Below are 54,395 nucleotides of genomic sequence, written 5' to 3' on the forward strand. Positions count from 1 at the left end.
CCCCCCCCCCCTCCCCCCCCCCCCCCCCCCCCCCCCCCCCCCCCCCCCCCCCCCCCCCCCCCCCCCCCCCCCCCCCCCCCCCCCCCCCCCCCCCCTCCCGCGTACCCAGGGGTTTCTCGGTGGCAACGTCAACGAGCAGCTCGTCAGGCTGCGCCGAATCGACCGATACGCCGTACAGGTCAGGGATGCGCATACGCGGCGCGCGCCCGCCAATCGACGAGACCCGGGGGACCCCACGCGCTCGGCTACGGCTCCCGAAGCCCCTGACCTGCTGCGCAGACCGCTCTGCGCGTCCGGGCTGACCGCGAAGGTCTAGCTCTCCTCGGCGTGCACGAAAATCTATGACGGCTGAAGTAGACATTGGGTGGTGGCGTGGCTATGGTTTCTCTCGTAGCCCAGAGAGTCAGCAGGGCCTGGCAGAGACGAACTGCCGGGCAGCAGTACCCGCAGTTGCAGTTCGCATGACGGTTCGGTGGTGGAGTTCCGAAGCCAGGGTTGTTGCAGGACGGCGACGGGACTGACGACCGGACCGGGTGGCCCGCAGTGATCAGGGGCTGCCGCGAGCAGTACCGCAGTTAACGCAGTGGCAGTTCAGTAAGTGCAGTTCGCAGTACCAGCAGTGCAGCCAGTGAGCGGTACCTCGGTAAAGGCGTCGGCTGCGGGCGCGCGTACCGGGAAGTTCGGCAGTGGGGTTCCAAGCCAGAGCAGATGCAGGATGGGCGACGGGGCTGGCTGCCGGAGAGTGGCGCTAGGTCAGGCCACCAGCAGTAAGAAATTGATCACCGAGGGAAGAACGGAGGGGCCGAGCACCATCAGGATCGCCCGGGCCGAAAGGCTGAGCCCGGGTACCGCAGGACATCGATAGTGAGGTGGTCTCCGGTCAAGCAACCGCGATCCCCGCACTCCCGGCAGCATCTCGGCCGGGTCGGCGGAAACACAGGGTCGGCGCAGTATCAGGGCCGACAGATGGTGTAGTAGTTCCTTCGGGGCCCTGGTGCCGTACGGCACCAGGGCCCCTCCACGCGTTCCATGAGAGAGGTTCAATGACAGCAGACGACTCGTTCGGCCGTCTCGACGACGACGACTACCCCGCCTACACCATGGGCCGGGCGGCAGACATGCTCGGCACCACCCAGGGCTTCCTCCGCGCCATCGGAGAGGCCCGCCTGATCACCCCGCTCCGCTCCGAGGGCGGCCACCGCCGCTACTCCCGCTACCAGCTGCGCATCGCCGCCCGCGCGCGGGAACTCGTCGACCAGGGCACCCCCATCGAGGCCGCCTGCCGCATCATCATCCTCGAGGACCAGCTCGAAGAAGCCCAGCGCATCAACGCCGAGTACCGCCGCGCCGCCGGATCAGCCGCGCCGCCGACCTCGGCCTGACCCGAGCGTGCCCGTCGGGATCGGCGGGCCTCGGTCATCGGAAGAGTGCCATTCGGGCGCGGACGCCTCCGCCAGGTCCGCCCCGGCGTCAGTGCTGCGTGTGACGTGGTGGGTACCGTGCCAGTCCCGGCACACGACCGTCGCGTCGTCCTGGAGACGGCCGCCGTGGGCGTGAAGAATTTCCGCGACCAGAGCGCGGGAGGCCCCGGGGGGTGGAGATCGCCCGTGCGCACGATCAGGGAGGGCAGGTCGACCTCTACTGCACGGCGTTCAAGCATGCCGTCGGTGAGCATCGCGAGGCGGTCACCCACTTGCAAGTCCAGCCGCTGCACCCGGTAGGGGCTACGGACGGCCCCAAGCCCCTGCACATCCGCGTCTGGGAGTGCGGGGCATGCGGAGCCGTCCTTGACCGGGACATCAACGCGGCGGTCAACGTCGCCAAGGCCGCCGGACTGGCGGTGTCAGCCTGTGGAGCGCAGGTAAGACCGGTACTCGTACCGGCGCAGCGCGTTGAAGCAGGAACCCACCGAGACGGTCAGCCGACCGTGGTAGGAATCCCCGCCCTTTAGGGCGGGGAGCGGAAGTCAAGAAGGTGGATACCGAAGGGGAGATCCACCTCGGGAACCACCTCCTCAACCCTCTCCTGTCTCAGGAGCAGCGGCCAAGGATGCCCCGCGTTGACGAACTGAGTGTCCCGTCGAGCAGGCTGAAGCGCAGCAGCTGCCCAGCGACGAAGCCCCGCCTGCCGTGGTCGATGACGGCCCGGTTGGCCTCCAAGGCTTGTACTTCCCAGCTCGGCGCCGGCACGCCTGGCCCTGCGAAGGGCGCCCACTGCGAGGGTGGCGAGTAGCTCGGCTTCCGCGTCGTGGCCCATGGCATCGGTGACGGAGAGCTGCATGGTGTCGCGGTCTACGACGTAGTCGAAGGTGTCACCGCCGACGTGCGTCGCCGGTTCAAGCGCTCCGGCGACCGTGAACCGGGCCGCCTCACCGGCGAGTAGTTGAGAGATTCGACATCCCTTGATCAGCCGGAAGGTGGACGTGCCAGCGCGCCCGGGCCTGGGGGGTCGGGGTCGGCCTCGAGGGCTCCGCCGTTGACCCATACGGTGGTGTCGCTGCCGTGGCGGAGCACGACATCTCGTAGGCGACGTCGCAGCAACCGGGTCGTTCACAGGCCCAGTCGAGAACTTCAGCGTCGGCCGTCGATACGCCGAGTCCACCTCCCCTCCACTGCGCGAACCCCCGCCCGCTCGCGGATCGACCGCGGACGCGACGATCAGCAGCGGCACCAGCGCCGGAGAGAGGGGCCGTACGGGCGCGACGAGCAGGTCGCGCCCGCCGCAGAGACGCCGCCCCCTGAGGACGTCCCCCGCCCCCCGGACAGAAGTACCGCAACACCCTCCGGACCACACCTCACGGCAGTCCGCCCACCCGGCAGGTACGGCATTTGCGCCACACCTCCCACGGGCCGCGCCGCCGTCATGGAGTGCAGCCCACCAGCGCTTACCCTCCGTGCCGGACTCCGGACTCCGGATCCGTTCGGCGGACCGCGGTCACCCACGTGATGTCCGCCGGTTCAGCGATGCGGCGGCGGGGGACGCCGATGCTCTCCACTTTGACGACACAACAGATTCGCATGTACGTGCAAGACACACGGGTTCCTGACGTTGCGTCACTCATGTAGACCCTTTTTTCCGATTTGTGGTCTATTGCTATGAAATATGCGTGAATACTCCCGCGTGATGGCGCATCACATCTCTGGAAGGGAGTCGTTCTGCGGCCCCGCTCAGGGTGAGCCTTCGCCCCGGCGCTGTAGCGGGCCTGCGGCCCTGAGCAGCCATCGTCGTGGGCGCTCTGGATCCTCCTTCGGGAGGTCTCAGACCCGAAGCAACAAGAAAGGTCCTGCTATGACATTGGATGTCATCCGGTCGGCTCCACCCGACACGAGCCCTCAACGCAATCTGCTCAAACGGGGAGCCTTTGCCCTGCTCCCCGCGGCGCTCCTGGCGGCCGCCCTGGTCCCGACCCGCGCCCACGCCGCAGAAGCCCCCGTGTTGCTAGGAACCACCGCCAGCTACGGGGTCCTGGCCGGTTCGACGGTCACCAACACGAACGACACCGTCATCAACGGCGACCTGGGGCTCTACCCGGGCACATCGGTGACCGGATTCCCGCCCGGCATCGTCAACGGGGTGACGCGCATTGCCCCCAACGCCGCCGCCGCTCAGGCTAAGTCCGACCTCGTCGTCGCCTACGACGACGCGGCAGGCCGGGGACCCGGGACGGTGCTCGCTTCGTCCGAGATCGGCGGGCTGACGCTCGCGCCCGGCGTCTACACGGCCCCGTCGTTCATCCAACTCACCGGGACGGTCACTCTCGACGGCCAGAACGACCCCAACTCCGTCTTCATCTTCCGGATCCCGTCGACCCTGACCACGGCTACGTCGAGTTCTGTGGCCTTCATCAACGGAGCAAGTGCCTGCAACGTGTTCTGGCAGGTGGGCAGCTCCGCCACGCTCGGCACGACCACCCAGTTCAAGGGAACCATCCTGGCCCTGCAGTCCATCACGCTGAACAACAGCGCCGTGATCGAAGGCCGCGCCCTGGCGCGTGAGGCCGCGGTCACGATGGACAACAACACCATTACGAGGCCGGTCTGCGCCGCCGGCCCGCCCGGACCTCCCGGACCTCCCGGGCCGACCGGGTCTCCCGGCCCGACGGGATCCCCGGGCCCGACGGGATCCCCGGGCCCGACGGGATCCCCCGGCCCGACGGGATCCCCCGGCCCGACGGGCGAACCCGGCCCCCCCGGCTCGCCTGGCCCGACCGGTAGCCCTGGCGCCCCCGGACCGACCGGTGCACCCGGACCGACCGGTGCACCCGGACCGACCGGTTCTGCCGGACCCGCCGGCCCCGCCGGACCCGCCGGACCCACCGGTTCTGCCGGCCCCGCCGGACCTGCCGGACCCACCGGTTCTGCCGGACCTGCCGGCCCCGCCGGACCCGCCGGACCCACCGGTTCTGCCGGACCTGCCGGACCCGCCGGACCCGCCGGACCTGCCGGACCTGCCGGACCCACTGGTTCTGCCGGACCTGCCGGACCTGCCGGACCCGCCGGCCCCGCTGGACCCGCCGGACCCGCCGGACCCGCCGGACCCGCCGGACCCGCCGGACCCAAGGGACCGCGCGGCGACAAGGGACCGCGCGGCGACAAGGGCGACAAGGGCGACTCGGGCGAACACGACCACGGCCACCACGGCCACCACGAGGGCGACGAGGGCGAACACGGTCGCGACGACCACGACCACGGCCACGACCACGGCCACGGCCAGCCCGGCCACGGTCAAGACGACCACGACCAGGGCAAGCCGCCGTGGGCCGACTACCTGCCGGACGGCCTCGACGATGCTCTGGGCCACGCGCTTCCCGGCCGCACGGCCAAGAGCGTCAACTTCGCCCACGTGAGCGCCGCCACCGGCCAGCAGCCGAAGGCGGCTTCGCCCGACCTCGCCGCTACCGGCACGAGCAGCGTGACCGGCATCATGGCCGCGTCCGCGGTCGTGCTGGCATTCGTCGGAGGCTCGGCCCTCTTCGCGATGAAGAGGACCCGCCGACGTACAGCGACTCGGCAGGACTAGTCGGGACATGGCAGGCGTGAGGGCATCACGCCTCTGACCGATCGGTCTCGACAGGACCCGAAGCCGAGCCCCTGGACACGTCGTCCAGGGGCTCGGTCCTCGATGTCAGGATGCCTACCGCACGGCGCTCACGGGTTCGGCGGGGCCGGCGGGGACGGCGTGCGGGCGTCTCGCCAGAATTCCATGGCGACGTACGCCTTGATGGATTCGTTGATGAAATGATGGGCACTGTCCGGGCTCAGCGCCTGGGCCTGCAGGTGGGCATACATATCGCTGTAGATCCTGACGTCGGATCGTTTCTCCAGATAAAGATCGCTGGTGAACCTTTCCAAATACACCACGCTCACGTCGGCGGCGTCGGCGAACTCGAGCAGCGCGAACTGTCCCGAGACACCGGGGTGCGCCCCCACGTCGTGGGGCAGGACCTGCACGGTGATGTGCGGCTGGGCTCCGAGGTGGGTCAGATGCTCCAGCTGCTCGCGCATGACCTCGCGGCTGCCTACGACGCGCCGCAGTGCCGATTCGTCGAGTACGGCCCATAAGCGCAGCGGGTTGACCGGGGCGCCCAGCCGGCGCTGGCGCCGCAGCCGCACCTGGAGGTGTGTGGCGGCCTGCTCGGCGGTGGCCTGAGGGATCGTTCCTGCAATGATCGCCCGGGCGTAGGCGGGGGTCTGCAGCAGGCCGGGAATCACCAGGGGTTCGTAGCATCGGATCGCCACGGCCTCGGCCTCCAGGCCGATGTAGGCGCCGTACGGGATGTCACCGTAGGCGTTCCACCAGCCCTGCTGCCCCGATTCCCTGGCCAGCTCCATCAGCTGGTCGACGAGGTGCCGGTCCCGGACTCCGTACAGCCCGCAGAGATCGCGCACGTCGCGCGGCTTGATGCGGCGGCGGCCGTTCTCCATGAGACTGATCTTGGGCTGGGAGATCAACAGGCTCTCCGCCACCTGCGGTGTCGTCATGCCGCTGATCTCCCGGAGCCGACGGAGCTCCGATCCCAGCCGGCGCCTGCTGACGGTGGGATTGGCATTGACACCCACGGGCCGTGTACCTCCGCTTAAAGAACTTTGCACTGGCAAGCAGATTGCCACGGCCAGGGCACGTGGATCCGCCTTGACCCCGTGTCGTGCACAGTGATTCGCGCCGGGCGCAGAGCGGCCTGAATTTCGTATTACACCTCACCGGGTTGACCATATTTTCCGGTTACAACAGACAGGAATCAGAAAATCATCCCAGGGTGGCCTGAGGAATCGAATTGAACGCATTCCGATGAAGATTTCTGTGCAATATGCCATCGCCAGGGGACTGCCCTACGTGATGGCGGCCGTCACCACCGGGGTGCATCACGAACACACCCGACACGCCCCGCGGGGTCATCGCGCGCCGGGCGATCTGGCGGAGTCCGTTCGAGGCGCGCTGGACCACGTCGGCTGCCTAGCCCGCATCGCCGCGAAAAGTCCCTCACGGCACGTCAGATTGGGCGCCGACCCGTCACCCGCGACCGGCAACGCGTCCTGGGGCGCCTCGTCCGCCAGCCGGGTCGCCTCTCTCACCGCGAGGGTGGAGTCCGGCTGGCCGGACCGTTTCCCCTGCCGGGAACTACGCGACAGCCGCTGCGAGCGGGGAGCTGGGTTCCCGGCCCAGGAGCTGACGCAGGTCGCCACCGGTACGCGCCATGAAGCCGGCAGCGATGGCGGAGTAGGTGCCGATCAGCATCGGCACCTGGAACGGCTCGGCACCGGAGGCGGCGATATGCGCGCGAGCCTGGGCGAGCGTCTCCGGTTCGTAGGTGGCATGCGCTTCGTGCGCCTGTGCCAGGTCGGCGCCGCCGATGGTCTGCTCGCCGACGAGTTCGTAGACGCGCCCCGCATGGGCGGGGGCCGCCACTGCCACGCGTGCGGCGGCTTCGGCCAGATCCGCGCGCGCGACGGCGGCCAGCCGGCCGTCACCGAGCGGGGCGGTGATCCGCCCGTCCGCCGACGGCGCCGCGAGCCCGGCCAGCAACTCCGCGTAGAGGCCATTGCGCAGGATCGTCCAGTCCATGCCGCTCCCCCGGAGCCGGCGCTCGGTCCAGCGGTGCGGCAGGGCGTACGTCAGGTGATCGCCGGCGGCGGTCAGGCTCGTATAGACGACATGGCCCACACCCGCCTTCTCGGCGGCGTCGATGGCGGCGCCGTGCCGGGCCATGACGCTGTCGTCCTCGCCATAGCCCGCGGAGATCATCAGCAGGACGTCCACACCCGCGAAACCTTGGGAGAGACCGGCGGGATCGTCGAAGTCGATGCGGCGGACGGGCAACGAAGCCTGGATCTGCCGGGGATCGCGAGTTCCGAGGACCGTGTCGCCGCGGTCCGCCAGCCGCTCGGCGACAAGCGTGCCCAGAGCGCCGGCGGCGCCCGTGACCAGGATCATCAGGTTCTCCCTGTCCAGATAGGTTCTCTTCGGTAACCGGGATCATCCTGCGATGTGGCGCCGGGCGGCGTAAGGAGGCACTTCGATGTCGGTGAGGCACACGGAAGTAACCACGGACGGAGCCGTCGAACCCGCAGCTCGGCACCTGCGACGACTGCGGCTTCGCCCCCCTCCTCGCACGACTCCGGCAAGTCCGGGGTCCGGTACCTGGAAGGCATCGATGCGATCCGCGACCAGATCGAGCTGCTGTCGGCCGGGACCCGCTCCGAGGTGCTGTCCTTCGCGCCCGACTCATCGATGTCGCAGGCGAGCATCGAGGCGGCCCGCCCGCTGAACCTGCGGAACGTCGAGCAGGGCATCGTCATGCGGACCATCTACCTGGACAGCATCCGTCACGACAACCGGGCCTGGGAGTACGCCAATTGGCTGGACGGCGCGGGGGCGCACGTCCGGACCAGACCCGTACTGCCCAACCGCCTCACGATCGTGGACCGGCACAGCGCCCTGGTGGCCGTGGACGCCATGAACACGGCGGCCGCGGCGGCCCTCGTCACCAGTCCGGGGCTGATCTCCCTGCTGGTGACGCTCTTCGAGCACATGTGGGAGACGGCGACACCGCTCGGCCCGACCGCGCCCCCGGCCTGCGAACCCGGCACCCTCACCCGGCAACAGCTCGCCGTACTGCGGCTGATGGCCGAAGGACGCACGGACGAGTCCATCGCCAACAGCCTGGGGGTCTCGACCCGGACGGTGGGGCGCGTGATCACCGGACTCCTGAACCACCTGGGGGCCAAGAGCCGCTTCCAGGCGGGAATGCGGGCCGTCCAGAGCGGCTACCTCTCGCAGTCGCCGCACTGACGCGCCATCGGATCTGCCGCGCACGGTCCTCATCTCCCCTCCCCCATCTGCAGTCGACGATAGGGCGGTGCCTTCCCCCCGGGTCAAGGAACTGTCTCGGGTGGCCGGGCCCGGGGTACTCATCGGCGGTCCGGAGACCGGATTGAGTACGCGTACTCACGTGCGGGACAGCGGTCCACCGGCAAGCTGCGGTCATGCGAACGATCTCCCTCCCGAAGCCCCTGGTGGCGGCCGTGCTCGGCGCCCTGGTTCTTACCGCCTGCGGCGTCCCGAACGCCGACGCCGAGCGGTCCCCCGCCGCCAAGGCGCTCCCGGCCGCCGCGCCGCACGCCTCGGACGCCTCGGATGCCTCGGATTCCGAGGAGGCCGACGCGGCGGAGATCCGCTTCATGGAGCTGACGGCCCACCTCCTGACGGAGTGCCCCCCCGCGATCTCCGCCGACAAGGGCGCGGCCGATGCGCCCCGCCCCGAGGACGAGCTGGGCGGGGCGCCCCGCCCCGAGGACCTGCCGGGCGGCTCCGGGCCGGTCACGCCCCGCTACGGCCCGGGGCAGACGCCGCCCGGCGTTCCGAACGCCGACGGGTCGATCCCGGTCCCGCTCGACGACCCGGCGCCGCCCGTTCCCGCCGCGGAGCCGAACCACCCGGGCACGGTGGCGGAGGTGCCGCTGACCGAGGCGGAGCGCTGCGCCGGAGACCTGCACGCCCGCCGGATCACCGAGGCCCTGCGGAAGGCCGCCCCCGCCGACCACGCGGCGCTGCGGACCGCCCTCGTCGGACTGGACTACCCGGCGGCCCGGATCCACCGGCTGCCCGACGGCGACGGCACCCGGGTCGACCTGCGCTTCATGGGCGGCCACGCGGTCCTGAACATCGCCGGCACCGGTCCCGCCCCGACGGTCACCCTGGAATCGGAAGCCCCCGCCGTCACCACGGCCGCCCACAAGCCCTGAGACGTCAACTGCCACCAGGGGGCAGGCACGTTGCCCTCGGACGAGCGCGGCTAGGTGGCCTCGCGGATCGGGCGGGAGAGGACGAGGGCTGCGGGGAGGAGCATCAGTGTGCCGACCGCGAAGAGCGTGTTCACCGGGCTGAGGAAGAGGCCCGCCACGCCGCCGAGGGCGAAGCCGACGGGGACGGCGGTCAGGTTGGCCGCACGGTAGGCGGCGGTCGCGATCGCCCGGTCCTCCTGGGCGATGGCCCGGGCCCGGAAGGTCTGGACGCGGACGAGCACCACCCCGGAGCAGAACTCGTCGATGACGAACCCGGCCAGGACGAGCACCAGCCCGGGGACTCCCCCGAGCCACACGCCGAGGCCCAGCAGCGCGTACGAGGCCACCGCGCCGCAGCCGAAGACTGCCGTGCCGAGGCCGGTGCGGAGCGGGGCCGGGAGCCGTTCGGCGAGGGAGGCGCCCAGTACGGCGAAGAGCACCACGCAGGTCCTGAGGACGCCGTAGCCGGCCGCGGTGACCGGGGTCTGGTCCAGGAGCGCGATGAGCAGCAGGGCCTCGATGATGCACTGGCCGAGGTTGTACGCCACCGCCCAGACGGTGAGGATCCGCAGCGGGGGCGTGGCCAGGTTGAGCCGCAGCCCCCGCCGGAGGGTGGTGCGGCCCGGCGGCCCGGGACGCTCCTCCGCCGCGTGCTCCTCCGCGTCCTCCCGGTCGGCGGCCGGGACGCGGATGCGGGGCATCCGTACCAGCAGGGCGCAGGCGCACAGGGCCAGTACGGCCGCCACGCCGAAGGTCGACGAGACACCGAGCAGGCCGAGCCCCACGCCGGTCAGGAAGGGCGCGAGCCCGTCGGCGGCGGACTCCGCGATGCTCAGCCGGGCGTAGATCCCGGGCAGGGCCTTGTCCGGGAAGACGGCCGGCACCAGCACCTGGGTCGCCACCGACGTCAGGACGGATCCGCAGGCCAGGGCGATGTTCGCCAGGCCGAAGACGGCCAGCCCCCACCCGGGACCGACCGCGAGGGCGAGCGCCGACAGCATGAAGGCGAGGACGCGCAGCAGTTCCGAGCCGAGCATGACCGCCCGCTGGTCGTACCGCTCGACGACGAGCGCGGCGGTCCTGGCCAGCAGCACCTGCGGGGCGAAGCGGCAGATGCCCAGGGCGGCGATGACGAGCGAGGTCGCGCCGAGCGAGGACACGGCCACGAACGGCACGGCGAACTCCACCGCGGCGATCGCGAAGAAGGAGAGGAAGTTCGCGACCGGCAGCGCGTTCCGCAGTGCCGTGTCGGGCCGCGGTGCGGTGTCGGGCCGCTCCGGCGCCTCCTCGAGGACCGCGGTCACCGGTCGGCCTCGACGAGCAGGCCGGCGCTCAGGCAGTCCAGGACCAGCCGGGAGCCGCCGTCGGCGAGGACCTGGTCCTTCTCGAACAGGTCCAGGAACAGCTGCCGGTCGACCGGGCTGGACGCGGTCTGGCTGCTCAGTACGTACCGGGCCGTCGGACCGGATCCGAACGTCGCCATGACGACCGACTCCGCGCGCTGCACGCGCAGCGGTCCGGACTCGGGGGTGGCGATCAGGTAGTCGTCGCCGAGCAGGTAGTCCACCACCGGGTGCCGGACGAACTCCAGCACGTCGACGGCCGAGTCGATGATCGGCTGCCCGGGCCCGTTGAGGGAGGTGTTGATCAGGATCGGCGGCAGGCCCAGTTCGGCGATCGCGGTGAGGAGTTCGTGGATGGCCGGGTTGCAGTCCGGGGTGACCGTCTGCACGCGGGCGGTGCCGTCCGCGTGAAGCGCCTCCGCCAGCAGTTCGCGGTACTCGTCGCGCACGCCGAAGTTGAAGTTCATGAACGGCGATTCGGCCGGGCCGTGGAAGTACGTGTCCAGGTCCTCGGCGCGCACGATCGGCGCGACCGGCCGCCAGCCCTGCCTCTTCTTCAGCCGGTTCAGCTTCGCCCGGGCGCCGGTGCAGGCGACCGGATGGCAGATCAGCGACCGGTTGCCCAGCGCCCGCGGGCCGAATTCGGCGCGACCGGCGAAGCGGGCCACGACGGCGCCGCGGGCGATGATCCCGGCGGCGGCGCGGGCGAGGTGCGACACCGTCCCCGGCACCGTCCCGGCCGTGTCCTCGTCGCCCGCCGTGACCGGTACGGGTACGTAGCCGTACTCCGCCGCCAGTGCGGGGGTGACCGGCTCCGCCGGGCGCCCCAGGAAGTCGTTGCGGACCCGCCGGGTCACGGCCGGTCCCGGCTGCCGGCGCGCCCAGCCGAGGAAGGCGGCCCCGACGGAGATCCCGGCGTCGTGCGGGCAGGATGGCACGTACATGTCACGCACACCGGGCAGTGCGGCGATGGCGCTGTTCGCCGTCAGGTTGAGGAACACCCCGCCCGCGCAGCACAGGTCCGGGATCCCCGCGAGGTCCACGGCGCGCTGCGCGTGATGGGTGAGCAGGCGGGTGAACGCGTCCTGCACGGCCGCGGCGATGTCCGCCGAGTCCACCGGATCGACGCCGGCACCGCTCCCGCCCCCGAACAGCTGCCAGCCGTTCTTCAGCCGCGGCGGCGCCTCCTCGGTGACGATGTCCGCACCCGTCAGCCGGACCGGCCCCGTCGGAGGCAGACCGGCGAGGGCCATCAGCTGGCCGTGGGCGTGCTCCGCACGGAAGACGTAGCGGGACACGTTGTCGTAGAGGCTCGCCTCGCTCTGCACGAAGACGTCGGGCTGGTTGTGCGGCTGGCTGTACGCCCGGTCCAGCAGTGTGAACTCGCCGTCCGCGAAGGCGTAGACGGACCGCATCTCGGTGAACACCGCCCGGCCGGCCGTGTCCACGTCGGCGTAGTAGCGGGCGTGGAAGTCCGCGAACGGCTCGTAGAAGTCCTTGCCGTCCCAGGACGTCGTGCCGGCACTGTCCGACACCAGCACGGCGGCCGCCGAGAGCCCCGAGGGGTACACGGACGAGGCGGCGTGCGCGAGGTGGTGGGAGACGACGTGGTGCCGCGGGTCGAAGGGGTCGAAGGCCGAGAAGGCGGACGAGAACAGCGGCCGCTGCAGGCCCACCCCGGACGGACCGGCCGCCTGGAAGGAGCTGACGATGACGTCGACTTCGTCGATCGTCGTCCCCGCCAGGCGCAGGGCCTCCAGGATCGGCAGCCGGTCGGAGAGGAACTCCTGGCCGTCGTACTTGCGGCCGGTCACGCGTTCCTGCTGGACGGCGGAGAGGAGCCGGCCGTCCCGGACGACCGAGCACGAGGACTCGTGCCCGCAGTGGATTCCCAGGACGGTAGTCACCTTCGGTAATTCTCCAGAGGCGCGCCCTCGGGCATGAACCCGAAGGTCAGGATGGTGACGCGCTCGCCCTCGGCGATCGGCGTCCGGCTGTGGGCCTGCGTGCCCGCGAGGAAGATGACGACCTCGCCGGGCGACAGCTGCAGCCGCTCCTCGGTGCCGTCCGGGTAGTGCATGTAGAGGGCCGAGGGCTCCTCCACCCCCTCGGGGATCTCGTGCTCCAGCATCATCAGCACGTTCAGCGAGAAGATGTCCGTGTCGATGTGCGGGATGATGCCCTGCCCGGCGTCGCGGTAGAACAGGTAGCTCGCGATGCCGGTGGCCTCGGCCTTCGGGACCACGGAAGCCACGAGCGCGGCCAGTTCCGGGCTGGTGGCGATGCGGTCCGCGACCGTGCCGCCGCACCCGAGGTAGTGCTCGTCGAAGGGCACGGCCGTCTTGCCGACCTCGTCCTTCTCCGCGGTGAACGCGGCGAGCAGCTCGTCCGTCAGGAAGTCGGGCCGGCCGCGGTACTGCAGACCGCGCGGGTCCGCGACGTCGTACGGGCAGAGGATCTCCAGCGCCTCGGAGACCGCGCGCCGGCTCGTCTCGGATCCGGGAGCCTTGTCGGGGACCAGCTGTCCGGCCGAGAGGCCGAGGATCAGCTTCAGGTTGGCCTGCTCCGCCGGGGTCAGCGTTCCGTGCAGGTCGGCCAGCCGCTGTCCCATGGTGAGGGTCGCAGTCATCACAGACTCCCGATCGTGCGGTAGCCGAACGACACCAGGCGGATCGCCTCGCCCGCGACGGTGCGGGTGCGCTGGTGGGTGACGCTGTCGGCGAAGAAGACGAGGGACTCGCCCGGTGCGAGGTGGACGCGGACGGCGTCCTGCTCCGGCGGGTAGAGGATCAGTTCGGAATGACGGGTGTCCGGGCTGTGCTCCAGCATGGTCAGGACGTTCAGCGAGAACTCGTCCTTGTCCACGTGGGGGTCGATGCCGAGCCCCGGCTCGTCGTAGTACAGGTAGTTCGCCTTGTACGTGGGGAGCACGGGGCCCACCTGGGACACCAGGAAGTCGTTGACCTGCGTCGACAGCGCGAGCTCGCGGGCGAGCGGGGCGCCGGAGGCGACGTAGTGGTCGTGGAAGCGCTCGGCGCGCTCGCGGTAGTGCCGGGACTCGTCGTCGAGTGCGGCGATGTCCTCCGGGGAGAAGAACGGCCCGGGGCCGCAGAACACCACTCCCGTTTCGAACTGGGGCCGTGCGTTGCCGTGCAGTCGGGGCAGCGAGCGCTGGGCGGTGGCCAGTGCCACGTCCCGGAGCTGCTCCGGCACGGCCTGAGCATGGCCGCTGAGGAGTCCCCCCGCAGCCATGCTCAGGAGGAACTTGAGGTTCTCCCGCTCTGCTGCGGTGAGCTCCGTTGACAGGTGCGACAGCCGGTCCACCAGCGTCAGCTGTTCCATTGCGGGATCCTCTCGTTCCGTGGTTCAGGCCGTCGTCACTCGTTGAAGCCGAGGGTGTTCGGCAGGTCCAGCAGCTCCATGCGGATCGCCGGGGTGGCGGCGGCGGAGATCGGCTTCGAGAAGATGTAGTCCGCCTCGGCGTTGATGTCCTGAAGCTCCTTCAGGTGCAGGCTCGACGAGGTCACGATGCTGCTGAGGACCGCCTGCTCGTCCTGGTTGAGCGTCGCCTTGAGGGCGGCCAGCTTCTCGGTGAGCGTCGGCAGCGCCGCCTCGAGCGCCGCCGCATCGAGCTCGGCGTCGAGCTGCGGGTCGGCGAGGAACAGGTCTGCGGTGTTGACGGACATTGGAGCCTCCTCATGCGGTCGGTGGTCCGACCGGATCAATGTGGTGGTGGTGCGTCCCGCTAACGTTCTCGGATGACTCCATCAACTCACTGGCCGGTCGCGGACCGCTTGATGTCATCTCGACTCGCGCTGGAGCCGCTGCGCCCCGAACACGCGGAGGAGGCCTTCCCGGTCTTCGACGACGCACGGCTGCACACCTGGACCGGCGGGGAGCCCAGCTCACTCGAAGAACTGCAGGTCAGGTACGCCCGCCAGGCCTCGGGCCGGTCGCCGGACGGCAGTCAGGGCTGGCTGAACTGGATGCTGCGACGGACGGACGACGGCCGCCTGGCCGGCACGGTTCAAGCGACCGTGCACCGGACGGAAAGCGGCGAACTTGAAGCCTCCCTCGCCTGGGTGATAGGCGTCGAACACCAGGGCAGGGGCTACGCCCGCGAGGGCGCCCGGGCCATGGCCGGGTGGCTGAGGGCCCGTCATGTGACGTCCCTGGCCGCCTATATCCACCCGGAACACGCGGCGTCCGCCGCCGTCGCCCGCGCCCTCGGCCTGACCGCGTCCGGCACGCTGGTCGACGGCGAGACCCGCTGGAGCACCTCCGGCCACTGAGGCGCGGGCGACCTTCGGGAGCGGCGGATCAGTGGCGGTGCCCGGGCTGGTAGCCGCCCGCCGGCTGCTGGACGATGAGGTTCCCGCGGTTGAAGGCGTTGATCAGGGCGATGGTGCACACCAGGGCGGCGAGCTGCTCCTCGTCGTAGTGCTTGGCGGCGTTCGCCCAGACCTCGTCCGGGACTCCGCCGGCCGCGTCGGCTATGCGGGTGCCCTGCTCCGCCAGCTCCAGGGCGGCGCGCTCGGCGTCGGTGAAGACCGCGGCCTCCCGCCAGACCGCGACCAGGTTGAGGCGGGTGGCGGTCTCGCCGGCGTGCGCGGCGTCCTTGCTGTGCATGTCGACGCAGAAGCCGCAGCCGTTGATCTGGCTGACACGGAGCAGGACCAGCTCCCGGGTCGCGGCCGGGAGGGTCGATTCGGCGAGCACCTTGCCCGCAGCGATGAGGTGCTTCCCGAAGGCGGTCGCGACCGGGCTGGCGAAGAGGTTCAGTCGGGCCTGCATCATGCACTCCTTGGTCGTTTGCTGCTGTTGCCCTCTAAGACAGGGCAGCCCGGCCGTCTGTGACACGGATAGCCTTTGACCTCAGGCGGATTCGAACGGGCAGGCAGCGCAACGGGCTTGACCAGGAGTCCGCGGTACGCCGATGGGGGAGGGACTCCGTGTCGACTGCAACGGATACGACGGATGCGACGGAGGCGGCCGGCTACCGGCCGCTGCTGTTCTCGATCGCCTACGGGATGACCGGGTCCGTGGGCGACGCCGAGGACATCGTGCAGGACGCGTTCCTCGGCATGACCCGGGCACACCGGGCGGGGACCGAGATCGCCTCTCCGAAGGCGTACCTGACCACGGCGGTCACGCGGCTGGGGATCAACCACCTGACGTCGGCGCGGGTACGGCGGGAGACCTACGTCGGAGACTGGCTGCCCGAGCCGGTCGTCGTGTCCGCCGACCGGCCGGGGCCGGCCGAACACGCCGAGCTGGCCGACTCGCTGTCGATGGCGTTCCTCGTACTCCTGGAAGCCCTCTCCCCGGTGGAGCGCGCGGTGTTCGTGCTGCGCGAGGTATTCGGCTACGGCTACCCGGACATCGCACGGATCACCGGCAAGACCGAGGCGAACTGCCGGCAGCTCTTCGCCCGCTCCAGAAAGCGCATCGCCGCCGCGGAGCAGCCGGCCGACAGCCCGCCGCCCGCGGTGCGGCGAGCGGCGGGCGAGGAGCTCGCGCGCACGTTCTTCGAGGCCAGCACGGGCGGCGACATGGACGCCCTGCTCGCCATGCTCGCGCCGGGCGTGGTGTTCCACGGGGACGGCGGCGGCAAGGCGCGGGCGGTCGGCAAGTCGGTCACCGAGCCGCTGCGCGTCGCACGGCTGCTCGTCGGCGGCTTCCGCCGGTTCCGGACGCTCGGCGGCACTCTCCGGCCCGCCTGGATCAACGGCCGTCCCGGCGCCGTGACGTACGACCCCGACGGGCGCGTGCTCAACGTCGTCGAGCTCGACATCGCCGACGGCGTGATCCGGGCGATCCACACCGTGTCCAACCCCGACAAGCTCGGCCACCTCGGACCGGTGTCCGACCTGGGGCTGCGGGACCGCTGATCACGGCACATTCGGCTCGGAAAATTCAGAAGGAAACGAATCTCCGGAGTAACTCGAAACGATTTTGCTCCGCTATTCACTCGAATGGGGCTGCCTTTCGAACGCCCGCGGGAAATACGTTGGCGCCGATCCAACCTCCCTCGGATCGGAGTGCCATGCGTAAGGTTATGACTCTGGCAATTGCCGCGTGCGCGCCGGCCGGTGCTCTCGTGAGCCCGGCCGTCGCGATCCCGCGCGGGTCCCCACCGCCGTCGTCCATACCCACGTGGGGATATCCGCTGGGAACGGTGTACAAAGCGGCCTGGTTCCACGAAGCGGCCGGGTGGGAGACCGCCAGGCTCTGACAGCGGGCCCGCGGGGGGGCTCAGCCGACCGCCTTCTTGACGAGGGACGCGATCAGGGCCTCGTCGGCGGGGGTCAGGGTCGTCAGGGCGTAGGAGGTGGGCCACAGAGTGCCCTCGTCCAGCTGGGCGAGGTCGCTGAAGCCGAGCGTGGCGTAGCGCGCCTTGAACTTCTCCGCGCTCTGGAAGAAGCAGACGACCTTGCCGTCCAGCGCGTACGCGGGCATCCCGTACCAGAGCTTCGGGGTGAGGGCCGGCGCGGTGGCCCTGACGAGGGCGTGGACGCGCTCGGCGAGGACCCGGTCGGCCTCCGTCATCTCGGCGATCTTCGCGAGCACCTCGCCCTCCGTGTCGGCCTTGGCGCGCGAGCCGCGGCGGGAGGACGCCTTCAGTTCGCCGGCGCGCTCCTTCATCGCGCCCCGCTCCTCGTCCGTGAAGCCGTCGTACTTCTTGTCGGTCGCCTGCGTGTCCTTCATGGCGGTTTCCTCTCCTGCCGGGCTTGACCGGGGCCGTTTCATGTTGGGCATACGGCCCCGGCCAGGGCTTCTCCGAAACCGATCGGTCGTCGTTCGTTCCTGCGCTCAGGCGGGCCGGCGGCCGTCGTGCACGAGGGCGCCGGGGTACCGCAGCGCCGCCTCCCTCTCGATGCGACGCGTCGTCACATAGGCGTACGGCGACTGGCCGTAGGCCTGGCGGAACCGGCGGGCGAGGTCGGCGGGCGGCATGTTCACCGCCCGGGCGAGCGCCTCGACGTCCAGCGGCTGCGCGTACTCCCGGTCGATCCGGTCACGGACGCGGCGCAGTTGCGCGAAGTCGTGCAGGCGCTGCGCCTCGACGCGTGCCTGCTTCCACCCGGGACGGCACATGCGGACCTCCCTTTCGTCGGCCGGTCCGGACGGCTCAGCGGAGTTCCTGGATGCGGATGAGGTTGCCCGCGGGGTCGCGGAAGGCGCAGTCGCGGACGCCGTACGGCTGCTCGGTGGGCTCCTGGACCACCTCGGCGTCTCCGGCCTGCACCTTTTCGAACGTGCCGTCGAGGTCGCGGGTGGCCAGCAGGATCCAGCCGTACGTGCCCTTGGCCATCATCTCGGTGATGGTGCGGCGCTCGTCCTCGGTGATGCCCGGGTCGGCGGCCGGCGGGGCCAGGAGGATGGACGTGCCGGGCTGGTCGACGGGGCCGACCGTGATCCAGCGCATCTTGCCGTGACCGACGTCGCTGCGGACCTCGAAGCCGAGGATGTCGCGGTAGAAGGCCAGGGAGGCCTCCGGGTCGTCGTGCGGGAGGGAGCTCGCGTGAATGCTGATGTCCATGCCCATCACGCTAGTTGGGCCGGGCCACCGGCGCTTCTCCATTCCTGACCGGTCCGCTCGTGGTTGCATCCTCGGCACGGGCACGGGCACGGGCACGGGCACGGGCACGGGCACGGGCAGGGCACCAGCAGCGCGGAGGGAGCCGGATGGCCAGGTCGGGCAAGGAGGCTGGGCGGGAACGCCGCAGGGAGCTGGCACAGGCGGTGTGCGCGGTCGGCGGGCTGGGGCTGGGCCTGCTGGCGCCGTACGTGTCGGCAGGACCGCAGGTGGACACCGAGCGGGTGGTGACGCCGCTGTTCAGCGTCGGCTTCGGGGTCGTCGGGCTGGTCAGCATCATCTACTCGATGCTGTTCCTGGTCGTGCAGTTCTCCGCCGCCACCTTCACCCCGCGCCTCGGGCTGTTCCGGGACGAGCCGATCGTCTGGCGGGCGTTCGCCTTCAGCGTCGGGGTCTTCGTCTTCTGCATCACCGCGGGGCTGGCCGTCAGCGCCGACCCCGAGGTGTCGGTGACCGTCCCCTGTGCGGCGATGCTGTTCTCGCTGATCGCCCTCGCCCTCATGCGCACCCTCCAGATGAAGGCGTTCCGCTCGATCCAGCTGGCGCACGCGCTGGGGGCGATCACCGACCGCGCGCACCGGCAGTACGACGAGCTGTACGTACGGCCGTACGAGCCCGGCCGGGCGGGGGCCGGCGGTGCTGCGCCGGGGGCGGGCGACGGGGGCACCGCCGTGCGCTGGCCGGGGCCGGCGGCCGTGCTCCAGCAGGTCGACGTACCCGCACTGGTCGCCCTGGCGAAGGCGCACGACTGCTCGGTCGCCTTCCGTGTCGCCCCGGGCGCTGCGGTCTCGCAGGGCATGGTGCTCGCCGACGTGACGGGTGGTGACGGGCTGTCGGAGGCCGCCCTGCGCGGCGCCGTGGTGACGGGCCTGGAGCGGACCTTCGACCAGGACCCCGGGCTGGCGTTCCGGCTGCTCGCCGACATCGCGCTGCGGGCCCTGTCGCCGGCCGTCAACGATCCGGCGACCGCGGTGGAGTCCCTGGACCGCCTGGAGGACCTGCTGACCCGGCTGGCCGGGCGGGACCTGGCGACCGGCCGCTTCACCGACGCGGCGGGCGCGCTGCGGGTGAGCATCCCGGTGCCGGACTGGGAGCACTACGTCGGGGCGGCCGTCGACGACGTCGTCTTCGCCGCCGCCGGCTCGCCCATGGCACTGCGCAGGATGCGCACGCTGCTGGAGCGGCTGGCGGAGCAGGCCCCCGAGGACCGGCGCGGGGTCGTCCGCGACCGGTTGCGGTGGGTCGAGGCGGCCGGGCGGGACACGTACCCGCTGATCTGGCCGCGCACCGCCCCTGACCTGCACTGATCTGGGGCCTCGGCGCCGGGCCGCGGGCGGCGGGATGCGGCGCGCGGAAGGCCGGGCAACGATGGACGCATGCTGCCCGACCTGCTGCTGATCGGCTTGGTCATCACGCTGTATCCCTTGCCGGTCATGGCGTTCGTGCTGGTGCTGTCCGCGCCCCGCGGCCTGTGGAACGGGCTCGCCTTCATCCTGGCCTGGCTGGGCTGCCTGATCGGTGTCATCGCGGTCGTCATGCTGCTCACGGGCGGCGAGCCGCCCGTGCACCGGGGGACGCCGTCCACGGCCGTGCTGGCGATGAAACTGGCCCTGGGCGTCGGCCTGGTCGCGTACGGCATCCACCACCGCCGCCGGTCCCTCGCCCGCCGCGCCGCGGCCGGATCCCGGGCCGGATCCGCGGAGCGCCCCGGGCGGGCGGCCTCCCGGACGGACCGGGCCGGCGCCTGGTCCTCGGCCGGGCTCGCCGTGCTGCTGCAGCCGTGGGGGATGGTCGGCGCCGGCGCCGCCACGGTCGTCGAGGCGGACCTGTCCCACGTGCAGTCGTACGTCGCCCTGCTGGCCTTCTGCCTGCTCGCCACCTCCAGCCTGCTGGCCATGGAGCTGTACATGGTCTTCGCGCCCGACAGGGCCCGGCGGACCCTGGCGGGCCTGCGTGCGTGGCTGTCGGCGCACAAGGACCCGGCAATCATCCTCGCCTGCCTCGTCGTCGGGCTGCTGCTGGTGAGCAGGAGCCTGTACGAGCTCACGAGTTGATCTCCCCGGAACCCGGAAGGGACACGGACCATGACGGAGCCGCGACCGCGATCCGATCCGCCCGTCACCGGGACGCAGCCGCGCGAGGCGGACGTCCTGCAGGGCTTGCTCCGCAGCTCCGGCTATCTGAAGGCCCTCGTCTTGTGCGCCCTCATCGGTATCCCGGTGTCGCTGGCGGCGTTCTGGTTCCTCGTCGCGCTGCACGAGCTGGAACACGTGCTGTGGGCCGACCTGCCGGAGGCGATGGGCCGCAGCAGCCCGCCGTGGTGGTGGCCGTTCCCGCTGCTGCTGATCGCCGGCGCGGTCGTCGGCCTCGTCGCCACGCACCTGCCCGGCGGGGGCGGACCGATCCCCGCGTCCGGGCTGCACGGCGGGGGCGGCTCCCCGGCCGCCCTGCCCGGGGTGGTGCTCGCGGCTGCGGCCAGTCTGCCGTTCGGTGCCGTGCTGGGGCCTGAGGCCCCGCTGATCGCGCTGGGCGGCGGCCTGGCGGTGCTGTTCCGCGACCTCGCGCAGGCGCCGGCGACGGCGCAGAGCACGGCGCTGCTGAGTGCGGCGGGGGCCGCGGCGGCCGTCTCCGCGATCTTCGGCAACCCGCTGATCGCCGCCGTGCTGCTGATCGAGGTGGCGGGCGTGGGCGGACCGCAGCTCTTCGCGGTCATGCTGCCGGCCCTGCTGTCCAGCGGGGTCGGGGCGCTGGTGTTCATCGGCCTCGGGCGCTGGGCGGGGCTGGCGACCGGTGACCTGTCGCTGAAGCTGTCCGCACCGGCCCCCCGCCTGGACGGCGCGGACGTGCTCTGGGGGCTGGCCATCGCGGTGGCGCTCGCCCTGGTCCTGCACCCGCTGCTGACCGCGTCCCGGCTGATCGCCGGATACGTGACGGAGCGGCCGCTCGTACGGACCGTCCTGTGCGCGCTGGGCGCGGCGGCCTGCGCCGCGCTCTACGCGCTGGCCACCGGCCGCTCCCCCGACGAGGTCGTGTCCTCCGGTCAGGCCACGCTCGCCGAGCTGGCCGGCGACCCGCACGCGTGGGGCGTGGGCGCCCTGCTCGCCGTCCTGCTGTTCAAGGGCGCCGCCTACGCACTCTGCCTAGGCAGCCTGCGCGGCGGCCCGGTGTTCCCCTCGCTCTTCCTCGGCGCCGCGGCGGGCGTGCTGCTGGCGCCCCTGCCGGGGCTGGGCGTCGTACCCGCGATGGCGGCGGGCATGGCCGCCGCCTCGGCCATCACGCTGCGGCTGCCGGTGAGCAGTGTCGTGCTGGTGGTCCTGTTGCTCGGCAGCTCCGCGATGATGCCCGTGGTGATCCTGACGGCCGTGGCCGCCTTCGTCATCACCGAACTGCTGCCTCCGGGGCGGGCGGCCGCACAGCACTAAGCAGTCGTCAAGCGTCGCCCGCCGCGGGCGGGGTCAGCACCGGAGGCTGGTGGCGGCGGCCGTGGCGCTCTCGTCGAGCTTCTGGATCTGCGGCTGGAGCTGCGTGAGCGCGTCCTTGCCGGTCGTGTCGCCCGGCAGGTCCTCGTAGGCGTTCTTGAGGTCGTCGGCGGCCGACTGCACCGCGGCCCGCTCCGCCTCGCGCAGGTTGCCCAGGTTCTCCTTGACGTCCGCCCAGTCGTCCTGGACGGCGTCGTAGGCGTCCTGCATCTGGTCCTTGGTCGCGGAGGCCGGGTTCAGCGCCTTCAGCTTGGCGTTGTCTGCCTTGAGCTCGTTGAGGTTGGTACACAGCTCGGCCGCGGCCTGGGTGGCCTCCTCGGAGGGGGAGCTGTCGTCGGAGCACGCGGCGAGACCGAACACCGTGGTGACGCACAGCGCGGCGATCAGGGGGTAGCGCTTCATGGCGGCCTTCCTGGAGAGAAACCGGTGACGTGGCGCTGTCGCCGCGTCACCGAAAACGGCACGAAAGCCAAAATATGCGGACATCCGTGCGTTCCGCACCACACCTTCGCCCGTTCGGGGCGGTCCTCGCGCTGCGGCGAGGTCGCTCCGGTGCCAGCATCGGATCATGCGGACCAAACGGACGCGGGAGGCGGGGGCGGATCCCGACCCGCGCAAGCGGCTGCTGCTCGGCGGCGCGGCGCTGGCCGTGCTCGTCGTGGCGTACTTCGTGCTCGCGGCGACGATTCCGCGGTGGTGGTCCCAGCGGGTGGGCGACGCGGTGGACGGCCGGCTGGGCACCGGCCTGGTGCTCGGGCTGGCGCTCGGCCTCGCCTGCACCCTGCTGCCCCTGCTCGTGGCGTGGATCGGGCTGCGCAAGCGGCGCTCCTGGAAGGCCACGGCCGGCTGGCTCGCCCTCGCCGTCGTGCTCGCCCTCCCCAACCTGTGGACACTGAGCGTCGTCGCGGGCGGGGGCAGCGCGGCGCACGCCGGGCAGCGGGTCATGGACGTGGAGGCGCCGTGGTTCCGCGGCGCGACCCTGGCGGGCGCGCTCGTCTCGCTGGCGGCCTTCGCGGGCTTCCTGCTCTACGGCCGGTCACAGCGCCGCCGCCCCGCGCGGACCGTGGCCTGACGGTGGGCGGCCGGTACCGGGAGCCGCAAGGCTGAGCGACCCGGGTCCGGGACCCCCGCGGCCGCAGGCCCCGCCCCCGGGAGGGGTCACGCCGGTTCGCCGCTCACGTTGCGCATCATGCGCTGGAGGACGCGCAGGGTGGTGACGTAGTCCGCGTCGTCGATGCCCTCGTGGATCCGGTCGCGCCAGGCGGGGGCGTGCGTCTTGAGGCGGGCGCGGGCCGCGTCGCCCTCCTCCGTGATCCACAGCCTGCCGTCGCCGTCCCGGGTGACCCAGCCCCGCTCCAGCAGCGTCGCGGCCTCCGCCGGGATGTCGTCCTCGGTGCGCAGGTACGTCTGCATGGCCTCGGCCAGCTCCGCGGCGGTCATGCCGCGCCCGTCCGCCGAGAGGTCGTCCTTCGACAGGTGCCGCAGGATCCAGAACTGCGGCTGGGTGAACCCGAGCGCGGCCTGCTGGCGCCGGATGAATCCGATGACCTGCTCGTAGGCCATTCCGGTCCAGTACGCGACCGGCTGTGCGGCCGGCTCCTGCTGCGAGTACTCCTTGGTTTCCACGTGGATGCACCCTTTCGCCCGTGTGGTTCGGTGGGAACAACGTAGGAACTGAAGTGCACTTGAGGTCAAGGCGCTTCACCGCGGCGGGAGCGGGACAATGGGCAGGGGACGCGCCGGCCGTTGTGGAGAGGCGGAACCGTCAGGTGCCGTACGTAGCCGTAACCGCCCTGAGCCATGCCGGGCTGATCCGCGAGCACAACGAGGACAGCCTCGCCGTGGGCCCGTGGACGCTGTGCAGCACGGTGACCGAGAGCCCCCAGACGCTGCTGTTCCCGCTCGGCAGACCACTGGTCGTCGCGGTCGCCGACGGCCTCGGCGGGCATCCGGGCGGGGAGGTGGCCAGCGCGCTCACCGTCCGCCGGCTCGCCGCCCTCGGGACGGCCCTGGACAGCGCCGACGTCGTGCGTGACGTGCTGCTGCTGTGCAACCACGAGGTGCACGCGGCCGCCGACGGCCATCCGGAGCTGGCCACCATGGGGACGACGGTCGCGGGCGTCCTGGTCCTCCCGGACTCGCTGGTGGCGTTCAACGTCGGCGACAGCAAGGTGTTCCACGCGGCGCGCGACCGCCTGCGCCAGGTCAGCGTCGACGACAGCCCGCCGCCGGCCCCGGGCGAGCGCACCACTTCGGCCGTCACCCAGACGCTCGGCGGCAGCCGCGCGCACAGCGACATCACGCCGCACATCGCGGTGTTCCCGCTGGCCGTGGGCGACCGGTACCTCGTGTGCAGCGACGGGCTGACCGACCCGCTGCCCGACGAGGAGATCGAGGCGGTGCTGAGGGTGCACGACGACGGGAAGGCCGCCTTCGAGCTGTGGAAGGCCGCGATCGAGGCCGGCGGGCCCGACAACATCACCCTCGCGCTGGTCCGCATCAGCCCGTAGGGCCTGCGGGCCGGCCGCCGGGGATCAGCCGGCGGCGCGGGCGGCGAGGCGGGCTTCGAAGCCGTCGAGGATGGCGTGGAGGCCGAACTCGAAGCTGTTGTCGGGGGCGCCGTTGTAGTCCGTGGCAGCGGCGGCCTGGAGGCGGGTGCGCAGCCGCGGGAACTCCATCGCGATCTCGCTCGCCTGGGCGAGGGTGTCGCGCATCAGCTCCTCGGGGTCGGCGCCCTTGAGGGACAGGCGCCGGGTCAGGGCGACGGTGGCCGAGGCCCCGGCGGCGTTGCCCAGGACGAAGGTGAAGACCGTGGCGGCCGCCTGGTCGGCCTCGGCCTCCGTGAAGCCGGCCTTCTCGTAGAGGGCGAGGGTGTGGTCGTCGACCCGGGCCTTGCCCGGGCCGTACAGGAGGTGGCCGGCCAGGGCCTGGACCATCCACGGGTGGCTGGTCATCACCGCGTGCAGGCCGGTGGCCATCCGCGTGGCCGCCTCGCGCCAGTCGAGGGTGTCCAGGTCGGGCAGCCCGACCTCCTTCCACACCTCGTCGCAGGCCAGCCGGACGAGGTTGTCCTTGCTCTTGACGTGCCAGTAGACGGCCGTCGCGGCGGAGTTGAGCCGCCCTCCGAGCGCGCGCATGTTCAGGCCGTCGAGGCCTTCTGCGTCCAGCAGCTCGATGGCGGTGGCGACGATCTGCTCTGCGGTCAGCGTGTTCCGGGACATGGGCACAGCATAGATGAACTAAGTGCAAGTAGGTCTTGCACTTAGTTCAAGTCTCCGCCTACAGTGCTCTTGCACTTAGTTCAACAGCCCCGGGCTCGCCGCCCGCCCCCCTTGAAGGAGACCCCGTGTCCGCCGCCACCGCCGTGCTCCAGCTCCTCATCGCCCTCGCCTTCGTCAGCATCCCGCTGGTCCGCCACCGCTACGGGCCCGCCGCCCAGGCCGCTGTCGAAGCAGAGCTGGGCCGCCAGGGAGTGCGCACCACGGTCATGGCCGAGAACGGAATGCGGCTCGACGCCGGCGGCCACGAGACCGCGGCTCCCGTCGGCATCGCCGCGGTGATGACCACGCTGGCGGTGCTGAACCTGACCGGGAACTCCTGGGGCGAGACGCTGTCCTGGTACCTCCAGCCGGTCGTCTTCCTGGTCAACTGCGTGATCCTCTACACGAATCTGACCGTGACCCGGTCCGTCTCCGCGCACTTCGCGAAGTCCGGTGACACCGAGCTCCAGCGCATCGACGTCGCGGCCATGCTCAAGGCCGCCGAAAGCGCCTTCCCCACCTGGGTGATGCCGTACCTCCAGAACCTCCGCCACGCCGTCGTCTTCGCCGGGTCCGCCGCCGCCCTGGTCCTGCTGGGCCTCAACTAGGCCGCGGCCGAAGCCCGTAGACCCCGTACATCCACACGCCCGTACGCCCGCACGCCCTCTCCACGCACCCACGAGGAGCTCCGCCATGCCGCTGTCCGTCGCCGCCGCCGTCACCCTCCAGCTCCTGCTGGCCGCGCTCTTCTTCGTCATCCCCCTCGTCGTCCGGGTCCACGGAGGCGCCGCACAGCGGGCCGCCGAGGCGGAGCTGGCCCGGCAGGGCCACCCGGCCTCGGTCCTCGACCGGCACGGGATCAGGTTCGAGGAGAAGACCCGGGAGCTCGTCCTCGCGCTCGGCATCGGCGTCTGCCTGACCGCGCTCGCCGCGCTCAACCTCGCCGCGAGCGAGACCGGCCGCGTCGCCTCCTGGATCGTCGAACCGCTCGTCCTGCTCGTCGTCGGCTTCATCACCGCCGGCCAGGTCTTCGCCACCCGCTACACCGCCGCCGCCTTCGCGAGGTCCGAGGACCCCGCCGCCCGTACCGTCGACGTACCGGCCCTCATCGCGGCCGCGAGCTCCGGGTTCCCTTCCTGGCTGCGCCCCCTGGTCCTGCTCCGCTTCCCGCTGGCGACCCTCGGCTCGGCCCTCGTCATCGCCTTGCTCACGACCCCCGCGGCCTCCGCGTACTTCCACTAGACAGCCCTGTGGACACCCGCAGCCGCTCCGGCGGGGCCACCCGGCAGACAGCCGGGCCGACGCCCCCGTAGCCTCCCCGCATGGGCGAGGACATGGTGGGGACGATCGGGCGGGTGACCGGAACGGTCGGGCCGGGGCTGGTGGGGGAGGTCATCGTCCGGGTGCGGGGCGGAGCCGAGCACTTCCTCGCGTACGCGGCGAGCAGCGGCGATCGGATCGAGGTGGGCACCGTGGTGACGGTGGTGGAGTACATGCCGCCGCGGACCGTGTACGTCCTCGCCGCCTACGGCAGCTGAAAGCGGCGCGGACGGACAACTCCCCGCCGCGGCAGGCGAGTCGGCTTACCGGCCGGCTTTCGTATCAACACTGCGACAAGGCCGGACCGGGACCTTCTCCCCCGGCGCCGGCCGGGCGCACACTCGCCCTGGTCGGTGCCGAACGGCACTGCGCGAAGGGGGCGAATGCCGATGTTCGTCGGCGTCGTGGCGGGAGCGATCCTCGCCGGAATCTGTCTTCTGATCGGCCTGTTCAAGCTGATGTGGCGCGTGGCCGAGCCCAACGAAGCACTCATCATCTCCGGATCCACCCACAAGACCGAAGGCCTGGGCGAAGGCATGGGCTTCCGCATCGTCACCGGGCGCGGCACCCTCGTACTGCCCGGCGTGCAGGCGGTGCGCAAACTCTCGCTCGACCTCAACGAGACCCAGCTGTCCGTCGACTGCGTCACCCAGCAGGGCATCCCGCTGCGGGTCAAGGGCGTGGTCATCTTCAAGGTCGGGGACGACTACGTCTCCATCGCCAATGCGGCCCGCCGCTTCCTGGACCAGCAGAAGCACATGCCGGAGCGGGTGCACATCGTCTTCGCGGGCCATCTGCGCGCCATCGTCGGCGGGCTGACGGTCGAGGACATGATCCGCGACCGGGAGAAGCTCACCGGCCAGACCCGGGGGGCATGCGGTACGGAGATGGAGAAGCTGGGCCTGATCGTCGACTCGCTGCAGATCCACGAGATCGAGGACCCGACCGGCTACATCAAGAACCTCGCAATGCCGCACGCCGCAGCGGTCCAGCGGGACGCGCGCATCGCGCAGGCCGAGGCCAACCGCCGGGCGACGGAGGCCGAGCAGGCGGCAGCCGCGCGGATGGCGGAGGCCACCCGGGACAGCGAGATCCTCCAGGCCGGCTACCAGGCCGAACGCGACAAGGCGCAGGCCTCCGCCCAGCAGGCCGGTCCGCTCGCGGACGCGGCGGCCCGGCAGGAGGTCGTGGTCCAGGAGACCCGCGTCGCCGAGCTGGAGGCGCAGCGCTGCGAGCAGCAGCTCCAGACGGACGTGCGCAAGCCTGCGGACGCGAAGGCGTACGAGAAGCGGACGATGGCCGAGGCGGAGCGGGACGCGCGGATCTCGGCCGCGCAGGCCAAGGCGCGCGAGACGGAACTCGCGGCGGTGGCCGAGGCGCAGGCCACCGAGGCGCACGGGCGGGCGGAGGCCGCGGCGACCCGGGCCACCGGCGAGGCCGAGGCGGCGGCCGCGAAGGCGAAGGGGCTCGCGGCGGCCGAGTCGGCGCGGGCCAGGGGCCTGGCCGAGGCGGAGGCCATCAAGGCGCGGGCCGCGGCGCTGGCGGAGAACCAGGAGGCCGTGGTCGCACAGCAGCTCGCCGAGAACTGGCCGAAGATCGTGGAGGCGGGCGCGGGCGCCTTCGGCAACGTGGAGCACATGGTGCTGCTCAACGGCGCCGAGGGGATGTCGGAGATGTTCGCCAAGGCGCTCACCATGGGAGGCACCGGGCTGGGCCTGGCCCGTCAGCTGCTGGCGTCGATGAACCAGAACGGCCAGAGCAGCCGGCACAGCGAGAGCGGCTCGAACGGCCACGTCCCGGCCCAGGCGGCGGAACCGGTGGTGGTGACCGTTCCGGTCGCGGCGGCCGTTCCGGTCTCGCAGAGCATCCCCGTGACGGACGAGGACGCTCCCGCCCCCTAACCCAACCTAGCGAATCAAAAACGATCGTTTCCCGCTCGAACGTACTACACTCATCCCATGGAGATCAGGCGCGGGGTGCCGGAAGGCGGCGAGGAGCGGGTCGCCGAGCTCTACTGGGAGGCCTTCGGGCGCAAGCTCGGCTCGGCGCTCGGGCCTCCCGGCCGGGGGCGCGCCTTCATCGCCGCCCATCTGCACCGGGACCGGGCGGTGACCGCCCTCGCCGCCGACGGCCGGATCGTCGGCGTCGCCGGCTTCCGGCTCGGGGGGTACGGGCTCACCGGCGGCAGCGCCGGTGACGTCCTGCGCGCGTACGGCATCCTGGGCGGTCTCGCCCGGCTGCCGCTGCTCGCCCTCCTCGAACGCACCCCGGCCCCGGGGCAGCTGGTGATGGACGGCATCGCCGTCGACGCGGACTTCCGCGGCCACGGGATCGGCGGCCGGCTGCTCGGGGAGATCGACGCCGTCGCCGCCGCGCACGGCTGCACCGAGGTCCGGCTCGACGTCATCGACGTCAACCCGCGCGCCCGGGCGCTGTACGAACGCCGGGGCTTCACCGCCGTACGGACCGAGCAGACGCCGTACCTCCGGCGCCTGATGGGCTTCGGGGCCGTCACCACCATGCACCGCACCGTAGGAACCGGAGCCTGAGAATGACCGTCGAGATCCCCACCCGGCTGCTCGTGCACGCCCTCGTCCGCGAGGACGGCACCGTCGACTCGGGCGAGCTGTACGGCGTCGCCGAAGCGCTCGGCATGACCGACCAGCAGGTGCGGCTGTGCATCAAACGGCTCGTCACGGAGGGCCGGTTCATCCAGGAGGGACGGGGCCGCAAGGCCGTGCTGCGGACCGCCGGCGCGGCCGGGGAGATCGCCGCGAACGTCGCGTACGTACACCTCGCCTACCGGCAGGACCGGGGGGAGGCGCCCTGGGACGGGACCTGGCAGCTCATGGCCTTCGCCGTGCCGGAGGCGCGGCGCGCGGCCCGCGACTCGCTGCGCGAGGCCGTGACCGGCCTCGGGGCCGCCGCCGTCCAGGGCGGGCTGTACGTCAGCCCGCACCGGATCGGCGTGTACGTGGAAGAGGCCGCGGCCCGGCTCGGCATCGGGTCCGCGCTGACCCTCATGACCAGCCGCGACCTCCAGGTGGGCGGGGAGCACGAGCCGGGTGCGGTCGCCGCCGCGCTGTGGCCGCTGCCGGAGATCGCGGCGCGGTACGACGCGCTTGCCGCGCTCGCCGAGGACGTGCTCGCCGCGGAGGGGCCGGACGGCGGGGCGGGCTCCGGCGGCGACGCGGACACCGCGCGCCTCGTGCACGCCGTCGGACTCGCCGCCGCCTTCACCGAGGCGATGGAACCGGATCCGCTGCTGCCGCCCGAACTGCTGCCCGCGCAGTGGGCGGGGGCCCGGGCGCGTGCCCTGGCCGCCCGCGCCTGGACCCGCCTGCTGGCGGCCGAGGCCGCCGGCCGGGCCGCGGACGAACCGCGCCTGCGGCTGTTCGTCGGGTACGGCGAGCTCATCGAGGCGGCAGCGGCGGCCGCGGCTGCCGGGGAGTAGCGTCAGCCGCGGTCTCGGACGGGGGCGCGCGTGCCCTCGCGGTCCCCGCTGCGGTCCCCGAACAGGAAGGTGAGCGCCGACAGCGCCGCGCAGACGGTGATCACCAGGGCCATCGGCAGCGCGGAGACCGCGCCCGACAGGCCCACGAGGGGCGCGGTCAGCCCGCCCGTGGAGTACTGGAACAGGCCGAGCAGCGCGGAGGCGGCGCCCGCCGTGCGCGGGCGTCCCGCGAGGGCGATCGCCGCGGTGTTCGGGGCGATCAGGCCGATGCTGGAGACGATCAGCATCAGGGCGGGCAGTACCCCGGGCAGGCCGAAGCCGGCCAGGGCCGACACCAGCAGCAGCGCCGCCCCGGTGCCGCACATGGCCACGCCCCAGCCGACCAGCCGCCGCATCGGGTACCGGCGCAGCAGACGGCCGTTGACCTGACCGAACACCACGATGCCGAGGGCATTGGCGCCGAAGGCCAGGCTGAACTGCTGCGCGTTGAGCCCGTAGACCTCCTGGAGCACGAACGGCGATCCGGCTATGTACGACATGAGGGCGCCGAAGGCGAACGCGGCGGTGAACGTGGGCACGAGGAAGCGGCGTTCGCGCAGCAGGGCGCCGAAGCCGCGGACGGTCTGGCCCAGTCCGCCGGTGCTGCGCTCCCCCGGCGGGAGCGTCTCTCTCAGGACGAACGCCGCTCCGGCCAGGATGGCCGTACCGATCAGGGAGAGGGCCCAGAAGACCCCGCGCCAGTCCGTGAAGCGCAGCAGCTGGCCGCCTGCCAGCGGGGCGAGGATGGGGGCGCTGCCGTTGACCACCATCAGCAGGGAGAACACCCGGGCGGCCGCGGGCCCTTCGTACATGTCGGAGACGACGGCGCGGGCGATGACGATGCCGAAGCCGCCCGCCAGGCCCTGGAGCAGCCGCAGTCCGGTCAGTGCGGTCGCGGTGGGGGCGAAGGCGCAGAGCACGGAGGCCACGGCGTACCCGGCCAGGCCCCACAGCAGCGGACGGCGGCGGCCCCAGCGGTCGGCGAGCGGGCCCGCCACCAACTGACCGAAGGCCAGACCGAGCAGGCAGGCGGTCAGGGTGAGCTGCGCGTCGGCCGGGCCCACGCCGAAGTCCGCGGCCAGCCGGGGCAGTCCGGGGAGGTACATGTCCAGGCTGAGCGGGCCGAAGGCCGACAGCGCGCCGAGGACGAGGACCAGGCGCAGCGGCGGCCGGAGCGCCCGGGGCGCGTCCGGGGAAGCCGGAAGCGCCGGGGCGGTCGGCGCCAGGGGGCTCCCTGGCGTGCGGCGGACGCGGGCGAAGTCACTCATACGAGTGAGGATACCTGCCTAAGCAGGTATCTCAAGGGCGTCTCGAGACTGCTCCGACCTGACTGTGCGCGGGAGGATCACTGCTGGGAGGATCACCGCATGGGAGACAGCATCGACCGGCTCGCCGCGGCCGAGGGCGTGCAGCTGCTGGGTCACCTCAGCCGGGTGGTCCACGTCCTGCAGAACCGCACCCGGCCGGTGTTCATGGCCGCGTCCGGCCTCGAAGGGGCCGAGTTCGAGCTGCTGCTGCGGCTGTGGCAGCAGCCCGGCCACACCGCGCAGGCCGCACCGCTCGGCGAGGCCATCGGCCTGACCTCCAGCGGCACCACCCGCCTGGTCGCCCGCGCCCTGGCCAAGGGCCTGATCAGCCGCGAGCCCGACCCGTGCGACGGGCGCGCCTTCCTGCTGCGGCACACACCGCTCGGGGAGGAGAAGCTGCACGCGGCGCTGGCGGCCCACACGGCCCAGCTGCGCGAGCTGCTCGACGAGACCCTGCCGCCCCCCCTCCTGAAACGGCTGATCGAGGACCTCTCCCGGTTCGACGCGGCGCTGTGAGCAGCGCCGACCGGGGAGGCGCGCCGGGCTAGAGCGCCGGACCGGTCAGCGTCTGTTCGCATCCGTGGGCATTTGTTCCACTGTGTCACGAGAACGGGTCGGAGGCCCCTGAGCGGGGTATATCAACGTCGGACCACGTCGCCATTCGCACGGAGAGCGGAGGAACCTCATGTCTCCCGTCGCCCGAGCCCACGCAGACCCCTTGCATACCGACGCTCCGGGTCCCGCCCCGGAGCCGTCCGGAGCCCCGGCCCTGCCCGGAGTCCCCGACCTCTCCGAAGTCCCGGAGCTGCCGGAGATCCCCGAGGATCCGGTGCAGGTGAGCACGGCCGACGCGCGGGTCCTGTCCGCGGTCCTGTTCCGGCGCCTGGACGTCCTCACGGAGGGCACGGCCGCCTATTCGTACGTGCGCAACACCCTGGTCGAGCTCAACCTGAGCCTCGTGAAGTACGCGGCGCGGCGGTTCCGCAGCCGCAGCGAGCCCATGGAGGACATCGTCCAGGTCGGCACGATCGGCCTGATCAAGGCGATCAACCGGTACGAGGTCGGGCGGGGCGTGGAGTTCACGTCGTTCGCACTGCCGACGATCACCGGCGAGATGAAACGCTTCTTCCGTGACACGAGCTGGTGCGTGAAGGTCCCGCGGCGGCTCCAGGAGCTGCGGCTCGACGCGGCCAAGGCCTCGGACGCGATGGAGCAGCGGCTGGGCCGCCTCCCCACCGAGGCCGAGCTCGCCGAGCGGCTCGGAGTGGAGCCCGGAGAGCTGGCCGAGGGCCGGATAGCAGCGCAGGGCTACTCCGCGCGCTCCCTCGACGCCCCCGCGCCGGAGGAAGAGGACGGCGACCCGGCGATCCGGGCGCCGGGCGCGGAGGAAGCGGCGTACGAGCGGATCGAGTGGCTGGAGGCCCTGAAGCCGCTGCTGGCCGAGCTGCCGGAACGCGACCGGGCGATCCTGTCGCTGCGGTTCGGCGAGGAGCTCACCCAGGCGGAGATAGGCGCGCGGCTCGGCATCTCCCAGATGCACGTCTCGCGGCTGCTCAGCAGGACCCTGGAGACACTGCGCGGGGACCTGCTGGCCGACCCGCCAGCGGATTCGGCACCTCGCACCACACGGTCTTGCCGTCCGCGCGAGATACCGAACCCCAGTCCCGGGCGAGGCGCCGTACGACGAACAGCCCGTGACCTCCCGGCAGGGCGGGGTCGCCGGCCGGGCGCGGCCGGGGCTGCTCGAGGCTCCCGTCGCTGACCTCGATCCGCAGCATCCCGTCGGTGTGCCGCAGGACGAGCTCGCTGGGGCCGCCGGCGTGCATGCAGGCGTTGGTCACCACCTCGGAGACGAGGAGCAGGACGTCGTCCACGACGGCCCAGCGCTCCTCGTCCTCCGCGTGTGCCGCGTAGTGTCCGTCACCCCCCGCGTGGCCGTTCTCGCTCCCGGGCAGCCAGTGCCAGTCCGCCAGGGCCTGCCGGGTGAAATCGCGGCAGCGGGCGACGACCCCACTCGCGCCGTGCAGCAGCAGGCGCCTGGTCTGCTCCGACATGCCGTCTCCTTCTTCCTGCCGCTCGGGGCCGCTCGGGGCCGCTCGCGGAGCTAGTCCGACGGGGGCCGGTCCAGCGCCTCCGCCAAGTCGGCGTGGACCGGGAAAACTCCGTCCGCACCGGTGATCCGGAACATCCTCGCCACCGGACGCCGCAGCGCCACCAGCTCCAGCCGGCCGCCTTGCGCCTCGGCTGCGAGCCGGGCCCGCAGGAGAACGTTCAGGCCGGTCGAGTCGCAGAACCCCAGTTCCGCGCAGTCGACGAGCAGGCGTGCCGGGCTGGTGTCGACGGCCGCTTCGAGCGCGTCGCGCAGCACCCCGGCCGTGTCGTGGTCGAGTTCCCCGGCCAGTGCCAGCACCAGGACGTCGCCCTCGTGCCGGGCATCGACCGAGAACCGTGCTCCGTCGGCTTCCTGCGCCATCCGACAACCCTCCCGGGATAGGCCACCTCACACGCTCACGTGCCGTGTGCGCACGCGTCACATGCTGACATCACCCTGCACTTCGATGCGGCCGTGTCGCAGGTCGTCGCTGCCTCTGTCTCCTCCATAACGGGACATACCTCCCGGCTACCCGGACCGCACGCCACCACACCAGGGCTTCCCGGATCCCGGGTTCCGAATTCCGATTCCGCATCGCGGCAGGGCACGCCGCCGGGGCGGGTCTGCGGCGGCCTTTGGCGGGTCCGCCGAACCGCGTGCGCCGATTGTCGGACGATCCGCACCCCTCCGTTCGGCCCGCAGCCGTGTTGCAATCCGAACAGCACCTACGAACCGGGATGCACGTCAGTCCCGGGGCGGTCCTCCGGGGCCGGACGGCGGGGGGCGGCGCGCGGAGCACTCCGGAGCCCGCCGGACGCCGGGCGTACGGGATCCAGACGACCGGACTCCGTGACCCGAAGGAAGACACCATGGGCAAGCACGTCCTCGCGCAGAACCAGTACGGCAAGGCCGAGAACCGCATCGTCAAGGTCACCCGCAAGGGGAGCGACGGCTCCTGGCACGAGATCCGCGACCTCAACGTCTCCGTGGCCCTGCGCGGCGAGTTCCGGGACGTGCACCTGACCGGCGACAACGCCAACTGTCTGCCGACGGACACCACCAAGAACACCGTGTACGCCTTCGGGAAGGAGCACGGCATCGCCTCCCCCGAGGCCTTCGGCATCCTGCTCGCCAAGCACTTCGTCTCCTCGCAGGAGCCGATCCGCGAGGCGCAGATCCGCATCGAGGAGTACGCCTGGGAGCGGATCCCCGTACCGACCCGCAAGGAGCAGCACTCCTTCGTCCGCAAGGGCCAGGAGGTGCGCACCGCGCAGATCACGTACAGCGAGACGAGCGGTCTGCAGGTGCTGTCCGGTCTGAAGGACCTGACGGTGATGAACTCGACCAACTCCGAGTTCCACGGCTACATCAAGGACGAGTACACGACCCTGCAGGAGGCGTACGACCGCATCCTGGCCACCAAGGTCACCGCGCGCTGGGCCCACTCGAACCTCGCCGCCACCGACGAGGAGACGGACTGGGACCGCGCGTACAAGAAGGTCCGCAAGAACCTGCTCGAGGCGTTCGCGGAGACCTACTCGTACTCGCTCCAGCAGACCCTGAACCAGATGGCGGAGCGGGTGCTCGACAACTGCCCGCGGGTCAACGAGGTCCGGCTGAACCTTCCCAACAAGCACCACTTCCTGGTCGACCTGGAGCCGTTCGGCCTCAAGAACGACAACGAGGTCTACTACGCCGCCGACCGGATGTACGGCCTGATCGAGGGCACCATCCACCGCGACGGCGTGCAGCCGGTCATCGCGACCAGCGACTGGATCACCGCCTAACCCGCCACCGCCTCGGCACCCTCGTCGGACGGGCTGCCGAGCCGCAGGTTCCACCGCCCCGCGCGCCCGCTGAGTTCGGTGAGCGTGCGGGGTCGTGCGTCCAGCCGCCAGAACGTACGGGCCGGCAGCTCCAGGGCGTGCACCACGGCCGCCCGTACGACCGCCTGGGCCACCTCCACCCGGACCGTGCCGGGCTCCAGCCCGTCCAGCCAGCCGCCGACCCGGGCGACCAGCGCCTGGACGGACTCGCCGCCCGGCGGGGCGTACGCGGGGTCGGTGAGCCAGCTGCGGACGCCCGCGGGGTCCTCGGCCGCCACCTCGTCCAGCGTCCGGCCGGTCCACTCCCCCGCGTCGGGGCCGCGCAGCAGCGGGGCGCCGGGGGGCGCCTGCGCTGCGGGAAAGCGGAACCCCGGCGCCAGGGCGGGGGTCAGGAGCCGGACGCGTACCGGGGCGTTCGTCATGCGGAGAGCGTAGGTGGCGGGACCAGGGGCGTGAGACGGACCGCGCGCGCCGTGGTGTTCAAGCCACGGCAGCGGTACGGTCTCGGACGACATGACGACGGTACGACGGAAGCACCGGTGAAAATCCGGCACGGTCGCGCCACTGTGTACCTCTCCCTGCCGGGAGGAAAGTCAGACCCGTAGCCGTCGTTCAGAGCACCACACGACCGGGACGCGTGTTCCCCCTGGAGGTTCTGCCATGGCTCAGTCCAGCCTGCCTGCCGTGCACACCACGGACGCCCTCACCCCCATCCCGCTGCGGACACTGGCCCCGTGGGCGGTGTTCTTCGGGGTCCTGATGCTCGTCCTGCTCTACTTCGTCGGCGCCGAGCAGGGCGCCACCGCCCTCTTCGAGGGCGAGACGGTCCACGAGTGGCTGCACGACGGCCGCCACCTGCTCGGCTTCCCCTGCCACTGACCGACGAGGAACGCGACGACTGTGAATTCTTCTTCGGTGAGATCCCTCCTGGTGCGCGGCATGCTGGCGGGTCTGGCCGCCGGCGTGCTCGCGCTCCTGGTGTCCTACTTCCTCGGTGAGCCCCGGGTCGACGACGCCATCGCGATCGAGGAGGCGGCGGCGCACGCCTCGGGCGGCCACGGCCACGGCGAGGAGGCCCCGGTCAGCCGGGCCCTCCAGTCCACCGCGGGCCTCGGTACCGGCGTCCTGCTCTACGGTGTCGCGCTCGGCGGGATCGCGGCGCTGGCCCTGTGCTTCGTCCTCGGCCGGGTCGGCCGGTTCGGGCCGCGGGCGACGGCGGCGCTGGTCGCGTTCGGCGCGTTCACGGCCGTGACCCTCGTGCCGTTCTTCAAGTACCCGGCCAACCCGCCGGCCGTGGGCGATCCCGAGACCGCGGGCCGGCGTACCGCGCTGTACCTGCTGATGATCGCCCTCAGCGTGCTGCTGTCGGCCGGTGCGGTGGTGCTGGGGCGCAGGCTGGCACCGCGCCTGGGCAACTGGAACGCGACCGTGGCCGCGGGGGTGTTCTTCGTGGTCGCGATCGGGCTGGCGTACGCCTTCCTGCCGTCGGTCAACGAGGTCCCGGCGGGCTTCCCGGCCACGCTGATCTGGGACTTCCGGCTGGCCTCGCTGGCCATCCAGGCGACCCTGTGGGCCGGGATCGGACTGGTGCTCGGGCACCTCGCCGAGCGGCAGCTCGCCCCCGCTCCCGCGGCAACCTCTGTCCCGGCTGCTGCCTGATCGCCTTCCTTCCGGTACAACGGCGCTGTGAGCACTGAGAGTTGTGTGCCCACAGCGTCGTTCTACTACGGGGGGCTTGGGCATGATCGACCCGATGGCGGGCCGGAACTACTGGTACTGGCACGGCTGGACGGGCACCGGGCCGCTGTGGGTGAACGCCGTCCTGCTCCTGCTCGTACCCGTGCTCCAAGTGCCACTGGTGGCGCAGTTAGCCGTGGTCACCACGCTGGCGGCGATCGGCGGACTCGTACGCCAGCTGGTGTTCCGGGACTACGGGCACACGGCGATGCACGTCGCCGCCGTGCTCGTCGGCGCGGCGGCGGTGACCCTGGGGCTGGCCGCGGCCTAGGAAGGGGATCCGTGGCTCCGGACCCTTCCCGCCCGGCCGCCCCGCCCGGCCGCCCGGCCCGGCCCGGCCCCGGGGACGTGCCGTACGGCGGACGGCGCGGCCGTCACCCGTCCGGTGGCACGGCGGCCGCGGGAGCCTGAGCCGGTCGGGGGGTTCTGGGGCCGCGGCGGGCAGGGAGGGCTGCGATACGGGCAGATCCCTGACATGAGCAGGATCCGGTACGCGTCGACGGGGTGGCTGGCGGCTGCCTGCGTCGTGCTGCTGACCCTGCTCGGCACGGCGGGCGCGTACGCCTGCGCCGCGGCCCCCGGGGGGTCCTCCGGCGCCGAACCGCGGCCCGCCTCGGCCCCCGCGGAACTCCCCGGCGAGGGCCGGGACGGGCGCGAGGGACAGAGCGATCCGGCTTCCGACGCCGAACAGCGCGTGGCCGTACGGACCGCCGGGCGTCAGGCCGCCCCGCCGCGTCGGGCGAAGGTACGGGTCCCGGGCCCTGCGGAAGGCGGGCGCGCCGCCTCCCCGGCCTCCTCACCGGCCCGGATTCCGGAGTCCGTGCAGGTGGTGCGGTGCACGGTGCTGCGCTGCTGAGGGTGCGAACCACCCCCGCGCACACCCCTCACCCCCCACACAGCGAGGAATCGGCCATGCCCTTCGACCCCTTCGCAGCACTGCACGCGATGCTGCGCGCGGAAGCCGCGCGCTGCGCCCCCCGCCCGCAGACCCGCGCCGCCTCCCCGGAGCCCGCTCCGGCCCCGGCACAGCCCCATGCGCAGACCCACGCCCAGACGCGGGCGCAGACGCACGCTCAGAAGCACGACGAGGAACCGCTCGACTGCGCGTAGGCAGGGGGAGGCGCCGGTTCCCGTGCCCTCGGCAACGGAGAGTGGTCACGTGAGGTTCGACCACGGGGCGCGGGAACCGGCGCCGTGTTCAGTGTGCGGTGGCCGCCGCCCTTCGGGCGTGGGGCTTTGGACCCCGGCCGCCCGGCCGAAAGTACCGTTCCGGGCGGCTTTCGGACCCCCGGGCCGTCCTCGCCGTCACCCCGTCAGGGCTCGCGGGTGTGGTAGCGGTAGAAGGCGCCGGCCGTCACGGCCGCGGCGACGGCCAGCGCGATGCCCGTGGAGATCAGCACGGATTCGTTGGTCTGGCTGTGCAGGTAGCCCATCGCGATGCCCGCGAAGGCGCCGTACGCCGCGGCACGCAGCTCCTGGGGCAGCTGCGGGCCGACCCTGGCGAGCAGGAACAGCATCCCCGCGAAGAGCGCTCCGCAGAGGATTCCGTAGAAGACGTTCCCGGCGTCCACCGGGCCCATCTGCCGGTTGATGAAGGCCGCCCAGACCCCGTAGACGAGGCCGAGGAGCAGCGGCCGCAGCCAGGCTCCGGTGCTGAGGTTCCGCATGTTGCCCAGGTGCCGGGCGCCGGCGGAGGGTGCCGCGTGTGCCATGTCGGGCTCCTTCTTTCGAGGGATGCGAGAGCAGCCCTGGCCTCCCCCACCCTCCAGGGCACACCCGCGCCTGCCGCCCGGCAAGTGGATCACCCGTCCGGGTCAGGCCCCGCGCGCGGCCACCGCGTCGATCTCGAAGAGCATGCCGGGCAGCGCGAGCGACGCCACGCCGATCAGCGTCTGGGCGGGCAGCTCGGTGCCCCAGGCGCCGTGCAGGGCCTTGGTGAGGACCCCCAGCTTCTCCTGGTCGTGGCCGACGACGTACGTGCCTATGCGGACCACGTCCCCGAAGCCCAGGCCCACGCTCCCGAGCGCGGTGCGGAGGTTGTCGAAGGCCCGCTCGACCTGGGCGGCGAAGTCGTCGGAGACCACGTGGCCGGTCTCGTCGGAGCCGTACTGCCCGGCGACGAAGACCTGCTCGCCGGGGGCCGAGACCACGTGGCTGTAGCCGAATCCGGTCGGGTCGTGCAGGGCTGCCGGGTTGGTGATGCTGCGCGTCATTGCCTTCTCCGGTCGTTCGCGGTCGTGTCGTGTCGTGCCGGGCCGTGCCAGGTCGTGCTGGTGGTGCCTGTGGTCACGTGGTCGCGAGCCACGCCCGCAGGCGGGCGGGGGCGTCCGGGGCCTGCCGTTCGGCCTGCTCCCGGATCGAGTCGAGGCTCTGTCCGGCGAGTTCGCGGCGCCAGGCCAGCTCGGCCCGGCTCATGGCGTGCGCCACCGCGCACTCCGCCGCGTACGCCTCCGCCGGACCGGCGGCCGGCCCCTGCCTGCGGATCTCCGCACAGCGGAAGGCCTCCTCGGGCCCCTCGACGGCCGCGACCACGTCCATGAGCGAGATCCGGTCCGCCGGGCGGGCCAGCCGGAAGCCGCCCCGGGGCCCCGGCGTGGACGTCACGATGCCCGCCCGCACGAGGGCCTGGAGCTGCTTGTTGAGGTACGCGGCCGGCAGCTGGTGGTACGCCGCCAGGCGGGCCGCCGACACCGCCCGCTCCGGGCCGATCCAGGCCAGGTTGAGACAGCTGTGCAGCGCCCACTCCACGCCCTCGCTCATCTTCATAATCTGGATATTAAATGTCCACATTATCCGGGGCAAGGGGACACGCCGACGGGAGCCGGACCCCACCCGGGCGCAGCAGCAGCGGTCGCGGCACCGGCCCGCGGCGCCGTTCCCTGGTGACGTGCGGATCTCTCTCTCGGCGGTACTGGGCGCGGCGCTGGTCGTACTGCTGACCGTGCTCGTACCGCTGAGCGCGGTCGCCGTCTGGGCGGACCGGGTGATCGGGGACGACGACCGCTACGTCGCCGCGATGGCTCCGCTCGCCGATGACCCGGCCGTGCGCGACGCGGTCGCCCGGCAGGCCACGGAGGCCATCGCCCGGCAGATCGACGCCGGCCCCTTCCAGGCCGGGGTGGAGAGCCTGCTCGGCGAGGCCGTCCGCTCCTTCGTCGGGACCGAGGCCTACCGGACGGCGTGGAACACCGCGAACCGCGCCGCCCACGAGGCCTTCCTCACCGCACTGACGACCGGCGAGGGCAACTCGGTCAGCGTCGACCTCGCCCCCGTCATCGCCCAGGTCAAGGCGGACCTCACCGCGGACGGCGTGCCGTTCGTGGACCGCATCCCCGTCTCGCGCACCGCGATCACGGTCATGGAGTACGAGAACCTCGGCGCGCTCCGGAAGGGCTTCCACGTGCTGCAGATCGCCGGAATCTGGCTTCCCGTCCTGACCCTCGTACTCACACTCGTGGCCGTCGGGATCGCCCGCAACCGCCCCCGCGCGCTCACCGCGACCGGCATCGGCCTCGCGCTCGGCGCGCTGCTGCTCGCCGCCGCCGTCGCCGTCTGCCGCCGGCTCACCCTGGACGACCTCCCCGCGGACGTGGATCGCGCGGCCGCCGGCGCGGTGTACGACGCGCTGACGGCGTTCCTGCGCACAACGGCCTGGATCGTGCTGGGAGTCGGGCTGGCCGTGGCCCTGGCCGCCTGGCTCGCCGGACGTGCCCGGCGCCCCGGGTGAGGCCCGGAAGCCCGGCTTCACCCCATAGGCTTGAAAGCACGCATAAAGACTGGAAAAACAGAGAAATACCCAGAAGGAACGATTCGCGAAGCGGTTTCGCGGTCCCCCCGGCGAACAGCGGCACGGAAGCGGAATGAGCACCGAACAGGGCACGGAACACGCACGGCCCGGACGATCCCGTCAGCTCCCCCTCGCCCCACCCGGCTGGCTCCTCAACGGCCTGCGGCCGGCCTCCGCGCCCATCCCCTGGGCCGCCGTCGTCCGGGCGGGCATCGCCCTCGCGGCACCCCTGACCGTCGGATTCGCCCTGGACGAGCCGGAGTACGGAGCCCTCGTCTCCATGGGCGCGCTCTCCGGGGTCATCGGGGACACCGCCGACGCCTATCGGATGCGCATCCTCAACATCGCGGTGCCGCAGCTCTTCGGCGCGGTCGGCGTCGCCCTCGGCACCCTCGTCTACGGCGAGGGCTGGCTCGCCGTCGGCGTCCTGACGCTGGTCGCCCTGGTCTCCGGGATGATCTCCTCGGTCGGCACGGTCGCCTCGGTCTCCGGACTGCTCCTCCTGCTCAACGCCGTGGTCGGGGCGGGCCTGGCGATGCCCCGGCCGTGGTGGACCGCCCCGGTACTGCTCACCGCCGGCGGGCTGTTCGTCCTCCTCCTCACCCTGCTCGGCTGGCCGCTGCGCGGGCGGCAGCCCGAACGTGCCGCCGTCGCCGCGACCTACCGGTCCCTGGCCGGGCTGCTGGAGGCCGCGGGCGGCCCCGGGTACGAGGAGCGCCGCCAGGCGGTGACCCAGGCCCTCAACCAGGCGTACGACCTCGTGCTCGCGCGGCGGACCCGGGTGGACGGGCGCAGTCCCGCACTGGTGCGGATGCTCGCCCAGCTCAACGTCGTCATCCCGCTCGTCGAAGCGGCCCCCGCCGCCCATCTGCGCGGCCGGCCGCTGCCGCCCGAGATCCCCGCCGCCGTCCGGGACCTGGCCGATGCCGTCGAGGAGGGCCGCACCGGCGTCCCCGTCATCGGACTGCCCGCCCCGCCGGACGGGCCCGCCGAACGGGCCATCGACGCCGCCCTGCGGCACGCGGCCCGGACCGTGTACCTCGCCGAGCCCGATCCGTACAACGTCGACGACCGGCTCGGGCGCCCCGCCGCGCTGCGGGTGCGGGTGCGCCGCACCGTCCGCGGCATGGTGCTCTCCGGCGCATCCTGGCGGTACGGACTGCGCCTGGCCCTGTGCATCGGTCTCGCCCAGGCGCTGGTCTCCCTGGTGGAGATCGAGCGCTCCTACTGGGTCGCCCTCACCGTCACGTTCGTCCTCAAGCCGGACTTCGGCTCGGTGTTCTCCCGGGCCGTGCTGCGCGCCCTGGGCACCGCCGGCGGGCTGGTCATCGCAGCCGCCGTGCTCGCCGAGGTGCCGCGCGGCTGGTGGGACGTACCCGTGATGGTGGTGCTCGGCGCCCTGATCCCCGCCGTCTCCGCCAAGGGGTACGCGTTCCAGACCGCGGCCATCACCCCGGTGATCCTGCTGCTCTCCGACCTCCTCAACCACCAGGGCTTCGACCTGATCCGGCCGCGGCTGCTGGACAGCCTCATAGGATGCGCGATCGTCCTGATCGCCGGCTACCTGCTCTGGCCGGAGAGCTGGCACACCCGTATCGGGGACCGGCTGGCCGACGCCGTCGACGATGCCGCGCGGTACGTGGAGCAGGCGTTCGGGACCCTCACCGGCACCGAGGCCGCGCTCCGGGCCGCCCGGGTGACCCGGGTACAGGCCCGGCGGCGGATCTACCGCGACCTGTCCGCCGTACGGTCGGAGTTCCAGCGCGCCCTGACCGAGCCGCCGCCCACCGGGGAGCGGGCAGCCGCCTGGTACCCGCTGGTCGTCGCCGTGGAGCGGATCGTGGACGCGACCACCGCCGCGCGGGTCCGGGTCAACCACGGGGCCGAGCCGCCGCACCGGCACGAGGTCGGGCAGATCACCGCACAGCTGCGGGCGCTGGCCGCGGAGGTCCGCCGCAGCCCCGAACCGGCCGGGACGGGCCCCGGCCCCGCTGCGGATGCGGACACGGAGGACGAGGGCGTGCTCGCGCCCGTACACCAGGAGGTGGCCGCCGCCCGCGCCCTCGCCTCCCCCGCGGGCCGGCCGGACGGCACGCGCGCCTGACGCCCGCCTCCCGGCGTGCCCCCGTCCCCCGGATGGGTGCTCCACCGGCGCCGAATGCCGCCCGACGGGGGAGCATCGGACCATGCGGCACCCCCTCCTGCGTACCGGCGCCGGCAGCCTCGCGGGCCTGACGGCCCTGCTGACGGGGCTCACCGGGCTCGCCGGCTGCGCCGACGTGGAGGGGCTGCGCGACGACGGCGACCTCGGCGAGGTCCATGCCCCGCAGGCCCTGTGGAAGGACGTCCACCCCTCTCCGCCCGGCACCGGCCGGCTCCCCGGCCACCCGGCCGCCGTGCCCGGACTGCCGCCCGTTCCCGGCGGCGACATGCGCGGCAGCGACGTCCTGCGCATCGTCCGGGCCGACATCACCTCTGCCGCGCGCGAGGACGGCGGCACGGGGCGGCTCGTGGACCCGCGGGCCGTGCAGCGGCTGGCGCTCTGTCCCGCGAACGGCGACCCGGCCGGGGACTGCCCGGTGCGCCCGCCGGTCTTCCACGACCTGACCGGCGACGGGAAGGACGAGCTGATCACCGCGGTGGACGTGGACGGGCGGCTCAGCGAGCTGCGCGTCTACTCCGTGCGCGACGGCCGGATCACCCGGGTCCTGGACCGGCGCGGGGTCCTGGAGGGCGTCGAGGTCGCCGCCGAGCACCTCGCCGTCCGCGAGCCGACCTCCAACCCGGCGCTCGTCTCGGTCTCCGACTACGTGTGGGACCCCGGACAGGGCGCCATGGCCCTGGAGCAGCTCACCCTCGACGACTGCCCGTCGCTCAAGGAGGCGTCGAAGCCCTGTCCCCGGAGCGGGACCTGACGGGGGCCCGGGTGCGACGGACGAGCAGCCTGCGCTGGAAGATCGCCGCCACGACGACGGCGGTGTGCTGCGCCGTGGCCGCCGTCCTCGGCATCCTCGTGCACAACGTGGTCGCCCGGCAGCTCGTGGGCGAGGTGCGCAAGGACGTGCGGAGCGAGTTCGAGCACGCGCTGGGGCACTACGCGTACGGCACCTCGCACGGCGACGTGCACAGTGCCGTGGATCCGCCAGGACTCCCCGGCCCCTTGCGCCGCCTGGTCGCGGAGGGCCACAGCGGGACCATGGTCGGCACGCACGGGGGCGAGCCCGTCATGTGGGCCGCCGGACCCGCCGACGGCAGGGCGCTGGCCGTCTGGATCCCGTACGCCGGCACGCGCGACCGGCTGCGGGCCATCGACACCGCGATCCTCGCCTCCGCCCTGCTCGCCGCCGGGATGGTGGCGCTGGCCGGGCTCTTCCTCGCCGGCCGGATCAGCAGGCGTCTGGCCCGCACCGCCGCGGTGGCCCGCCGGATCACCGAGGGGGACCTCGACGCCCGGGTGGGGTTCACGGCGGACGGCGCCGGACACGGGCGGCGCCACCGCGACGAGGTACGGGACGTCGCGATCGCGCTGGACACGATGGCGGAGACCCTGCAGAACCGGCTGGAGGCGGAGAAGCGGTTCACGGCGGACGTGGCGCACGAACTGCGCACCCCGCTGACCGGCTCGATCGCTGCCGCCTCGCTGCTCCCCGAGGGCCGGCCGAAAGAAATGATCAACGACCGGCTCCAGGCGCTGCACCTGCTGACCGAGGACCTGCTCGAGATCTCCCGGCTGGACTCCGGGGTGGAGCAGGCCGAACTGGACCGCTGTGAACTCGGCCCGGCGGTCGAGCGGATCGTCGGGGCGACGCGGCTGGCCGTGGAGGTGCGGATCGCCCGCCCGGCCGTGGTCCTCACCGACCGGCGGCGGCTGGACCGGATCCTCGCCAACCTGATCGTCAACGGGCACAAGCACGGGAAGCCGCCCGTGGTGGTGACCGTGAACGGCCCCGTGGTGACGGTCCGGGACCACGGGTCCGGCTATCCGGCAGAGCTGATCCGGCAGGGCCCGAAGCGGTTCCGCACCGGCGACCCGGGGCGCGGCAAGGGCCACGGGCTGGGCCTGACCATCGTGGTGGGCCAGGCTGCCGTACTGGGCATCTCCCTGAGCTTCGCCAACGCCCCGGACGGGGGTGCGCTGACCACGCTCAGGCTGCCCGTCCGCATCCCGCTGGACGGCAGCTGAGCGCGGGGACATCCGAGGCCCGGGTGCAAGTGAGGGGTGTTTCACGATGTTTCACGTGAAACACCCCTCAACTCGGCAGTGTGCGGCGGGCGATCAGACGCCGATGTTGCGGCCGTCCTTGCGCCAGACGTTGACCACGGACGGGCGGACGATCTTGCCCGGTCCGTCGGGCCACACCGACTGCGGGTTCTCGACCGAGGCGCCGTCGAGCTCGCCCGGGTGCTGGACCGCGACCAGGACGCGCTTGTCCTGGATGATCGGGCCGCAGGTCTCGGCGCCGCGCGGGACGGTCAGGAACTGCTTCAGCTCACCGCGGCGCTCACCGGCGGTCGCGACGCCGAACAGGCCGTCGTGGGAGCCGAGCTGGCTGCCGTCGGTGGAGATCCACAGGTTGCCGTGGGGGTCGAACGCCACGTTGTCCGGGCAGGAGATGGGGCTGACCCGGTCCTTGGGGAAGCCGGCGAAGTAGGTGGCCGGGTCGTTGGGGTCACCCGCGACCAGGAACAGGCGCCAGGCGAAGGCGTCGCCCGCCGGGTCGTCGAAGCTCTCGGCGAGCTCCAGGATCTGGCCGTGCTTGTTCAGGTTGCGCGGGTTGGCCTCGTCGGCACCGGGCTGGCCGGCCTTGCCGCGGTTGCTGTTGTTGGTCAGCGCGACGTAGACGCGACCGGTGCGCGGGGAGGGTTCGACGTCCTCGGGGCGGTCCATCTTCGTGGCGCCCACCTTGTCGGCGGCCTGGCGCGTGAAGACGTACACCTCCTCGGCGGTGAAGCCCTCGACGTGCGAGACGTTGCCGGTGGCCAGCGGGATCCAGACGCCGGTGCCGTCGAACTGGCCGTCCGAGGGGTACTTGCCGCTGCCGTCGATCTGGTCGGCGGGCGAGTCGCCGGTCAGCTTGGCGACGTACAGGGTGCCCTCGTCGAGCAGGGTCAGGTTGTGCTCGCGGGCGGCGCGGGACTTGCCCTTCTTCATCCGCTTGCTCGAGACGAACTTGTAGAAGTAGTCGAAGCGCTCGTCGTCGCCCATGTAGATGACCGGACGGCCGTCGTCGGTCAGCCGCGGCTGGGCGGCCTCGTGCTTGAAGCGGCCGAGCGCGGTGTGCTTGCGCGGGGTGGACTGCGGGTCGTACGGGTCGAGCTCGACGACGTAGCCGAAGCGGTTGGCCTCGTTGGGCTCCTGGGCCACGTCGAAGCGCTTGTCGAACCGCTCCCACTTGCGCTCGGAGGAGGCGCCGGTGATGCCGTAGCGCTTGAGGCGCGCGGCCTGGACCGGCTCGGTGACCGTGCCGCCGTTGGCGAAGTACTGGTTGAAGTTCTCCTCGCCGTGGAGGGTGGTGCCCCACGGGGTGGTGCCGCCCGCGCAGTTGTTGAGCGTGCCGAAGACCTTGGTGCCAGTCGGGTCCACGGAGGTCTTCAGCAGGTCGCCGCCGGCGGCCGGGCCGGTGAGGCGGAACTCGCTGGTCGTGGTGAGGCGGCGGTTGAGCTGGTGACGGCTGACGGCCGTGAGCTTGCCGCTGCGGTGGTCCTCCTGGACGACGACCACGGACAGGCCGTGCGCCGCCCAGGCGATCTCGACCTGCTCGCGGGTCGGGTTCTGAGGGTCGTAGCCCTTGAACATGAGGTGCTCGTCCGTGTACTCGTGGTTCGCCACGAGGAGCTGGCGGCGCTCGTAGGAGCTGCCGTACGGGAGCAGGCTCAGGAAGTCGTTGTTGTAGCCGAACTGACCGGCCTGGGCGGCGGCGGTCTGCCGGTCGGCGTTGAAGGCCGGGGCACCGCGGAGGATCGGGTCGCCCCACTTGATCACGACGTTCTGGGCGTAGCCCTCGGGGATCGTGACCTGGTCGGCGGTGTTGGGCGCGACGGAGGCGAAGCGGAGACCGCGGGCGCCGTCGGCTGCGCCCGCACCGGCACCGGCCGCGGTGGCGGCGTTCGCGCCCTCGGCGGCGACGGCCGGGGAGCCGCCCTGGCCGAGCACCGCGGAGGTGCCGGCGGCGCCGGCGACGGTGACGACGGCCGCGGCGCGCATCATCGAGCGGCGCGAGAGCGTGCGGGCTATGACGTCACCGGCGTACTCGTTGTCGCTGGTGTTCGGTACCTCGTGGAAGCAGGCGTCACCACACCGGTAGCGGCAGGTGAGCGCGGAACGACCGCCCGCATGCGGGGTGCTGATGAGCGGCAGGAGCTTGCGCACGTATGTCCTCCGGTAACTACACGGCGACGCACCACCTGCGCCGACAGCGTGTCGGAATGAATCCAGCCGTGACGCTAGGACGGTGTTGCGCCACTGCGGCGGCTGCCGGATGAACGAAAGGTGAATCCGGCACGTCGAAGCGGGAGTTCGGGTCGCGCGCCACGGAAGGTCACGTTTGGGGCGCCCCTTCCTGGTAACTGGGCGTGGGACCGATAACCTTACGTGTCCACTCTGGGCAGGGATCTTTCCCCCATCACCCCGCAGTACGGACAAACATCGCACCCCAGCTCATGCGAAAGGCCTCGCCCATGGGTATTCGGAGTTTGTTGCGCAAGGTGTTCGGCCGCGAGCGCACGGAGGCGGAGACCACCGGCGCCGCGGGGACCGATCAGCAGCCGCAGCCGGCGCTCCCGGCCCAGGCCGAGCGGAGCGGCGAACCGGCCGTCCCGGCGCAGGCGCCGGCCCCGGCGAACGGCAAGAACCCGCTGGACGTGGCCGCCGAACTGGTGGCCGCGTCCTTCGACAACCCGACGGTGCCGCCGCAGTCCGCGCCGCGCGACCCGGAGCCGGTCCTGGCCCCGGTCGCGGAAGCGCCCCGCGGCGTCGTCGACCTGGCCCCGGCCCCGCCGGCGGACCCGGTGGTCCCCGAAGCCCGCTCCGCCGAACCGGACACCCCCCGCCCGAAGCCGACGCCTCCGGCAGAGCCGGTCCAGCCGGATCCGGAAACGGAGCCGGAGCCGGAAACGGAGCCGGAGCCGGAAGCGGAACCCGAGCCGCAGGCCGCCGAAGCGGAGCCGGAGAAGCAGGCGGAGGCCGAGGCGCCCGAAACCGAGACCGCCGAGACCTCCGAAGCCGCCGTGGCCGAGCCGCAGGAGACCGCGGTCTCCGCGGAGGCGACCGAGGCGGTCACCGAAGCCGCCCCCGAGGCAGAGCCCGAGACGCAGGCCGAAGCCGAGCCCGTCGCCGCCGAGGCAATTGAGCCGGTCGCCGACGCCACGCCCGAGACGCAGGCCGAGGCGAAGCCCGAAGCAGAACCGGAAGCCGCAGCGGAGCCCGGGACGCAGGCCGAAGCGGAAGCCGAGCCGGTCGCCGCCGCGGAGCCGGAGGCCGAGGTCGCGACCGAGGCCGAGCCGGTTGCCGCGCAGGCGGACACGGCCGTACAGGACGACGCCGAGGCCGTCGCGGCCGGTGGGCCCGCGCACACGCTGGCCCAGGTCCGCACGCGAGCACAGTCGCTCGGCGACGCGTACAAGGCCGCCGGCAACGTGCTGCGCGGCCGCGGGATGGGCGGTGCGCGCGCCACGGTGTACCTCGTGCTCGACCGCTCCGGCTCCATGCGCCCGTACTACAAGGACGGCAGCGCCCAGCACCTCGCCGACCACGCTCTGGCGCTCGCCGCGCACCTCGACGAGAAGGCGACGGTCCACACCGTGTTCTTCTCGACCGACATCGACGGCACCGGCGACCTGACCCTCGACGACCACGAGGGCCGGATCGAGGCCCTGCACACCAGCCTCGGGCACATGGGCCGCACCAGCTACCACCGCGCGGTGGAAGAGGTCGTCGCCCACTACGAGAAGTCCGGGGCCGAGGGCCCGGCGCTCGTCGTGTTCCAGACGGACGGCGCCCCGGACAACCGGCAGCCCGCCCGTCAGGCACTCGCCGACGCGGCCGCGCACGACATCCACTGGCAGTTCGTCGCCTTCGGCGACCACGACTCCAAGGCCTTCGACTTCCTGCGCAAGCTGGACGCCGAAAACGCCGGTTTCTTCCACGCCGGCCCGGCCCCCCGGGAGCTCGCTCCGTCGGCCCTGGTCAAGGGCCTGCTCGGCGAGTTCCGCCGCTAGTCCCACCCCTGGTTCCGCCGCCGCTTCCGCGGCCGCTGCCGCGGTGCGCCTCCCCCGCCGTCCGGGGGAGGCGTCACCCGGGAGGGGTCCACCCCCTGATATCGCGGTGAACCCCGCTCCGCAGGAGCATTAGGATTTCGCCCATGGCGGCCACTGGATCCGAGAAGCACGAGGGCACGGCGTTCTACGTCACGACCCCGATTTACTACGTCAACGACGCTCCTCACCTGGGCCACGCCTACACGACCGTCGCAGGCGACGTGCTCACGCGCTGGCACCGTCAGCGCGGCGAGAAGGTGTGGTACCTCACCGGCACGGACGAGCACGGTCAGAAGATCATGCGCACCGCGGAGGCGAACGACGTCAGCCCGCAGGAGTGGTGCGACAAGCTCGTCGAGGAGGCGTGGAAGCCCCTCTGGGAGCACCTGAACATCGCGAACGACGATTTCATCCGCACCACGGAGAAGCGGCACACGGACCGTGTGCAGGAGTTCGTGCAGGACCTGTACGACAAGGGCGAGATCTACAAGGGCGGGTACGAAGGCCCGTACTGCGTGGGCTGCGAGGAGTACAAGCTCCCCGGCGACCTCATCGAGGACGAGGCGGGCACCAAGCTCTGCCCCGTCCACAAGAAGCCGGTGGAGATCCTCAAGGAGGAGAACTACTTCTTCAAGCTCTCCGAGTACGGCCCGAAGCTGCTGGAGCTCTACGGGGCCAACCCGGACTTCATCCAGCCCGAGTCGGCACGCAACGAGGTCGTCAACTTCGTCAAGCAGGGTCTGGAAGACCTGTCGATCTCCCGGTCCACCTTCGACTGGGGCGTCCCGGTCCCGTGGGACGACAAGCACGTCATCTACGTGTGGATCGACGCCCTCCTCAACTACGCCACCGCGGTCGGCTACAACGAGAACCCTGCGAAGTTCGACGGCACCTTCCCGGCGAACGTCCACCTCATCGGCAAGGACATCCTCCGCTTCCACGCGATCATCTGGCCCGCCATGCTGATGGCCCAGGGCCTGCCGGTTCCCGGCAGGATCGCGGCCAACGGCTGGCTGATGGTCGGCGGCGAGAAGATGTCGAAGTCGAACCTGACCGGCATCAAGCCGCAGGACCTCACCGCGCACTTCGGCGTCGACGCGTACCGCTGGTACTTCCTGCGCGCCATCGCGTTCGGCCAGGACGGGTCCTTCTCCTGGGAGGACTTCTCCGCCCGCTACACCTCCGAGCTGGCCAACGACTACGGCAACCTCGCCTCCCGCGTGGCCGCCATGGTCGGCAAGTACTTCGGCGGCGTGCTGCCGGAGGCCACCGCCGCCGGTGAGGCCGAGAAGGCGATCGCCGAGGGCATGGCGAAGGCCGTGGCCGAGGCCGACCGCAAGATCGGCGAGGAGCTGGACTTCCAGTCCGGCATCCTGGCGGTCTTCGACTTCGTGAAGCAGGTCAACGGCTACATCACGGAGCAGGAGCCGTGGAAGGTGGCCAAGACCGCATTCCCCGATGCTGCTGACGCAGCGGGGTCGGAGGAGGGCCGGGCCCGCCTGGCGACCATCCTCTACACCGCCGCCGAGGCCCTGCGGGCCGTCGCCGTGCTGCTGAACCCGGTCATGCCGGAGACCTCGCAGAAGCTGTGGGACTCCCTCGGCGCCGAGGCCGCCGACCTGGGCCCGCTGGCCGCCCAGCGCGTCCAGGACGCCGGCACCTGGGGCCTGCTCCCGGTCGGCGCCACGGTCACCAAGGGCGCGGTGCTCTTCCCGCGCCTGGAGGAGAAGCCGGCCGAGTAACCCACCGGCCGCACCCGTGCACCCGGGGGCCCCACGCGTGTCTCACGCGTGGGGCCCCCGGGCGTACGCCGTCGCTCCCGGTACGGCTGCCCGCGACCCACGACCCGCGGTCCGGAATCCGGTGCAGAACCTGCGGAAGCCCGTACAACCATTCGGCCCCGTGGGCGGTCAAACCCCCTGCTCCACAGTCGATTCCTCGGGGGAAGGGGTACCCGCCTCATGGGCGTACACACCCGCAAGCACGGCCGGCTGGCCGCCGCAGTGGCCACCACCGCACTGATCGTCTCCGGCGGCTTCGTCCAGCCGCTCCTGACCGCCGGCACGGCTCACGCCGCCGCGCTGCCGCAGTGGAACCAGCCCACCCAGATCCCCGGCGCGGACTGGGTCTCCGGCGGCAAGTGGACCGCGGTGGCGGCCGACGGCACCGCCGTGGCCGTGTGGCAGGAGTACAACGACGACGCCCCCGCGACCCTCTTCGTCTCCGTCCGCCCCGCGGACAGCCGCCACTGGGGTCCGCGGAAGACGCTCAACGCCGACCACTTCGTCAGGGGCTCGTTCCGGATGGCCGCCGGCGACGACGGCAGGGTGACGGCCGTGTGGGCCGAGTCCTGGCAGGACGGCGCCGGCGGGGACGAGCCCGGCGAGGTGGTGGTCGCCACCCTGGCCAAGGGCTCCTGGAGCAAGAAATCGCTCGTCAGCCCCGCCGCGGGCCTGACCATCACCGGTACCGCCCTCGCCGCGGGCCCCCGGGGCACCCTGACCGTCGCCTGGTCGTCCGAGCCGTACTCGTCCGCCACGCCGGAGCCCCGCCGGCGGGCCGTGACCGCGGCGAGCCGGGCCGCCGACGGCAGCTGGTCCGCACCGGCCGTCATCGCGGCCACGACCGTCCCGGACGAGAAGCTGGGCAGCCCCGACGTGGCCGTGGACCCCCGGGGCACTGCCGTCATCGGCTTCCTGCGCACCTCCCCCGCCGGCCTCTCCGGCGTCGAGACCGCCACCCGGCCCGCCGCCGGCGCCCCCTGGGACGCGCCCGTGCCCGTCTCCACGCCCCGCGCGGACACCACCGCGCCCAACCTGGGCTCCGGAGCCGACGGCACCCTCGCCATGACCTGGGTCGAGGGGATCCCCGACCACCTGGGCGAGACGGGCATCCGCGCCACCGTGCGCCGGCCGGGAGCGACGGCCTGGGGGCCGGTCGAGACGGTGCCGTCGACCCCGCAGGAACAGCCGGTGCCCGCACCGGAGCCGCTGATCGCGCCCGACGGCGACGTGACCCTCGTCTGGCAGGACTGGGGCGACAACATCGAGGATCACCCGGTGGACTCGGGCGTCAACACCGCCGTCCTGACCACGGGGTCGTCCGGCTGGCGGAACGACACCTACCTCGACCTGAAGGGCCAGGGCACCCGCCTGCAGAACGCCTCCATCGGCCCCGACGGGACCGTGCGCGTGCTGTGGACGGAGCTGCTGACCGGGAGCGGGCTCCCCCAGGGCTGGGTGATGGGCCATGCGGCACGCACCCCGGCCGGCGACACCTGGTCCGCGCCCGGCGTGCTGCCCGGCGCCCGCGGGGACAAGGCCCCGCTCGCCGGAGCGGTGGCCGCCGGGCCCGGCGGAACGGCCGCCGCCTTCTGGCACGAGTACCACGACGACGAGTACTCCCCGCTGTACGCGAGCGACACCCTGCCGTCCCTCTCCGTCGCCGGCTCCACCGTCCCCGCGACGGCCGCGCTGGCCGGCACCAACGGCGCCACGACGGTCTGGGCCCCGGTCTGGAACTTCAACCAGCCGGTGTCCTCCTGGTCGCTGGTCCTCACCGACCCGAAGACCGGCAAGGCCGTCCGCACCCTCGCGGCCGGCGGGGAGACCCGGAAGGCCGCGGTGGAGTGGAACGGCCGGACGGCCACGGGCACCCTGCCCCCCAACGGCCCGCTCGCCTGGGTGCTGAAGGCCACCCAGACCAACGGGCCCGCCGCGGTCACCCTGGCCTCCGGCACGGTGACCGTGACGGGCGGGGCGGCCGTCCACCGCGACTTCGGGTCGCGCGCCGGCACGCCCGACGGCACGGGCGACCTGCTCTCCGTGAACGGCACCAGCCTGCGCACCGCGTACGGCAGCGCCGCCATCGACAACTTCAGCGGCAGCAGCACCAGCACCGGCTGGCCCACGGGCTTCCGCCCGGTCCCGATCGGCGACATGAACGGCGACCGCTGCAACGACACCCTGGTCCGGCTGGCCAGCGGCGAGGTGCGCCGCTACACCCCGGCGTGCGGGGCGGCGCTGAAGCCCACGAGCCCGTACAAGGTGCTCGGCAAGGGCTGGAACGCCTACGACGTCCTCACCTCGGTCGGTGACGTGAACAAGGACGGCCGGCCCGACCTCGTCGCCCGCGATCCCGGGACCGGCGGCCTGTACCTGTACAAGACCACCGGCACGGGAGTCCTGTCCCCGCGCCTCCTGCTCGGCAGCGGCTTCAAGAACTACAAGAAGATCGTCGGCACCGGCGACCTCAACGGCGACGGCATCGGCGACCTCCTCCTCCACGACACGGGCAACGAGCTGTGGCGGATGAACGGCACCGGCACCGGCACGTTCGGCGCCCGCACCCTCCTGGCCAAGAACTGGGGCACGTCGTTCAACGCCCTCGTCGGCCTCGGCGACCTGACCGGCGACGGGCGGGGCGACCTCGTCGCCCGCGACACCGCCGGCTCCGTCTGGCGCTTCGACGGGCTCGGCACGGGCAAGTTCGCCAGCCGCGTCGAAATCGGCAAGGGCTGGCAGGTCTACAAGGGCGGCATCCACTAGTCCGTACGGGACCCACGAGCGAAGGCGGCGTTCCTCCACGGGGGTGGGGAGCGCCGCCTTTCGATTCCCTCCCTCCGGTGGGGCGTTCGGAGTACGGGGTGCGATGAGCCCGTACAACCATCCGGTCCGGCAGGCGGTCGTACCCGGTGATTCGCTGCGCGATCACCGCGCTGCACGGGGGAAGGAACCTGCCTGATGGGCGCACATGCCCGCAACCGAGGCCGGCTGGCCGCCGCGGTGGCCACCGCGGCACTGATCGTCTCCGGCGGCTTCGTGCAGCCACTGCTCACGGCCGCGCCGGCCGCTGCCGCCGGGGACCTGCCGCGGCCGCCGTGGAACGTCCCCACGGATCTGGCCGCCCCTGCCGGCGTGTACGGCGCCCGGCAGCTGGTCACCGCCTCCGACGGCTCGGCGGTGGCCGTGTGGACCACCACGTCCGCTGCCGGGCGGGAGGTGTACGGCGCGGCGCGCGGTGCGAACGCCGAGCACTGGGGGCCCGCCAAGCGCCTCGCCGCCACCCCGACCAGCCAGGGCCCGTTGCGCCTGGCCGCCGGCGCCGACGGCCGGGTCACGGCCGTGTGGGCGGAGTCCCCCTCCTCCACCGGCGACGACACGCCCGAGCCCACCGCCCGGCTGGTCTCCGCCACCTACTCCGCGGGCGCCTGGTCGGCGGCCGAGCCGCTGCCGGTGGCCGCGGACACCGCGTACGTCTCCGCCCTCAGCCTGGCCTCGGGGCCGAAGGGCACCGTCACGGCGGTCTGGGCCTACCACCCCACCGCGTCGGAGTACGGCACGGTCGTCGCCACCGCGAGCCGCGGTGCACAGGGGGCCTGGTCCGAGCGGGTGAAGGTGGCCGCCACCGATGCCAAGGGGGAGTCCGTCGGCGGCCCCGACATCGCCATGGACGCGCAGGGCACGACCGTCATCGGCTTCCTGCACACCACCCCGGACGGCCTGGCGGGTATCGAGACGGCCACCCGGGCCGCGGGGGCCGCGGCGGGGCAGTGGAGCCGGCCGGTGCCCTTCGCCGTTCCGCAGCCCGGCACGAACGCACCGAACCTCGGCTC

General features: G+C 72.3%; 56 protein-coding genes and 2 pseudogenes (1 of these 58 running past the window's edge). 34 read left to right on the forward strand and 24 right to left on the reverse strand.

What is annotated here, in order from left to right; all coding sequences use genetic code 11:
- The first annotated feature begins 1,043 nt into the window (after positions 1–1,043).
- Positions 1,044–1,382: a MerR family transcriptional regulator gene (locus ACZ7H1_RS32745; protein WP_470791598.1), complete on the forward strand. Its 339-nt coding sequence runs from the start codon at positions 1,044–1,046 to the stop codon at positions 1,380–1,382.
- Here ACZ7H1_RS32745 and ACZ7H1_RS32750 read toward each other — a convergent pair.
- Positions 1,356–1,723: pseudogene (locus tag ACZ7H1_RS32750) on the reverse strand (SpoIIE family protein phosphatase); the annotation flags it as partial. The gene ACZ7H1_RS32745 and the pseudogene ACZ7H1_RS32750 sit on opposite strands and share 27 nt — an antisense overlap.
- Here ACZ7H1_RS32750 and ACZ7H1_RS32755 point away from each other — a divergent pair.
- The gene (locus ACZ7H1_RS32755) at positions 1,694–1,951 is read left to right on the forward strand and encodes a zinc ribbon domain-containing protein (protein WP_470791600.1); all 258 of its coding nucleotides are present in this window, start codon (positions 1,694–1,696) and stop codon (positions 1,949–1,951) included. The pseudogene ACZ7H1_RS32750 and the gene ACZ7H1_RS32755 overlap by 30 nt on opposite strands.
- On the opposite strand, the gene ACZ7H1_RS32760 is transcribed toward ACZ7H1_RS32755, so the two are convergent.
- On the reverse strand, positions 1,948–2,484 hold the full coding sequence (locus tag ACZ7H1_RS32760) for a SpoIIE family protein phosphatase (protein WP_470791693.1): 537 nt from the start codon (positions 2,482–2,484) through the stop codon (positions 1,948–1,950). The two genes, ACZ7H1_RS32755 and ACZ7H1_RS32760, sit on opposite strands and share 4 nt — an antisense overlap.
- 804 nt (positions 2,485–3,288) lie before the next feature.
- On the opposite strand from ACZ7H1_RS32760, the gene ACZ7H1_RS32765 reads away from it, so the two are divergent.
- On the forward strand, positions 3,289–5,019 hold the full coding sequence (locus tag ACZ7H1_RS32765; protein ID WP_470791602.1) for an ice-binding family protein: 1,731 nt from the start codon (positions 3,289–3,291) through the stop codon (positions 5,017–5,019).
- 128 nt (positions 5,020–5,147) lie between these two features.
- On the opposite strand, the gene ACZ7H1_RS32770 is transcribed toward ACZ7H1_RS32765, so the two are convergent.
- Both ACZ7H1_RS32770 and ACZ7H1_RS32775 read right to left on the reverse strand, forming a co-directional pair.
- Positions 5,148–6,059, reverse strand: a complete 912-nt coding sequence (locus tag ACZ7H1_RS32770) for a helix-turn-helix domain-containing protein (RefSeq protein ID WP_470791604.1) — start codon at positions 6,057–6,059, stop codon at positions 5,148–5,150.
- 559 nt (positions 6,060–6,618) lie between these two features.
- Positions 6,619–7,431, reverse strand: a complete 813-nt coding sequence (locus ACZ7H1_RS32775) for an NAD(P)H-binding protein (protein WP_470791606.1) — start codon at positions 7,429–7,431, stop codon at positions 6,619–6,621.
- Between the two features lie 297 nt (positions 7,432–7,728).
- Between ACZ7H1_RS32775 and ACZ7H1_RS32780 the strand changes: the two genes are divergently transcribed.
- Entirely contained in the window at positions 7,729–8,289 is a 561-nt protein-coding gene (locus tag ACZ7H1_RS32780) for a helix-turn-helix transcriptional regulator (protein WP_470791608.1), read from the forward strand.
- Between the two features lie 194 nt (positions 8,290–8,483).
- Positions 8,484–9,242, forward strand: a complete 759-nt coding sequence (locus ACZ7H1_RS32785; RefSeq protein ID WP_470791610.1) for a hypothetical protein — start codon at positions 8,484–8,486, stop codon at positions 9,240–9,242.
- Between the two features lie 50 nt (positions 9,243–9,292).
- Here the strand turns inward: ACZ7H1_RS32785 and ACZ7H1_RS32790 are convergent, their stop codons facing one another.
- Genes ACZ7H1_RS32790 through ACZ7H1_RS32810 form a run of 5 tightly spaced genes read right to left on the reverse strand, consistent with a single transcriptional unit; the run spans position 9,293 to position 14,310 of the window.
- Complete coding sequence (locus ACZ7H1_RS32790) at positions 9,293–10,585, reverse strand: MFS transporter (protein ID WP_470791612.1); 1,293 nt, start codon at positions 10,583–10,585, stop codon at positions 9,293–9,295.
- Positions 10,582–12,531 (reverse strand): carbamoyltransferase C-terminal domain-containing protein, encoded by a 1,950-nt coding sequence (locus tag ACZ7H1_RS32795; protein ID WP_470791614.1) that lies wholly within the window; start codon positions 12,529–12,531, stop codon positions 10,582–10,584. The genes ACZ7H1_RS32790 and ACZ7H1_RS32795 overlap by 4 nt, the downstream gene beginning before the upstream one ends.
- Positions 12,528–13,253, reverse strand: coding sequence for a hypothetical protein (locus tag ACZ7H1_RS32800; protein WP_470791616.1), 726 nt, complete (start codon positions 13,251–13,253; stop codon positions 12,528–12,530). The genes ACZ7H1_RS32795 and ACZ7H1_RS32800 overlap by 4 nt, the downstream gene beginning before the upstream one ends.
- Complete coding sequence (locus ACZ7H1_RS32805) at positions 13,253–13,966, reverse strand: hypothetical protein (RefSeq protein WP_470791618.1); 714 nt, start codon at positions 13,964–13,966, stop codon at positions 13,253–13,255. Before ACZ7H1_RS32805 ends, ACZ7H1_RS32800 begins: the two co-directional genes overlap by 1 nt.
- Positions 13,967–14,001: 35 nt before the next feature.
- Positions 14,002–14,310: a hypothetical protein gene (locus ACZ7H1_RS32810; RefSeq protein ID WP_470791619.1), complete on the reverse strand. Its 309-nt coding sequence runs from the start codon at positions 14,308–14,310 to the stop codon at positions 14,002–14,004.
- Positions 14,311–14,421: 111 nt separating this feature from the next.
- On the opposite strand from ACZ7H1_RS32810, the gene ACZ7H1_RS32815 reads away from it, so the two are divergent.
- A complete protein-coding gene (locus tag ACZ7H1_RS32815; RefSeq protein ID WP_470791621.1) occupies positions 14,422–14,916 on the forward strand; it encodes a GNAT family N-acetyltransferase in 495 nt (164 codons plus the stop codon).
- 28 nt (positions 14,917–14,944) lie between these two features.
- Here ACZ7H1_RS32815 and ACZ7H1_RS32820 read toward each other — a convergent pair whose 3' ends face one another.
- Positions 14,945–15,418, reverse strand: a complete 474-nt coding sequence (locus ACZ7H1_RS32820) for a carboxymuconolactone decarboxylase family protein (protein ID WP_470791695.1) — start codon at positions 15,416–15,418, stop codon at positions 14,945–14,947.
- Positions 15,419–15,576: 158 nt separating this feature from the next.
- Between ACZ7H1_RS32820 and sigJ the strand changes: the two genes are divergently transcribed.
- The gene (gene sigJ, locus ACZ7H1_RS32825) at positions 15,577–16,515 is read left to right on the forward strand and encodes an RNA polymerase sigma factor SigJ (protein WP_470791623.1); all 939 of its coding nucleotides are present in this window, start codon (positions 15,577–15,579) and stop codon (positions 16,513–16,515) included.
- A 364-nt stretch (positions 16,516–16,879) separates the two neighbouring features.
- Here sigJ and ACZ7H1_RS32830 read toward each other — a convergent pair whose 3' ends face one another.
- From ACZ7H1_RS32830 to ACZ7H1_RS32840, 3 genes are all read right to left on the reverse strand, one after another.
- A complete protein-coding gene (locus ACZ7H1_RS32830) occupies positions 16,880–17,332 on the reverse strand; it encodes an iron chaperone (RefSeq protein ID WP_470791625.1) in 453 nt (150 codons plus the stop codon).
- Positions 17,333–17,437: 105 nt separating this feature from the next.
- Positions 17,438–17,722 (reverse strand): hypothetical protein, encoded by a 285-nt coding sequence (locus ACZ7H1_RS32835; RefSeq protein ID WP_470791627.1) that lies wholly within the window; start codon positions 17,720–17,722, stop codon positions 17,438–17,440.
- 34 nt (positions 17,723–17,756) lie between these two features.
- Complete coding sequence (locus ACZ7H1_RS32840) at positions 17,757–18,167, reverse strand: VOC family protein (RefSeq protein ID WP_470791629.1); 411 nt, start codon at positions 18,165–18,167, stop codon at positions 17,757–17,759.
- Positions 18,168–18,313: 146 nt separating this feature from the next.
- Here ACZ7H1_RS32840 and ACZ7H1_RS32845 point away from each other — a divergent pair, with 146 nt between their 5' ends.
- The 3 genes from ACZ7H1_RS32845 (at position 18,314) to ACZ7H1_RS32855 (ending at position 21,646) form a co-directional block, all read left to right on the forward strand.
- The gene (locus ACZ7H1_RS32845; RefSeq protein WP_470791631.1) at positions 18,314–19,531 is read left to right on the forward strand and encodes a DUF2254 family protein; all 1,218 of its coding nucleotides are present in this window, start codon (positions 18,314–18,316) and stop codon (positions 19,529–19,531) included.
- A 69-nt stretch (positions 19,532–19,600) separates the two neighbouring features.
- Positions 19,601–20,278 carry a GAP family protein gene (locus tag ACZ7H1_RS32850; RefSeq protein ID WP_470791632.1) on the forward strand — a complete coding sequence of 226 codons (678 nt, stop codon included), beginning with the start codon at positions 19,601–19,603 and terminating at the stop codon, positions 20,276–20,278.
- 30 nt (positions 20,279–20,308) lie between these two features.
- A complete protein-coding gene (locus ACZ7H1_RS32855) occupies positions 20,309–21,646 on the forward strand; it encodes a chloride channel protein (protein WP_470791634.1) in 1,338 nt (445 codons plus the stop codon).
- 33 nt (positions 21,647–21,679) lie between these two features.
- Here ACZ7H1_RS32855 and ACZ7H1_RS32860 read toward each other — a convergent pair whose 3' ends face one another.
- Positions 21,680–22,105, reverse strand: a complete 426-nt coding sequence (locus ACZ7H1_RS32860; protein ID WP_470791636.1) for a hypothetical protein — start codon at positions 22,103–22,105, stop codon at positions 21,680–21,682.
- A 166-nt stretch (positions 22,106–22,271) separates the two neighbouring features.
- Here ACZ7H1_RS32860 and ACZ7H1_RS32865 point away from each other — a divergent pair, with 166 nt between their 5' ends.
- A complete protein-coding gene (locus ACZ7H1_RS32865; protein ID WP_470791638.1) occupies positions 22,272–22,775 on the forward strand; it encodes a hypothetical protein in 504 nt (167 codons plus the stop codon).
- A gap of 86 nt (positions 22,776–22,861) precedes the next feature.
- Here ACZ7H1_RS32865 and ACZ7H1_RS32870 read toward each other — a convergent pair whose 3' ends face one another.
- Complete coding sequence (locus ACZ7H1_RS32870) at positions 22,862–23,329, reverse strand: MarR family winged helix-turn-helix transcriptional regulator (RefSeq protein WP_470791640.1); 468 nt, start codon at positions 23,327–23,329, stop codon at positions 22,862–22,864.
- Between the two features lie 143 nt (positions 23,330–23,472).
- Between ACZ7H1_RS32870 and ACZ7H1_RS32875 the strand changes: the two genes are divergently transcribed.
- Positions 23,473–24,213 (forward strand): PP2C family protein-serine/threonine phosphatase, encoded by a 741-nt coding sequence (locus ACZ7H1_RS32875; protein WP_470791642.1) that lies wholly within the window; start codon positions 23,473–23,475, stop codon positions 24,211–24,213.
- Between the two features lie 24 nt (positions 24,214–24,237).
- Here the strand turns inward: ACZ7H1_RS32875 and ACZ7H1_RS32880 are convergent, their stop codons facing one another.
- Positions 24,238–24,924: a TetR/AcrR family transcriptional regulator C-terminal domain-containing protein gene (locus ACZ7H1_RS32880; RefSeq protein ID WP_470791643.1), complete on the reverse strand. Its 687-nt coding sequence runs from the start codon at positions 24,922–24,924 to the stop codon at positions 24,238–24,240.
- Between the two features lie 125 nt (positions 24,925–25,049).
- Between ACZ7H1_RS32880 and ACZ7H1_RS32885 the strand changes: the two genes are divergently transcribed.
- From ACZ7H1_RS32885 to ACZ7H1_RS32910, 6 genes are all read left to right on the forward strand, one after another.
- A complete protein-coding gene (locus ACZ7H1_RS32885; RefSeq protein WP_470791645.1) occupies positions 25,050–25,571 on the forward strand; it encodes a hypothetical protein in 522 nt (173 codons plus the stop codon).
- A gap of 85 nt (positions 25,572–25,656) precedes the next feature.
- A complete protein-coding gene (locus ACZ7H1_RS32890; RefSeq protein ID WP_470791646.1) occupies positions 25,657–26,205 on the forward strand; it encodes a hypothetical protein in 549 nt (182 codons plus the stop codon).
- A gap of 80 nt (positions 26,206–26,285) precedes the next feature.
- Positions 26,286–26,501, forward strand: a complete 216-nt coding sequence (locus ACZ7H1_RS32895) for a hypothetical protein (protein ID WP_470791648.1) — start codon at positions 26,286–26,288, stop codon at positions 26,499–26,501.
- A gap of 165 nt (positions 26,502–26,666) precedes the next feature.
- A complete protein-coding gene (locus ACZ7H1_RS32900) occupies positions 26,667–28,184 on the forward strand; it encodes a flotillin family protein (RefSeq protein ID WP_470791650.1) in 1,518 nt (505 codons plus the stop codon).
- Between the two features lie 57 nt (positions 28,185–28,241).
- A complete protein-coding gene (locus tag ACZ7H1_RS32905) occupies positions 28,242–28,832 on the forward strand; it encodes a GNAT family N-acetyltransferase (RefSeq protein ID WP_470791652.1) in 591 nt (196 codons plus the stop codon).
- A gap of 2 nt (positions 28,833–28,834) precedes the next feature.
- A complete protein-coding gene (locus tag ACZ7H1_RS32910) occupies positions 28,835–29,737 on the forward strand; it encodes a PaaX family transcriptional regulator C-terminal domain-containing protein (RefSeq protein ID WP_470791654.1) in 903 nt (300 codons plus the stop codon).
- 2 nt (positions 29,738–29,739) lie between these two features.
- Here the strand turns inward: ACZ7H1_RS32910 and ACZ7H1_RS32915 are convergent, their stop codons facing one another.
- On the reverse strand, positions 29,740–31,044 hold the full coding sequence (locus ACZ7H1_RS32915) for a multidrug effflux MFS transporter (RefSeq protein WP_470791656.1): 1,305 nt from the start codon (positions 31,042–31,044) through the stop codon (positions 29,740–29,742).
- Positions 31,045–31,143: 99 nt separating this feature from the next.
- Between ACZ7H1_RS32915 and ACZ7H1_RS32920 the strand changes: the two genes are divergently transcribed.
- Both ACZ7H1_RS32920 and ACZ7H1_RS32925 read left to right on the forward strand, forming a co-directional pair.
- Complete coding sequence (locus ACZ7H1_RS32920; protein WP_470791658.1) at positions 31,144–31,599, forward strand: MarR family winged helix-turn-helix transcriptional regulator; 456 nt, start codon at positions 31,144–31,146, stop codon at positions 31,597–31,599.
- A 169-nt stretch (positions 31,600–31,768) separates the two neighbouring features.
- Positions 31,769–32,845 carry a SigB/SigF/SigG family RNA polymerase sigma factor gene (locus ACZ7H1_RS32925; RefSeq protein WP_470791659.1) on the forward strand — a complete coding sequence of 359 codons (1,077 nt, stop codon included), beginning with the start codon at positions 31,769–31,771 and terminating at the stop codon, positions 32,843–32,845.
- On the opposite strand, the pseudogene ACZ7H1_RS32930 reads toward ACZ7H1_RS32925, so the two are convergent.
- Positions 32,766–33,137, reverse strand: a pseudogene (locus ACZ7H1_RS32930) (ATP-binding protein); the annotation flags it as partial. The gene ACZ7H1_RS32925 and the pseudogene ACZ7H1_RS32930 overlap by 80 nt on opposite strands.
- Before the next feature lie 50 nt (positions 33,138–33,187).
- Positions 33,188–33,556, reverse strand: coding sequence for an STAS domain-containing protein (locus ACZ7H1_RS32935; RefSeq protein WP_470791661.1), 369 nt, complete (start codon positions 33,554–33,556; stop codon positions 33,188–33,190).
- A gap of 488 nt (positions 33,557–34,044) precedes the next feature.
- Between ACZ7H1_RS32935 and pucL the strand changes: the two genes are divergently transcribed.
- Positions 34,045–34,962, forward strand: coding sequence for a factor-independent urate hydroxylase (gene pucL, locus ACZ7H1_RS32940; protein WP_470791662.1), 918 nt, complete (start codon positions 34,045–34,047; stop codon positions 34,960–34,962).
- On the opposite strand, the gene ACZ7H1_RS32945 is transcribed toward pucL, so the two are convergent.
- Positions 34,959–35,423, reverse strand: a complete 465-nt coding sequence (locus ACZ7H1_RS32945; protein ID WP_470791663.1) for a histidine phosphatase family protein — start codon at positions 35,421–35,423, stop codon at positions 34,959–34,961. The two genes, pucL and ACZ7H1_RS32945, sit on opposite strands and share 4 nt — an antisense overlap.
- A 238-nt stretch (positions 35,424–35,661) precedes the next feature.
- Between ACZ7H1_RS32945 and ACZ7H1_RS32950 the strand changes: the two genes are divergently transcribed.
- From ACZ7H1_RS32950 to ACZ7H1_RS32970, 5 genes are all read left to right on the forward strand, one after another.
- Positions 35,662–35,880 (forward strand): CbtB domain-containing protein, encoded by a 219-nt coding sequence (locus ACZ7H1_RS32950; RefSeq protein ID WP_470791665.1) that lies wholly within the window; start codon positions 35,662–35,664, stop codon positions 35,878–35,880.
- A gap of 21 nt (positions 35,881–35,901) precedes the next feature.
- Positions 35,902–36,660 (forward strand): CbtA family protein, encoded by a 759-nt coding sequence (locus ACZ7H1_RS32955; protein WP_470791667.1) that lies wholly within the window; start codon positions 35,902–35,904, stop codon positions 36,658–36,660.
- Between the two features lie 82 nt (positions 36,661–36,742).
- Positions 36,743–37,009 carry a hypothetical protein gene (locus tag ACZ7H1_RS32960; protein ID WP_470791668.1) on the forward strand — a complete coding sequence of 89 codons (267 nt, stop codon included), beginning with the start codon at positions 36,743–36,745 and terminating at the stop codon, positions 37,007–37,009.
- Between the two features lie 204 nt (positions 37,010–37,213).
- Positions 37,214–37,594 carry a hypothetical protein gene (locus ACZ7H1_RS32965; RefSeq protein WP_470791670.1) on the forward strand — a complete coding sequence of 127 codons (381 nt, stop codon included), beginning with the start codon at positions 37,214–37,216 and terminating at the stop codon, positions 37,592–37,594.
- Between the two features lie 56 nt (positions 37,595–37,650).
- On the forward strand, positions 37,651–37,848 hold the full coding sequence (locus ACZ7H1_RS32970; RefSeq protein WP_470791672.1) for a hypothetical protein: 198 nt from the start codon (positions 37,651–37,653) through the stop codon (positions 37,846–37,848).
- Positions 37,849–38,051: 203 nt separating this feature from the next.
- Here ACZ7H1_RS32970 and ACZ7H1_RS32975 read toward each other — a convergent pair whose 3' ends face one another.
- The 3 genes from ACZ7H1_RS32975 to ACZ7H1_RS32985 form a co-directional block, all read right to left on the reverse strand.
- Positions 38,052–38,450, reverse strand: coding sequence for a hypothetical protein (locus ACZ7H1_RS32975; protein ID WP_470791673.1), 399 nt, complete (start codon positions 38,448–38,450; stop codon positions 38,052–38,054).
- A 102-nt stretch (positions 38,451–38,552) separates the two neighbouring features.
- On the reverse strand, positions 38,553–38,951 hold the full coding sequence (locus tag ACZ7H1_RS32980) for a RidA family protein (protein WP_470791675.1): 399 nt from the start codon (positions 38,949–38,951) through the stop codon (positions 38,553–38,555).
- Positions 38,952–39,024: 73 nt separating this feature from the next.
- Positions 39,025–39,498, reverse strand: coding sequence for an RrF2 family transcriptional regulator (locus ACZ7H1_RS32985; RefSeq protein WP_470791697.1), 474 nt, complete (start codon positions 39,496–39,498; stop codon positions 39,025–39,027).
- Positions 39,499–39,625: 127 nt separating this feature from the next.
- Here ACZ7H1_RS32985 and ACZ7H1_RS32990 point away from each other — a divergent pair, with 127 nt between their 5' ends.
- The 4 genes from ACZ7H1_RS32990 to ACZ7H1_RS33005 all read left to right on the forward strand — a co-directional run bounded on the left by ACZ7H1_RS32990 (position 39,626) and on the right by ACZ7H1_RS33005 (position 44,708).
- Positions 39,626–40,465, forward strand: a complete 840-nt coding sequence (locus ACZ7H1_RS32990) for a hypothetical protein (protein WP_470791676.1) — start codon at positions 39,626–39,628, stop codon at positions 40,463–40,465.
- Between the two features lie 133 nt (positions 40,466–40,598).
- A complete protein-coding gene (locus ACZ7H1_RS32995) occupies positions 40,599–42,629 on the forward strand; it encodes an FUSC family protein (protein WP_470791678.1) in 2,031 nt (676 codons plus the stop codon).
- Positions 42,630–42,711: 82 nt separating this feature from the next.
- Positions 42,712–43,440 (forward strand): hypothetical protein, encoded by a 729-nt coding sequence (locus ACZ7H1_RS33000; RefSeq protein WP_470791680.1) that lies wholly within the window; start codon positions 42,712–42,714, stop codon positions 43,438–43,440.
- 11 nt (positions 43,441–43,451) lie between these two features.
- Positions 43,452–44,708 (forward strand): sensor histidine kinase, encoded by a 1,257-nt coding sequence (locus tag ACZ7H1_RS33005; protein ID WP_470791682.1) that lies wholly within the window; start codon positions 43,452–43,454, stop codon positions 44,706–44,708.
- 93 nt (positions 44,709–44,801) lie between these two features.
- Here ACZ7H1_RS33005 and ACZ7H1_RS33010 read toward each other — a convergent pair whose 3' ends face one another.
- Positions 44,802–46,895, reverse strand: a complete 2,094-nt coding sequence (locus ACZ7H1_RS33010) for a PhoX family protein (protein ID WP_470791684.1) — start codon at positions 46,893–46,895, stop codon at positions 44,802–44,804.
- 308 nt (positions 46,896–47,203) lie between these two features.
- Here ACZ7H1_RS33010 and ACZ7H1_RS33015 point away from each other — a divergent pair, with 308 nt between their 5' ends.
- The 4 genes from ACZ7H1_RS33015 to ACZ7H1_RS33030 form a co-directional block, all read left to right on the forward strand.
- The gene (locus tag ACZ7H1_RS33015; RefSeq protein ID WP_470791685.1) at positions 47,204–48,742 is read left to right on the forward strand and encodes a VWA domain-containing protein; all 1,539 of its coding nucleotides are present in this window, start codon (positions 47,204–47,206) and stop codon (positions 48,740–48,742) included.
- 143 nt (positions 48,743–48,885) lie between these two features.
- Positions 48,886–50,523, forward strand: a complete 1,638-nt coding sequence (gene metG / locus ACZ7H1_RS33020) for a methionine--tRNA ligase (RefSeq protein ID WP_470791686.1) — start codon at positions 48,886–48,888, stop codon at positions 50,521–50,523.
- 219 nt (positions 50,524–50,742) lie between these two features.
- On the forward strand, positions 50,743–53,328 hold the full coding sequence (locus ACZ7H1_RS33025) for an FG-GAP repeat domain-containing protein (RefSeq protein WP_470791688.1): 2,586 nt from the start codon (positions 50,743–50,745) through the stop codon (positions 53,326–53,328).
- 195 nt (positions 53,329–53,523) lie between these two features.
- Positions 53,524–54,395, forward strand: the start of a protein-coding gene (locus ACZ7H1_RS33030) for a hypothetical protein (protein WP_470791690.1). 1,735 nt of this gene lie beyond the right edge of the window; the window shows 872 of its 2,607 coding nt (coding positions 1–872); its start codon is at positions 53,524–53,526; its stop codon lies off the right edge, out of view.

This window comes from Streptomyces sp. NPDC037401 (genome assembly GCF_055602345.1).

Coding starts and splice junctions, on each gene's coding strand:
- ACZ7H1_RS32745 (WP_470791598.1), top strand. CDS start 1,044: ATGACAGCAGACGACTCGTTCGGCCGTCTCGACGACGACGACTACCCC.
- ACZ7H1_RS32760 (WP_470791693.1), bottom strand. CDS start 2,484: ATGGGTCAACGGCGGAGCCCTCGAGGCCGACCCCGACCCCCCAGGCCC.
- ACZ7H1_RS32765 (WP_470791602.1), top strand. CDS start 3,289: ATGACATTGGATGTCATCCGGTCGGCTCCACCCGACACGAGCCCTCAA.
- ACZ7H1_RS32775 (WP_470791606.1), bottom strand. CDS start 7,431: ATGATCCTGGTCACGGGCGCCGCCGGCGCTCTGGGCACGCTTGTCGCC.
- ACZ7H1_RS32780 (WP_470791608.1), top strand. CDS start 7,729: ATGTCGCAGGCGAGCATCGAGGCGGCCCGCCCGCTGAACCTGCGGAAC.
- ACZ7H1_RS32785 (WP_470791610.1), top strand. CDS start 8,484: ATGCGAACGATCTCCCTCCCGAAGCCCCTGGTGGCGGCCGTGCTCGGC.
- ACZ7H1_RS32800 (WP_470791616.1), bottom strand. CDS start 13,253: ATGACTGCGACCCTCACCATGGGACAGCGGCTGGCCGACCTGCACGGA.
- ACZ7H1_RS32805 (WP_470791618.1), bottom strand. CDS start 13,966: ATGGAACAGCTGACGCTGGTGGACCGGCTGTCGCACCTGTCAACGGAG.
- ACZ7H1_RS32810 (WP_470791619.1), bottom strand. CDS start 14,310: ATGTCCGTCAACACCGCAGACCTGTTCCTCGCCGACCCGCAGCTCGAC.
- ACZ7H1_RS32815 (WP_470791621.1), top strand. CDS start 14,422: ATGTCATCTCGACTCGCGCTGGAGCCGCTGCGCCCCGAACACGCGGAG.
- ACZ7H1_RS32820 (WP_470791695.1), bottom strand. CDS start 15,418: ATGCAGGCCCGACTGAACCTCTTCGCCAGCCCGGTCGCGACCGCCTTC.
- ACZ7H1_RS32830 (WP_470791625.1), bottom strand. CDS start 17,332: ATGAAGGACACGCAGGCGACCGACAAGAAGTACGACGGCTTCACGGAC.
- ACZ7H1_RS32835 (WP_470791627.1), bottom strand. CDS start 17,722: ATGTGCCGTCCCGGGTGGAAGCAGGCACGCGTCGAGGCGCAGCGCCTG.
- ACZ7H1_RS32840 (WP_470791629.1), bottom strand. CDS start 18,167: ATGGACATCAGCATTCACGCGAGCTCCCTCCCGCACGACGACCCGGAG.
- ACZ7H1_RS32845 (WP_470791631.1), top strand. CDS start 18,314: ATGGCCAGGTCGGGCAAGGAGGCTGGGCGGGAACGCCGCAGGGAGCTG.
- ACZ7H1_RS32850 (WP_470791632.1), top strand. CDS start 19,601: ATGCTGCCCGACCTGCTGCTGATCGGCTTGGTCATCACGCTGTATCCC.
- ACZ7H1_RS32855 (WP_470791634.1), top strand. CDS start 20,309: ATGACGGAGCCGCGACCGCGATCCGATCCGCCCGTCACCGGGACGCAG.
- ACZ7H1_RS32860 (WP_470791636.1), bottom strand. CDS start 22,105: ATGAAGCGCTACCCCCTGATCGCCGCGCTGTGCGTCACCACGGTGTTC.
- ACZ7H1_RS32865 (WP_470791638.1), top strand. CDS start 22,272: ATGCGGACCAAACGGACGCGGGAGGCGGGGGCGGATCCCGACCCGCGC.
- ACZ7H1_RS32880 (WP_470791643.1), bottom strand. CDS start 24,924: ATGTCCCGGAACACGCTGACCGCAGAGCAGATCGTCGCCACCGCCATC.
- ACZ7H1_RS32890 (WP_470791646.1), top strand. CDS start 25,657: ATGCCGCTGTCCGTCGCCGCCGCCGTCACCCTCCAGCTCCTGCTGGCC.
- ACZ7H1_RS32895 (WP_470791648.1), top strand. CDS start 26,286: ATGGGCGAGGACATGGTGGGGACGATCGGGCGGGTGACCGGAACGGTC.
- ACZ7H1_RS32900 (WP_470791650.1), top strand. CDS start 26,667: ATGCCGATGTTCGTCGGCGTCGTGGCGGGAGCGATCCTCGCCGGAATC.
- ACZ7H1_RS32905 (WP_470791652.1), top strand. CDS start 28,242: ATGGAGATCAGGCGCGGGGTGCCGGAAGGCGGCGAGGAGCGGGTCGCC.
- ACZ7H1_RS32910 (WP_470791654.1), top strand. CDS start 28,835: ATGACCGTCGAGATCCCCACCCGGCTGCTCGTGCACGCCCTCGTCCGC.
- ACZ7H1_RS32915 (WP_470791656.1), bottom strand. CDS start 31,044: ATGAGTGACTTCGCCCGCGTCCGCCGCACGCCAGGGAGCCCCCTGGCG.
- ACZ7H1_RS32920 (WP_470791658.1), top strand. CDS start 31,144: ATGGGAGACAGCATCGACCGGCTCGCCGCGGCCGAGGGCGTGCAGCTG.
- ACZ7H1_RS32925 (WP_470791659.1), top strand. CDS start 31,769: ATGTCTCCCGTCGCCCGAGCCCACGCAGACCCCTTGCATACCGACGCT.
- ACZ7H1_RS32935 (WP_470791661.1), bottom strand. CDS start 33,556: ATGGCGCAGGAAGCCGACGGAGCACGGTTCTCGGTCGATGCCCGGCAC.
- pucL (WP_470791662.1), top strand. CDS start 34,045: ATGGGCAAGCACGTCCTCGCGCAGAACCAGTACGGCAAGGCCGAGAAC.
- ACZ7H1_RS32945 (WP_470791663.1), bottom strand. CDS start 35,423: ATGACGAACGCCCCGGTACGCGTCCGGCTCCTGACCCCCGCCCTGGCG.
- ACZ7H1_RS32950 (WP_470791665.1), top strand. CDS start 35,662: ATGGCTCAGTCCAGCCTGCCTGCCGTGCACACCACGGACGCCCTCACC.
- ACZ7H1_RS32960 (WP_470791668.1), top strand. CDS start 36,743: ATGATCGACCCGATGGCGGGCCGGAACTACTGGTACTGGCACGGCTGG.
- ACZ7H1_RS32965 (WP_470791670.1), top strand. CDS start 37,214: ATGAGCAGGATCCGGTACGCGTCGACGGGGTGGCTGGCGGCTGCCTGC.
- ACZ7H1_RS32970 (WP_470791672.1), top strand. CDS start 37,651: ATGCCCTTCGACCCCTTCGCAGCACTGCACGCGATGCTGCGCGCGGAA.
- ACZ7H1_RS32975 (WP_470791673.1), bottom strand. CDS start 38,450: ATGGCACACGCGGCACCCTCCGCCGGCGCCCGGCACCTGGGCAACATG.
- ACZ7H1_RS32980 (WP_470791675.1), bottom strand. CDS start 38,951: ATGACGCGCAGCATCACCAACCCGGCAGCCCTGCACGACCCGACCGGA.
- ACZ7H1_RS32985 (WP_470791697.1), bottom strand. CDS start 39,498: ATGAGCGAGGGCGTGGAGTGGGCGCTGCACAGCTGTCTCAACCTGGCC.
- ACZ7H1_RS32995 (WP_470791678.1), top strand. CDS start 40,599: ATGAGCACCGAACAGGGCACGGAACACGCACGGCCCGGACGATCCCGT.
- ACZ7H1_RS33000 (WP_470791680.1), top strand. CDS start 42,712: ATGCGGCACCCCCTCCTGCGTACCGGCGCCGGCAGCCTCGCGGGCCTG.
- ACZ7H1_RS33015 (WP_470791685.1), top strand. CDS start 47,204: ATGGGTATTCGGAGTTTGTTGCGCAAGGTGTTCGGCCGCGAGCGCACG.
- metG (WP_470791686.1), top strand. CDS start 48,886: ATGGCGGCCACTGGATCCGAGAAGCACGAGGGCACGGCGTTCTACGTC.
- ACZ7H1_RS33025 (WP_470791688.1), top strand. CDS start 50,743: ATGGGCGTACACACCCGCAAGCACGGCCGGCTGGCCGCCGCAGTGGCC.